52 protein-coding genes (2 of these 52 running past the window's edge) are annotated in these 56,537 nt (G+C 74.4%); 26 read left to right on the plus strand and 26 right to left on the minus strand.

The window, feature by feature from the left end:
* A protein-coding gene (locus ACLQ22_RS24820; protein ID WP_425694424.1) for a hypothetical protein crosses the window boundary here: on the plus strand, positions 1–84 show its 3' end. The gene continues 435 nt to the left of window position 1, outside the view; the window shows 84 of its 519 coding nt (coding positions 436–519); its start codon lies off the left edge, out of view; it ends in the stop codon at positions 82–84.
* Positions 85–291: 207 nt separating this feature from the next.
* Here ACLQ22_RS24820 and ACLQ22_RS24825 read toward each other — a convergent pair whose 3' ends face one another.
* The 8 genes from ACLQ22_RS24825 to ACLQ22_RS24860 form a co-directional block, all read right to left on the minus strand.
* Positions 292–1,443 (minus strand): acetate/propionate family kinase, encoded by a 1,152-nt coding sequence (locus ACLQ22_RS24825; RefSeq protein WP_425694425.1) that lies wholly within the window; start codon positions 1,441–1,443, stop codon positions 292–294.
* On the minus strand, positions 1,440–3,512 hold the full coding sequence (pta, locus tag ACLQ22_RS24830; RefSeq protein ID WP_425694426.1) for a phosphate acetyltransferase: 2,073 nt from the start codon (positions 3,510–3,512) through the stop codon (positions 1,440–1,442). Before pta ends, ACLQ22_RS24825 begins: the two co-directional genes overlap by 4 nt.
* A 131-nt stretch (positions 3,513–3,643) precedes the next feature.
* Entirely contained in the window at positions 3,644–4,024 is a 381-nt protein-coding gene (locus tag ACLQ22_RS24835; RefSeq protein WP_425694427.1) for a hypothetical protein, read from the minus strand.
* Positions 4,025–4,593: 569 nt separating this feature from the next.
* The gene (locus tag ACLQ22_RS24840) at positions 4,594–4,773 is read right to left on the minus strand and encodes a DUF6104 family protein (RefSeq protein WP_121399674.1); all 180 of its coding nucleotides are present in this window, start codon (positions 4,771–4,773) and stop codon (positions 4,594–4,596) included.
* Between the two features lie 270 nt (positions 4,774–5,043).
* The gene (locus tag ACLQ22_RS24845; RefSeq protein ID WP_425694428.1) at positions 5,044–8,781 is read right to left on the minus strand and encodes a multifunctional oxoglutarate decarboxylase/oxoglutarate dehydrogenase thiamine pyrophosphate-binding subunit/dihydrolipoyllysine-residue succinyltransferase subunit; all 3,738 of its coding nucleotides are present in this window, start codon (positions 8,779–8,781) and stop codon (positions 5,044–5,046) included.
* 281 nt (positions 8,782–9,062) lie between these two features.
* Positions 9,063–9,875 (minus strand): ABC transporter permease, encoded by an 813-nt coding sequence (locus ACLQ22_RS24850; protein WP_425694429.1) that lies wholly within the window; start codon positions 9,873–9,875, stop codon positions 9,063–9,065.
* Complete coding sequence (locus ACLQ22_RS24855; protein WP_425694430.1) at positions 9,872–10,807, minus strand: ABC transporter ATP-binding protein; 936 nt, start codon at positions 10,805–10,807, stop codon at positions 9,872–9,874. Before ACLQ22_RS24855 ends, ACLQ22_RS24850 begins: the two co-directional genes overlap by 4 nt.
* Positions 10,808–10,938: 131 nt before the next feature.
* Complete coding sequence (locus tag ACLQ22_RS24860; RefSeq protein ID WP_425694431.1) at positions 10,939–11,601, minus strand: hypothetical protein; 663 nt, start codon at positions 11,599–11,601, stop codon at positions 10,939–10,941.
* Positions 11,602–11,709: 108 nt separating this feature from the next.
* Between ACLQ22_RS24860 and ACLQ22_RS24865 the strand changes: the two genes are divergently transcribed.
* The 3 genes from ACLQ22_RS24865 to ACLQ22_RS24875 all read left to right on the plus strand — a co-directional run bounded on the left by ACLQ22_RS24865 (position 11,710) and on the right by ACLQ22_RS24875 (position 13,961).
* Complete coding sequence (locus tag ACLQ22_RS24865; protein ID WP_425694432.1) at positions 11,710–12,216, plus strand: hypothetical protein; 507 nt, start codon at positions 11,710–11,712, stop codon at positions 12,214–12,216.
* A gap of 102 nt (positions 12,217–12,318) precedes the next feature.
* The gene (locus tag ACLQ22_RS24870) at positions 12,319–13,098 is read left to right on the plus strand and encodes a GNAT family N-acetyltransferase (RefSeq protein ID WP_425694433.1); all 780 of its coding nucleotides are present in this window, start codon (positions 12,319–12,321) and stop codon (positions 13,096–13,098) included.
* Positions 13,099–13,175: 77 nt separating this feature from the next.
* Positions 13,176–13,961, plus strand: a complete 786-nt coding sequence (locus ACLQ22_RS24875) for a lysophospholipid acyltransferase family protein (protein ID WP_425694434.1) — start codon at positions 13,176–13,178, stop codon at positions 13,959–13,961.
* Between the two features lie 19 nt (positions 13,962–13,980).
* Here ACLQ22_RS24875 and ACLQ22_RS24880 read toward each other — a convergent pair whose 3' ends face one another.
* The gene (locus ACLQ22_RS24880; RefSeq protein WP_425694435.1) at positions 13,981–14,181 is read right to left on the minus strand and encodes a DUF397 domain-containing protein; all 201 of its coding nucleotides are present in this window, start codon (positions 14,179–14,181) and stop codon (positions 13,981–13,983) included.
* Complete coding sequence (locus ACLQ22_RS24885) at positions 14,172–14,969, minus strand: helix-turn-helix domain-containing protein (RefSeq protein ID WP_425694436.1); 798 nt, start codon at positions 14,967–14,969, stop codon at positions 14,172–14,174. The genes ACLQ22_RS24880 and ACLQ22_RS24885 overlap by 10 nt, the downstream gene beginning before the upstream one ends.
* 523 nt (positions 14,970–15,492) lie before the next feature.
* On the opposite strand from ACLQ22_RS24885, the gene ACLQ22_RS24890 reads away from it, so the two are divergent.
* The 8 genes from ACLQ22_RS24890 (at position 15,493) to ACLQ22_RS24925 (ending at position 23,714) form a co-directional block, all read left to right on the plus strand.
* A complete protein-coding gene (locus tag ACLQ22_RS24890; RefSeq protein ID WP_425694520.1) occupies positions 15,493–15,831 on the plus strand; it encodes a hypothetical protein in 339 nt (112 codons plus the stop codon).
* 97 nt (positions 15,832–15,928) lie between these two features.
* The gene (locus tag ACLQ22_RS24895) at positions 15,929–16,759 is read left to right on the plus strand and encodes a DUF4097 family beta strand repeat-containing protein (RefSeq protein ID WP_425694437.1); all 831 of its coding nucleotides are present in this window, start codon (positions 15,929–15,931) and stop codon (positions 16,757–16,759) included.
* A complete protein-coding gene (locus ACLQ22_RS24900; RefSeq protein ID WP_425694438.1) occupies positions 16,756–17,409 on the plus strand; it encodes a PadR family transcriptional regulator in 654 nt (217 codons plus the stop codon). Before ACLQ22_RS24895 ends, ACLQ22_RS24900 begins: the two co-directional genes overlap by 4 nt.
* A 74-nt stretch (positions 17,410–17,483) precedes the next feature.
* Positions 17,484–18,185, plus strand: a complete 702-nt coding sequence (locus ACLQ22_RS24905; protein ID WP_089003225.1) for a response regulator transcription factor — start codon at positions 17,484–17,486, stop codon at positions 18,183–18,185.
* Positions 18,182–19,741 carry an ATP-binding protein gene (locus tag ACLQ22_RS24910; RefSeq protein ID WP_425694439.1) on the plus strand — a complete coding sequence of 520 codons (1,560 nt, stop codon included), beginning with the start codon at positions 18,182–18,184 and terminating at the stop codon, positions 19,739–19,741. The genes ACLQ22_RS24905 and ACLQ22_RS24910 overlap by 4 nt, the downstream gene beginning before the upstream one ends.
* Positions 19,742–19,803: 62 nt before the next feature.
* On the plus strand, positions 19,804–21,618 hold the full coding sequence (locus tag ACLQ22_RS24915) for a trypsin-like peptidase domain-containing protein (RefSeq protein WP_425694440.1): 1,815 nt from the start codon (positions 19,804–19,806) through the stop codon (positions 21,616–21,618).
* Between the two features lie 176 nt (positions 21,619–21,794).
* The gene (locus ACLQ22_RS24920) at positions 21,795–22,466 is read left to right on the plus strand and encodes a BON domain-containing protein (protein ID WP_425694441.1); all 672 of its coding nucleotides are present in this window, start codon (positions 21,795–21,797) and stop codon (positions 22,464–22,466) included.
* 186 nt (positions 22,467–22,652) lie between these two features.
* Positions 22,653–23,714 carry a glycosyltransferase family 4 protein gene (locus tag ACLQ22_RS24925; protein ID WP_425694521.1) on the plus strand — a complete coding sequence of 354 codons (1,062 nt, stop codon included), beginning with the start codon at positions 22,653–22,655 and terminating at the stop codon, positions 23,712–23,714.
* Between the two features lie 10 nt (positions 23,715–23,724).
* Here ACLQ22_RS24925 and ACLQ22_RS24930 read toward each other — a convergent pair whose 3' ends face one another.
* The gene (locus ACLQ22_RS24930; RefSeq protein WP_425694442.1) at positions 23,725–25,203 is read right to left on the minus strand and encodes a serine/threonine-protein kinase; all 1,479 of its coding nucleotides are present in this window, start codon (positions 25,201–25,203) and stop codon (positions 23,725–23,727) included.
* 178 nt (positions 25,204–25,381) lie between these two features.
* Between ACLQ22_RS24930 and ACLQ22_RS24935 the strand changes: the two genes are divergently transcribed.
* The 5 genes from ACLQ22_RS24935 (at position 25,382) to ACLQ22_RS24955 (ending at position 32,703) form a co-directional block, all read left to right on the plus strand.
* Positions 25,382–26,215 (plus strand): patatin-like phospholipase family protein, encoded by an 834-nt coding sequence (locus ACLQ22_RS24935; RefSeq protein ID WP_425694443.1) that lies wholly within the window; start codon positions 25,382–25,384, stop codon positions 26,213–26,215.
* Positions 26,215–27,231: a 1-acyl-sn-glycerol-3-phosphate acyltransferase gene (locus tag ACLQ22_RS24940; protein WP_425694444.1), complete on the plus strand. Its 1,017-nt coding sequence runs from the start codon at positions 26,215–26,217 to the stop codon at positions 27,229–27,231. Before ACLQ22_RS24935 ends, ACLQ22_RS24940 begins: the two co-directional genes overlap by 1 nt.
* Positions 27,232–27,240: 9 nt before the next feature.
* Positions 27,241–27,561 carry a divalent-cation tolerance protein CutA gene (gene cutA / locus ACLQ22_RS24945; RefSeq protein WP_121399656.1) on the plus strand — a complete coding sequence of 107 codons (321 nt, stop codon included), beginning with the start codon at positions 27,241–27,243 and terminating at the stop codon, positions 27,559–27,561.
* Positions 27,562–27,608: 47 nt separating this feature from the next.
* Positions 27,609–31,490, plus strand: a complete 3,882-nt coding sequence (locus ACLQ22_RS24950; protein WP_425694445.1) for an SCO7613 C-terminal domain-containing membrane protein — start codon at positions 27,609–27,611, stop codon at positions 31,488–31,490.
* A gap of 163 nt (positions 31,491–31,653) precedes the next feature.
* Positions 31,654–32,703, plus strand: coding sequence for a fatty acid desaturase family protein (locus ACLQ22_RS24955; RefSeq protein ID WP_425694446.1), 1,050 nt, complete (start codon positions 31,654–31,656; stop codon positions 32,701–32,703).
* 59 nt (positions 32,704–32,762) lie between these two features.
* Here the strand turns inward: ACLQ22_RS24955 and ACLQ22_RS24960 are convergent, their stop codons facing one another.
* The gene (locus tag ACLQ22_RS24960) at positions 32,763–33,533 is read right to left on the minus strand and encodes a hypothetical protein (RefSeq protein ID WP_425694447.1); all 771 of its coding nucleotides are present in this window, start codon (positions 33,531–33,533) and stop codon (positions 32,763–32,765) included.
* 199 nt (positions 33,534–33,732) lie between these two features.
* Between ACLQ22_RS24960 and ACLQ22_RS24965 the strand changes: the two genes are divergently transcribed.
* On the plus strand, positions 33,733–34,026 hold the full coding sequence (locus tag ACLQ22_RS24965; RefSeq protein WP_425694448.1) for a 4a-hydroxytetrahydrobiopterin dehydratase: 294 nt from the start codon (positions 33,733–33,735) through the stop codon (positions 34,024–34,026).
* Positions 34,023–35,177, plus strand: a complete 1,155-nt coding sequence (locus tag ACLQ22_RS24970; protein ID WP_425694449.1) for an FHA domain-containing protein — start codon at positions 34,023–34,025, stop codon at positions 35,175–35,177. Before ACLQ22_RS24965 ends, ACLQ22_RS24970 begins: the two co-directional genes overlap by 4 nt.
* A 65-nt stretch (positions 35,178–35,242) precedes the next feature.
* Here the strand turns inward: ACLQ22_RS24970 and rocD are convergent, their stop codons facing one another.
* From rocD to ACLQ22_RS24985, 3 genes are all read right to left on the minus strand, one after another.
* Positions 35,243–36,457: an ornithine--oxo-acid transaminase gene (gene rocD / locus ACLQ22_RS24975; protein ID WP_425694450.1), complete on the minus strand. Its 1,215-nt coding sequence runs from the start codon at positions 36,455–36,457 to the stop codon at positions 35,243–35,245.
* A complete protein-coding gene (ddaH, locus tag ACLQ22_RS24980) occupies positions 36,454–37,269 on the minus strand; it encodes a dimethylargininase (protein WP_425694522.1) in 816 nt (271 codons plus the stop codon). Before ddaH ends, rocD begins: the two co-directional genes overlap by 4 nt.
* Before the next feature lie 199 nt (positions 37,270–37,468).
* Positions 37,469–38,107, minus strand: a complete 639-nt coding sequence (locus ACLQ22_RS24985) for an NAD(P)-dependent oxidoreductase (protein ID WP_425694451.1) — start codon at positions 38,105–38,107, stop codon at positions 37,469–37,471.
* Positions 38,108–38,209: 102 nt separating this feature from the next.
* On the opposite strand from ACLQ22_RS24985, the gene ACLQ22_RS24990 reads away from it, so the two are divergent.
* Positions 38,210–38,587 (plus strand): winged helix-turn-helix transcriptional regulator, encoded by a 378-nt coding sequence (locus tag ACLQ22_RS24990; protein WP_425694452.1) that lies wholly within the window; start codon positions 38,210–38,212, stop codon positions 38,585–38,587.
* Positions 38,588–38,832: 245 nt separating this feature from the next.
* On the opposite strand, the gene ACLQ22_RS24995 is transcribed toward ACLQ22_RS24990, so the two are convergent.
* The 3 genes from ACLQ22_RS24995 to ACLQ22_RS25005 all read right to left on the minus strand — a co-directional run bounded on the left by ACLQ22_RS24995 (position 38,833) and on the right by ACLQ22_RS25005 (position 42,701).
* Positions 38,833–39,708, minus strand: coding sequence for a thrombospondin (locus tag ACLQ22_RS24995; protein WP_425694453.1), 876 nt, complete (start codon positions 39,706–39,708; stop codon positions 38,833–38,835).
* A 188-nt stretch (positions 39,709–39,896) separates the two neighbouring features.
* Positions 39,897–40,460, minus strand: a complete 564-nt coding sequence (locus ACLQ22_RS25000) for a hypothetical protein (RefSeq protein WP_425694454.1) — start codon at positions 40,458–40,460, stop codon at positions 39,897–39,899.
* A gap of 321 nt (positions 40,461–40,781) precedes the next feature.
* On the minus strand, positions 40,782–42,701 hold the full coding sequence (locus ACLQ22_RS25005) for a ricin-type beta-trefoil lectin domain protein (protein WP_425694455.1): 1,920 nt from the start codon (positions 42,699–42,701) through the stop codon (positions 40,782–40,784).
* A 253-nt stretch (positions 42,702–42,954) separates the two neighbouring features.
* Here ACLQ22_RS25005 and ACLQ22_RS25010 point away from each other — a divergent pair, with 253 nt between their 5' ends.
* Positions 42,955–43,764, plus strand: coding sequence for an Fpg/Nei family DNA glycosylase (locus ACLQ22_RS25010; RefSeq protein ID WP_425694456.1), 810 nt, complete (start codon positions 42,955–42,957; stop codon positions 43,762–43,764).
* Positions 43,765–43,941: 177 nt separating this feature from the next.
* On the opposite strand, the gene ACLQ22_RS25015 is transcribed toward ACLQ22_RS25010, so the two are convergent.
* From ACLQ22_RS25015 to ACLQ22_RS25040, 6 genes are all read right to left on the minus strand, one after another.
* Positions 43,942–44,820, minus strand: coding sequence for an aminoglycoside phosphotransferase family protein (locus ACLQ22_RS25015; RefSeq protein ID WP_425694457.1), 879 nt, complete (start codon positions 44,818–44,820; stop codon positions 43,942–43,944).
* A 197-nt stretch (positions 44,821–45,017) separates the two neighbouring features.
* The gene (locus ACLQ22_RS25020; RefSeq protein WP_425694458.1) at positions 45,018–46,436 is read right to left on the minus strand and encodes a WGR domain-containing protein; all 1,419 of its coding nucleotides are present in this window, start codon (positions 46,434–46,436) and stop codon (positions 45,018–45,020) included.
* Between the two features lie 139 nt (positions 46,437–46,575).
* The gene (locus ACLQ22_RS25025; protein ID WP_425694459.1) at positions 46,576–47,955 is read right to left on the minus strand and encodes an FAD-dependent oxidoreductase; all 1,380 of its coding nucleotides are present in this window, start codon (positions 47,953–47,955) and stop codon (positions 46,576–46,578) included.
* Positions 47,956–47,968: 13 nt separating this feature from the next.
* Positions 47,969–49,117: a carboxylate-amine ligase gene (locus ACLQ22_RS25030; protein WP_425694460.1), complete on the minus strand. Its 1,149-nt coding sequence runs from the start codon at positions 49,115–49,117 to the stop codon at positions 47,969–47,971.
* 149 nt (positions 49,118–49,266) lie between these two features.
* Complete coding sequence (locus tag ACLQ22_RS25035) at positions 49,267–49,614, minus strand: hypothetical protein (protein ID WP_425694523.1); 348 nt, start codon at positions 49,612–49,614, stop codon at positions 49,267–49,269.
* A gap of 38 nt (positions 49,615–49,652) precedes the next feature.
* On the minus strand, positions 49,653–50,123 hold the full coding sequence (locus ACLQ22_RS25040) for a hypothetical protein (protein ID WP_425694461.1): 471 nt from the start codon (positions 50,121–50,123) through the stop codon (positions 49,653–49,655).
* Between the two features lie 316 nt (positions 50,124–50,439).
* On the opposite strand from ACLQ22_RS25040, the gene ACLQ22_RS25045 reads away from it, so the two are divergent.
* The 4 genes from ACLQ22_RS25045 to ACLQ22_RS25060 all read left to right on the plus strand — a co-directional run bounded on the left by ACLQ22_RS25045 (position 50,440) and on the right by ACLQ22_RS25060 (position 54,627).
* Positions 50,440–50,733 carry a DUF6412 domain-containing protein gene (locus tag ACLQ22_RS25045; protein WP_425694462.1) on the plus strand — a complete coding sequence of 98 codons (294 nt, stop codon included), beginning with the start codon at positions 50,440–50,442 and terminating at the stop codon, positions 50,731–50,733.
* Between the two features lie 92 nt (positions 50,734–50,825).
* Complete coding sequence (locus tag ACLQ22_RS25050; protein ID WP_425694463.1) at positions 50,826–51,575, plus strand: YidC/Oxa1 family membrane protein insertase; 750 nt, start codon at positions 50,826–50,828, stop codon at positions 51,573–51,575.
* A 71-nt stretch (positions 51,576–51,646) separates the two neighbouring features.
* Positions 51,647–53,071 (plus strand): carbohydrate-binding protein, encoded by a 1,425-nt coding sequence (locus tag ACLQ22_RS25055; protein ID WP_425694464.1) that lies wholly within the window; start codon positions 51,647–51,649, stop codon positions 53,069–53,071.
* Between the two features lie 152 nt (positions 53,072–53,223).
* Entirely contained in the window at positions 53,224–54,627 is a 1,404-nt protein-coding gene (locus tag ACLQ22_RS25060; protein WP_425694465.1) for a chitinase, read from the plus strand.
* Positions 54,628–54,741: 114 nt separating this feature from the next.
* On the opposite strand, the gene ACLQ22_RS25065 is transcribed toward ACLQ22_RS25060, so the two are convergent.
* Entirely contained in the window at positions 54,742–55,398 is a 657-nt protein-coding gene (locus tag ACLQ22_RS25065) for a DedA family protein (protein ID WP_121399637.1), read from the minus strand.
* 85 nt (positions 55,399–55,483) lie between these two features.
* The gene (locus tag ACLQ22_RS25070; protein WP_425694466.1) at positions 55,484–56,086 is read right to left on the minus strand and encodes a DUF1349 domain-containing protein; all 603 of its coding nucleotides are present in this window, start codon (positions 56,084–56,086) and stop codon (positions 55,484–55,486) included.
* Positions 56,087–56,202: 116 nt separating this feature from the next.
* Between ACLQ22_RS25070 and ACLQ22_RS25075 the strand changes: the two genes are divergently transcribed.
* Positions 56,203–56,537, plus strand: the 5' portion of a protein-coding gene (locus ACLQ22_RS25075) for a M23 family metallopeptidase (protein ID WP_425694467.1). It continues 1,003 nt past the right edge of the window; the window shows 335 of its 1,338 coding nt (coding positions 1–335); its start codon is at positions 56,203–56,205; the stop codon falls past the right edge of the window.

Genomic DNA, 56,537 nt, shown 5'->3' on the forward strand with positions numbered 1-56,537 from the left:
CCCGCACCGCCCCGCCGAGGGCCGGGACCCGACCGGGTCCGGCGTACCCGAGCCGCGCGGCGTCGCGGCAAGGGCCGGCGCTGAGGCCGACGGCGACCCGGCGCCGGCCTCGACCGGTGGGGGTATGAACGCCCGCCGGCAGAGGGCTGCCGGCCACGGTCGCCGCGTCGCGCAGCACAGCGCGAGACAGCGGGCCACCCGGGCCGCCGGCACCGTCTCCCCGAAGAGTGGCCAGGCGGCAGCCGGGCCGGGCGCAACGACCTGCTCGTGCCGTGCCGACCGGTCGGCCCGTCAGCCGGCGGCCTCGATGACGGCCCGGGTCTGGAGGGCGATCTCGCGCTCCTCGTCGGTGCCCACGACGCAGACGGTCACCTCGGTGCCCTGCGGCGAGATGACCCGGTCGCCGGAGGCGGCGTTGCGCTCGGGGTCCACCGCGATGCCGAGCCGCTCCAGACCGGCCAGGGCGGCGGCGCGGACCGGCGCGGCGTGCTCGCCGACGCCGGCGGTGAAGGTGACCGCGTCGACCCGGCCGAGCAGGGCGTAGTACGCCCCGACGTAGCCGGTGATCCGCCGGCAGTAGACGTCGAAGGCGAGCGCCGCCGCCGGGTCGCCGTCCGCCCGGCGGGCGAGCACCTCGCGCATGTCGTTGGCGCCGGTCAGCCCGAGCAGGCCGCTGCGGTGGTTGAGCAGGTCGTCGATCTCGTCGACGGAGAGCCCGCCCTCGCGGCGCAGGTGGAAGATCACGGTCGGGTCCAGGTCGCCGCTGCGGGTGCCCATCACCAGGCCCTCCAGCGGGGACATCCCCATCGAGGTGGCCACGCTCCGGCCGCCGGCCACCGCGCAGGCGCTCGCGCCGTTGCCGAGGTGCAGGGTGATCGTGTTCACCTCGGCGTACGGGCGGCCGAGCAGCTCGGCGGTGCGCCGCGACACGTACGCGTGCGAGGTGCCGTGGAACCCGTAGCGCCGGATGCCGTACCGCGCGGCGGTGTCCCGCTCGATCGCGTAGGTGGCGGCGGCCTCGGGCAGGGTGTGGTGGAACGCGGTGTCGAAGACGGCGACCTGCGGCACCTCCGGCAGCGCCGCCCGGGCGACTTCGATGCCGGTCAGGTTGCCGGGGTTGTGCAGCGGCGCGAGCGGGACCAGGTCGCGGATCGCGGCCAGCACCGCGTCGTCGATGAGCACCGGCTCGCCGAACCGCTTTCCGCCGTGCACCACGCGGTGCCCGACGGCGGCCAACCCGGTCAGGTCAAGCCCGTCGAGGATGCCCCGGACGGCCGTCTCGTGGTCGGCCGGTCCGCCGCCGGCCTCGCCGACCCGCTCCACGGTGCCCTTGTCGACCACCCGGTCGCCGTCGAAGAGCCGGAACTTCACCGACGACGACCCGCAGTTGAGGACGAGGACGCGATCCGCCGGGCGCTGCTGCGGGGTGGCGGGACCGTTCATGACGACTCCTCGGTGGCGGCGGCCTGGATGGCGGTGATCGCCACGGTGTTCACGATGTCCGGCACGGTGGCGCCCCGGGACAGGTCGTTGACCGGCCGGCGCAGGCCCTGCATCACCGGCCCGACGGCCACCGCCCCGGCGGAACGCTGCACCGCCTTGTACGTGTTGTTGCCCGTGTTCAGGTCCGGGAAGACGAAGACCGTGGCCCGGCCGGCGACCTCGCTGCCGGGCAGCTTCGTCGCCGCCACCGCCGGGTCGATGGCCGCGTCGTACTGGATGGGCCCCTCGACGAGCAGGTCGGGCCGGCGCTCGCGGACCAGCTTGGTGGCCGCCGCGACCTTCTCCACGTCGGCGCCCGCCCCGGAGCTGCCGGTGGAGTAGGAGAGCATCGCGACCCGTGGTTCGATGCCGAACCGGGCGGCGGTGTCGGCCGAGGAGATGGCGATGTCGGCGAGCTGGGCGGCGTCCGGATCGGGGTTGACCGCGCAGTCGCCGTAGACCAGCACCCGGTCGGCGAGCAGCATGAAGAAGACGCTGGAGGCGACCGAGACGCCCGGCACGTTCCGGATGATCTCGAACGCGGGCCGGATGGTGGCGGCGGTGGTGTGGGTCGCGCCGGAGACCATCCCGTCGGCGTGCCCCGTCTGCACCATCAGGGTGCCGAAGTAGTTCGGCTGGGCGACGACGTCGTGGGCCAGGTCGAGGGTCACGCCGCGGTGGGCGCGCAGCTTGGCGTACGTGGCGGCGAACTCGTCGCGCCACTCGCTGGTGACGGGGTCGACCACCTGCGCGCCCGTGATGTCGATGCCCAGTTCGCGGGTGCGCCGCGCGATGTCGTCCGGGCGGCCGAGCAGGGTGATGTCGGCGACGCCCCGGCGCAGCAGGATCTCCGTCGCCCGCAGGATCCGTTCCTCCGCCCCCTCGGGCAGCACGAGGTGCCGGCGGCGGGCCCGGGCGCGGTCGATCAGGTCGTACTCGAACATCAGCGGGGTGACCCGCGCGGAGCGGCTGACCCGCAGCCGGCGGGCCAGGTCGTCGGTGTCCACGCAGCGCTCGAACGCGCCGAGCGCGGCCTCCACCTTGCGCGGGTTGGCCGCGCTGGGTCGCCCCTCGATCCGGCTGGACGCGGCGACGGTGTCGTAGCTGTCGCTGGGCACGGAGAGCACCGCGAGCCCGGTGTTGAGCCCTTCGACCAGCCGCATCGCCCGCGGGTCGGGCTGCTCGCCGAGGGTCAGCACGAGCCCCGAGACGGAGACCTGCCCGGCCACGTGCGCGGCGCTCGCCGCGACCAGCAGGTCGGCCCGGTCGCCGGGGGTGATCACCAGAGCGCCCTCGGTTAGGTGGTCCAGCAGCGTCGGCACGTGCGCCGCGCCGACCACGTAGTCGAGCACGTCGCGGCTGAGCGCGTCGTCGTCCCCGGCGAGCAGGGTGGCGCCGAGCGCCGCCGCCACCTCGGCCACCGTCGGCGCCGACACGGTCGGCACCTCCGGGATGGCGTACGTGGGCACGGGCAGCTCCGGCAGCGTCATCGGGCCGGGGACCCGGTTGGCGATCACCGCCAGCACCGTCGCCCCGAGGTCCGCCAGATCGTGGTACGCCCCGCGTGCGGCGGCCGCGATCGCCGCCGGCTCCTGCCCGAAGCCGTCGACGACGGGCACCACCACGCTGCCGAACTCGGTGGCCAGCCGGGCGTTGAAGGCCAGCTCGCGGGGGCCGGCCCCGTCGCCGCCGTCGGCGAAGTCGCTGCCGACCACGACCACGGCGGGGCAGCGCCGTTCGACCTCCCGGTACCGCTCGACGATGCCGGCGACGAGCTGTTCCCGCCGCCCGTCGGCGACCAGCGCGGTCGCCTCGGCGTAGCTGGTGCCGCTCAGGTCGGCCAGCGGAAGCTCGATCCGGTAGCGGTCACTGAGCAGGGCGAGGATCGGGTCGGGGCCGTCCCCGCGCACCAGCGGCCGGAACGCGCCGATCCGCTCGACCTGCCGGGACAACAGCTCGGCCAGGCCGAGGGCGATGGTCGACTTTCCGCCGCCGGACCCCACGCTGGTCAGGTACACACTCCGCGCCACTCACCCACCCTAGAAGATCTTCGGGTTCCCGGCTCGGGTCCTTCGCCCCCCTTTCGTTGATCATGACGTTGCCGTCACGCCACGCCGGGACCGGCTGCCGGCAACGCCATGATCAACGGTGCGGGGTGGGGTCAGTGGGCGGGGTCGGTGGGTGGGTATTGGCGGCGCATCCAGGAGGGCATGTCGGCGAGGCGCTTCTGGCCGAAGCCGCCGCAGATCTGGCAGACCTTCGCGCCGAAACAGACGACGCACCGTCGCTCCCCGCCGCTGTCGTCGAGGAGGTATCCCCGGGTGAGGCACTCCGGGCACCAGCCGATCCCGTCGCAGTCGAGGCAGAGCACGTGACCGGGCTTGCGGGTGGCTTCGGTGACGACCGGCTCGGGCGGTACGAACCGCTTCGGCGGCGCGGGAGGGGGAGGGGGGCCGATGGCAGTGCCGGCTGGATCCGCGTAGAGCAGGACGGGCGGGGTGCTGCCGCCGAGGTCGGCCCGGGACAAGCCGGGGAACGCCATGAGCCAGAGGAAGAAGCCGTCGCGGGTGGCCGACGCGGTGGCGACCGCCGTCGAGGAGGCGTCGAGATCGGTGTGCCAGCCTGCGCCGCGAGCCGGTGCGCGATGTGCTGGACGACCTCGGCCGAGCCGAAGTCGGTGGTGAGCCGGAGCGTCGCCCGGCGGGCGTACCACAGTGGTTCGTGCCAGAGGTCCTCCTCCGGCTCCCGGGACATCGGGACGGGGAGCCTCTGCCCGGGGGCGAGGTGGGCGGCTACCCCGAGGATTTCCTCGCGCAGGACGCGACTGTGTCGTTCCAGCGTCTTTCGCGCGCCGGGAACCTCGGCGACGTCCGCCCAGGCGTCGGTCACGGCGCCTCTGCCGGTCGCTCCGGCGCTTCCGCCCGTTCCGGGGCCCTCCGCCGGTCGCCCCGGCGCCCCGCCCGCTCCGGGGCCCGCGCGCGGGCGGGACGGCGGTGGGCGCCGTCGGCCGACGCGACCGTGGCGCCGCTGGGCGTCTCCATGCCGTGCCCCGACCCGTCGAGCGGACAGACCGACGTCACTGTAACGCCGCGCCCGTCGACTCGGGTAGAGCTACTCGTCGTCGGGGTCGTCGAGGCGGGCCAGCCAGGTGGCGAAGCGCTCGATCGGGGTCTCGAACTCGGGGTTGAGGTCGACGAAGTCGCGCAGGCGCTCGCCGAGCCACTCCATGCTGACCTGCTCGTCGCCCCGGCGCTGGACCAGTTCCTCGATGCCTCGATCGGTGAAGTACATGCTTTCCGTTGCCTCCTCGTGGTCGGTGTGCGTCCCGGCGCTCCGCGCGGGCCGGCCCCGCCGGACCCTCGCGCCGGTGGGGCCGGGCCCGCCGGATTTTCGCGCCGGTGTGGCCGGGCCCCGCCGGGCTCGTGCTGTCGTGGCCGGGCGCCGCCGGATTCTCGCGCCGGTGCGGACAGGTGCCGTCGCGTGCGGGCCGGGCGGGACGGCGAGCGGGGCAGAGCCGTCGTGTCGACGGCTCTGCCCCGGTGCGCTGGGTGGTGCGTCAGGTCACGGGCGGGGCAGGGCCGCCTCGATCAGCGCGGTCTGCTCGACCTCGTGCATCTTCGCCGAGCCGACGGCCGGGGCGGCGGCGGCCGGGCGGGAGATCCGGCGCAGCCGGACCTCCGTCAGGTGCTCCAGCAGGTTGAGCGCGACGAACGACCAGGCACCCTGGTTGGCCGGCTCCTCCTGCACCCAGGCGAAGTCCTCGGCATTCGGGTACGCCGCGAGGGCGGCCCGGATCTCCTCGACCGGCATCGGGTAGAGCTGCTCGATCCGGATGATCGCGGTGTCGGTGACGCCGCGCTCGGCGCGGGCCTGGAACAGGTCGTAGTAGACCTTGCCCGAGCAGAGCAGCACCCGCTTCACCTGCTCCGGCGCCGGAGCGCCCGAGTCGGGCAGCACCGGCTGGAAGGTGCCGGAGGTGAAGTCCTCGACCGAGGAGACGCAGAGCTTGTGCCGCAGCAGCGACTTCGGCGTGAACACCACCAGCGGCTTGCGCTTCGGCGAGAGCGCCTGGCGGCGCAGCAGGTGGAAGTAGTTCGCCGGGGTGGTCGGGATGGACACCCGCATGTTGTCCTCGGCGCACATCTGCAGGAACCGCTCCGGGCGGCCGGAGGTGTGGTCCGGGCCCTGGCCCTCGTGGCCGTGCGGCAGCAGCAGCGTGACGGCGGAGCGCTGGCCCCACTTCACCTCGCCGGAGGAGATGAACTCGTCGATGACCGACTGGGCGCCGTTGACGAAGTCACCGAACTGCGCCTCCCAGCACACCAGCGCGTCGATGTTCTCCACCGAGTAGCCGTACTCGAAGCCCATCGCCGCGTACTCGCTGAGCAGGGAGTCGTGCACGAAGAACCGGGACCGCTCGCCGTCGCCGGTAAGCGACTGCAACGGCAGGTAGTCGTTGCCGGTCCGGGAGTCGACCACGGAGGCGTGCCGCTGCACGAAGGTGCCCCGGCGGGAGTCCTGCCCGGCGAGCCGGACGGTGACCCCGTCGTGCAGCAGCGCGCCGAACGCGATGATCTCGCCGAAGCCCCAGTCGATGTTGCCCTCGACGGACATCTTGGCCCGCCGGTCGAGCAGCTGCTGGATCCGCTTGTGCGGGGTGAAACCCTCCGGCAGGTTGACGTGCGCCTCGCCGACGGCCTTGACGACGGCGGCGTCGGTGGCGGTCTCCACCTGCGGCTCCGGCTCGTCCTCCCGCTTGGGGCGGCTGAGCTGCCGCGGCGTGGTGGCCGCGTCGCGGGTGGCCTTGAAGACCCGCTCCAGCTGCGACTGGTAGTCGCGCAGCAGCTCCTCCGCGTCCTCCACGGTGATGTCGCCGCGCCCGATCAGCTCCTCGGTGTAGAGCTTCCGGACGGACCGCTTCGAGTCGATGATCTTGTACATCTGCGGGTTGGACATCGACGGGTCGTCGCCCTCGTTGTGCCCGCGCCGGCGGTAGCAGACCATGTCGATGACGACGTCCTTGTTGAACGCCTGCCGGTACTCGAAGGCCAGCCGGGCGACCCGGACCACGGCCTCGGGGTCGTCGCCGTTGACGTGGAAGATCGGCGCCTGGATCATCCGGGCGACGTCCGTGCTGTAGAGGCTGGAGCGGCTGTACTCCGGGGCGGTGGTGAAGCCGACCTGGTTGTTGACCACCACGTGGACGGTGCCGCCGGTGCGGTAGCCGCGCAGCTGGGAGAGGTTGAGCGTCTCGGCGACCACGCCCTGACCGGCGAAGGCGGCGTCACCGTGCACCGCCAGCGGCAGCACGGTGTAGCCCTCCAGCTTGAGGTCTATCCGGTCCTGCTTGGCCCGGACGATGCCCTCCAGCACCGGGTCGACGGCCTCCAGGTGCGACGGGTTCGCCACCACCGAGACCTTGACCGCGTGGTCGCCGTCGGGGGTGGTGAACTTGCCGTTCTGGCCCAGGTGGTACTTCACGTCGCCGGAGCCCTGGGTGGAGCGCGGGTCCAGGTGCCCCTCGAACTCCGAGAAGATCTTCTCGTACGGCTTGCCGACGATGTTGGCCAGCACGTTGAGCCGGCCACGGTGGGCCATGCCGATGACGACCTCGTCCAGCCCGCCCTCGGCGGAGGCCTCCAGCACCTCGCCGAGCAGCGGGATCAGCGACTCGCCGCCCTCCAGCGAGAAGCGCTTCTGCCCGACGTACTTGGTCTGGAGGAAGGTCTCGAACGCCTCGGCGGCGTTGAGCCGGTTGAGCACGTGCTTCTGCTCGTCGGCCGACGGCTTCTCGTACTTGCGCTCGATCCGCTCCTGGATCCAGCGCCGCTCCTCCGGATCCTGGATGTGCATGTACTCGATGCCGACGCGCCGGCAGTACGAGTCGCGCAGCACGCCGAGGATGTCGCGCAGCTTCATCCGCTGCTTGCCCGCGAAGCCGTTGACCGGGAACTCGCGGTCGAGGTCCCAGAGGGTCAGCCCGTGCTGGAGCACGTCCAGGTCGGGGTGCTTGCGGATCTTGAACTCGAGCGGGTCGGTGTCGGCCATCAGGTGCCCGCGCACGCGGTACGCGTGGATCAGCTCGTGCACCCGGGCGGTCTTGTTGATCTGGCCCTCGTTGTTGACCGCGACGTCGCGCATCCAGCGCACCGGCTCGTACGGGATGCGCAGCGAGGTGAAGATCTGGTCGTAGAAGCCGTGCTCGCCGAGCAGCAGCTCGTGCATGACCTTCAGGAACTCGCCGGACTGGGCGCCCTGGATGATCCGGTGGTCGTACGTGCTGGTGAGGGTGATGACCTTGCTGACGGCCAGCTCGGCCAGGGTGGCCTCGGACATGCCCTGGTAGGGGGCCGGGTACTCCATCGCGCCGACGCCGATGATCGCGCTCTGCCCCTGCATGAGCCGCGGCATCGAGTGCACGGTGCCGATGCCGCCCGGGTTGGTCAGCGAGATCGTGGTGCCGGAGTAGTCGTCCATGGTCAGCTCGTTGCGGCGGGCGCGCCGGACCACGTCCTCGTACGCCTGCCAGAACTGCCGGAAGTCCATCTGCTCGCAGGCCTTGATGGAGGGGACCACCAGGTTGCGGCTGCCGTCCGGCTTGGTCAGGTCGATCGCGATGCCCAGGTTGACGTGCTCCGGCCGGACCATGACCGGCTTGCCGTCGACCTCGGCGAAGGAGTTGTTCATCTCCGGGTGGGCGACCAGGGCGCGGACCATCGCGTACCCGATGAGGTGGGTGAAGCTGACCTTGCCACCACGCCCACGGGTGAGATGGTTGTTGATCACGATGCGGTTGTCGACCAGCAGCTTGGCCGGGACGGCGCGCACGCTGGTGGCGGTCGGCACGGCCAGCGAGGCGTCCATGTTCTGGACGATCTTCGCGGCCACGCCGCGCAGCGGGGTGGTCTGCGGGCCGGTGGCGGTGGGCTTGGTCGCCGCGGGCTTGGCGGGAGCCGCCTTCTCGGGCGCCGGCTTGGCCGGGGCGGCCTTGGCGGCGGGCTTCTCCGGCTTGGGCTCCGGCTTCTTCTCGGCCGGCTTCTTCTCCGCCGGCTGTGCGACCGCGGCGGCCGCCTCCTGCTGGCCGGCGGGCTCCGGCTTGGCGGCCGGCTTCGGGGCCTGCTCAGCTCCGCGCGGCTTCCCGGCGCCGGGCGCCGGGCGGTAGTCCGCGAAGAAGTCGTGCCAGGCCGAATCGACGCTGGTGGGGTCGGCGAGGTAGCGCTGGTACATCTCCTCGACGATCCACTCGTTCGGACCGAAACCCGCCAGTGGGTTCTCCTGCGAAGTCTGCTGGGTCGACACGGCCGGTAATCGCCTCTTTCACGCGGGTTTGTGTGTCACGCGGTGTCCGGTGTCCGCCCTGCCTTCGGGCGCGCACGAGACGGCTCCCAGGCTACGCCGTACGGATGCCACAGGCATTTCCGCCTCCGACCCGTGGCCGGTTTCACAGAAGATGCCAGAAGTTCACCAAACGCTGCGTGTGCGGTCGGCTGCTGGTAAGGCCGGGTGTGGTGGTGAGCCCCACGTCGCGCGGCGGCGGGTGTGGTGCCCGGCACCACCCCCGCCGCCGTCGCCCGAACGCGTCAGGAGATGTCGCGCCGCCGGGTGATGAGGACGCCGACGACCCCGCTCACCACCGCGTAGCCGATCAGCACGAGCGCGCCGACCCACCACGCGGGGGTGAAGTCCGTCTGACCCTCGCTGACCATGACGGTCGAGGCGATGGCCGGCCAGATCACCTGCCACTTGACCACGGCCTCGCTGTCGAGCAGGTTCGAGAGCAACATGAACAGCAGCCCCACCACCTGCGTGCCGACCAGGTAGAGCACCGCGGCGGTGATCACCGCGCCGAGCTGGTTGGTGATCAGCGTGCCGATGCCGATGCCGAGGACCGTCCAGATCGCGTACGCCAGCAGGTTGAGCAGCAGCGCCCGCTGCACGGCCCACTCGCCGAGCAGGGCGCCGTGGCCGTTGGCCGACAGGAACACCGCCCCGGCGACCAGGTCGATCAGCGTGGTCACCAGCCAGAAGCCGATGCCCAGCAGGCTGGCGGCGACCAGCTTGCTGAGGATCACCGACGTGCGCCGCGGCGTGGCGAGGAACGTCGTGGTCGCCGTCTGGTGGAAGAACTCGTTGGTGACCATCAGGATGCCGATGAGCATCACGAACATCAGGCCCAGGTACTGCCCCGAGGTGTAGAGGTTCGCCGCCTGCGCCGCCGGTGACGCCTGGTCGCCGGTGACGCCCAGCTCCTCGGCGTTGCCGCTCAACGCCTCGTTGGCGACCCAGGCGTTGAACGCGAAGGCCAGTGCGATCGACAGGAACGCGGCGATGGCCAGCCACCACCACGTGCTGGTGGTGCGGATCTTGAGAAGCTCGGACCGGACGAGGTTCATCGGATGCCCGCCTTTCCGGCCGTCAGCTCCAGGAAGACCCGTTCCAGGTCGGGCCGTTCCGTGGTCAGTTCGTGCAGTTCGACGCCCGCCGTCAGGGCGACCCGCCCCACGGTCGGGGCGTCCACCCCACCCACCAGCAGGACGCCGTGCTCGTCGACGTCGATGGTGGCCGGCCCCTCCTTGAGGGCGGCGGTCAGCGCGTCGGCCTGCGGGGTGCGCACCCGGACCCGGACGCCCTGCGCCATCGAGCCCATCACCTGCTCGACCGTGCCCTGCCGGACCAGCTGCCCGGCGGCGATGATCACCACGTCGTCGGCGAGCAACTGCATCTCCGACAGCAGGTGGCTGCTGACCAGCACCGTGCGGCCCTCGTGCGCGAGGTTCTTGAGGAACCCGCGCATCCACCGGATGCCCTCCGGGTCGAGCCCGTTGGCGGGCTCGTCGAGGATCAGCACCCGGGGGTCGCCGAGCATCCCGGCGGCGATGCCGAGCCGCTGCTTCATGCCGAGCGAGTAGCCCTTGAACTTGCGCTTCGCCGCCGGGGTGAGCCCGACCTGCGCCAGCGCCTCGTCGGCCCGCTGCTTCGGCAGCCCGGCCGCCGCGGCGATGACCCGCAGGTGGTTGATGCCGGTGCGGCCCTTGTGCGCGCTGGAGGCCTCCAGCACGGCGCCGACGTGCCGCAGCGGGTCGGTCAGGTCGGCGTACCGACGCCCGCCGATGGTGGCCGTCCCGCTGGTCGGCGTGACCAGGTTCAGCAGCATCCGCAGCGTGGTGGTCTTGCCGGCGCCGTTGGGGCCGAGGAAGCCGGTCACCCGCCCCGGTCGAACGGTGAACGACAGGTCGTTGACGGCCCGGACGTTCTTGTACTGCTTCGTCAGACCGGACACCACGATCTGACCGTCACCGGTGGGGCTTCTCTGCCCGTCAGTCATTGCTCTCCTTCGTGCGGTGGCGTCGGGGTACGCCGTGACACAGCGTGGCGGGCGGGCGCAACCAGGTCAATCAGGCGCACTTCCGAGATCCACCTCCGCCTCAGGCAGGAGGCCCTCATCCCCAGGAACGATTATCGGGCGTCGTCGGCCACGGCGATCCAGGTTGCCCGGGCCTGGGCCAGGAGGGCGCCGTCGGGGGCGTACAGGCTGGTGTGCACGAGCGCCTTGCGGCCCTCGCCGCCGACCATGACGCCGGTCACCACGCACTCGTCGCCCGGCTCCGGCAGCGCCGCGACCACCGCCGCGATCCGGCCGAGGACGTACGGCCGGCCGGGGGCGATCACCGCCCAGCCGCCGGGGCAGTCCAGCGCCGCCCAGACGGTGGCGGTCGTGACCGACCCGGGCACCCGGAACGGCGCGGCGGTACGGCCGTCCGGCAGCCGTCCCGGAAAGATCCGCAGCCCGTCGGTGCGGTCCGGGCCGCAGACGTAGCAGCCCGGGAAGGGGTGGTCGACCAGCCCGGGGTACGCCGCCGAGGCGGCCCGCGCGGCCGGCAGGTCCACCGGCGGCACCACCGCCCGGGGGTCCTCCGTGGGGCGGACCTGGGCGACGGTCAGGCCCTGCGGGTCGCGGACCTCCCCGTCGGCGAGAGTGAGCGGGGTCTCCAGCGGGGGTGGGCGACGCAACGTCACCTCGACCGCCCCCGGGGCGCCGGACGCGGCGGCGAAGACCCCGGCGCTCCAGCCGCCGTTGCCCGAGCCGGGTGGCCCGTTGAAGCGCGACCCGATGATCATCATTCACCTCCGGCGAGGGCGCCCGGCCCCGTCGCCGGCACGCGCCCCCGGCAGCCTCGCACGCCGTCGGCCCCGGTGTTCGTCCGGTGCTGTGCCACTGTTGCGGCCGTGCCCAGGACCCACCTGCCGGCCGGCCCGACCCGCGAGGCGGCCCGGCGTCGGCTCCGCTCCCTCGCCGGCTGGGAGCTGCTGAACGTTCCCCTACAGGCGTGGGTGTGGTTCCAGCTGGTGGGACTGCCGCCGACGGCGGCGAATCTCGCCGGCTTCGGGGCGTTCGCGGCCCTGCTCGTGGTGGGCACGGCGTACTGGGCGCTCAAGCTGCGACAGCTGCGCCGCGGGGAGCCGCGCCTGCCGGGCCGGCGCCACTTCGTCACCGCGCGCGCCGCCCTGCCGTTCCTCCTGGCCACCGTGATCGCCGCCTGCGCCGTGGCCGCCGTGCGGACGCCCGGCGTGCGGGCGTACCCGGGGCTGGCCTTCGGCCTCTTCGCCGTACTGGAGTACGTCAACTACTTCCACGTCCAGCTCATGCACGACAACCGGGCCGACCTGCGGCGTCTGGTCACGGTGGGGTTCCGGCGCTCGCACCTCGCCCGGGACCTGCGCGCCACCCGCTGAGACGAGCGCCGGCCCCGTCGCCGCGACACCGGCACGGGCCGTTCACCTCATCGACATCCCTCACCCCGCCGGCCGGCAACCCGGGCCGCCTACACAGGTCCCATGGCCGTTCTGCACGCCGCTGGCGCACCCCTGACGACCAGCGGTTACACCCTGCTGATCGCCGACGACCCGAGCGAGGTCGCGGCCGCGCAACGCCTCCGTCACGAGGTGTTCGCCACCGAACTCGGCGCCACCCTGCGCCCGGGGGCCGCCGGGCTCGACGTCGACGACTTCGACGCGTACTGCGACCACCTGATCGTCCGGCAGGAGGGCACCGGCGAGGTGGTTGGCACGTACCGGCTGCTCCCGCCGGGCCGCACCGACCGGCGGTACGCCGCGGCCGAGTTCGACCTCACCGGGCTCGACCCGCTCCGCGACGACCTGGTCGAGGCCGGGCGGTCCTGCGTGCACCCCGATCACCGCTCCGGCGCGGTGATCAACCTGATGTGGGCCGGCATCGTCCGCTACCTGCACCTGCGCGGGTCGCGTTGGCTCGGCGGCTGCGCGTCGGTGCCGGTGGCCGACGGGGGCGGGACCGTCGCGCGGGTGTGGGACGAGGTCGCGGCCCGGCACCTGGCCCCGCCGCGGCTGCGCGTACGGCCGAGGCGCCCCTGGTTCGCCGAGCCGGACACGCTCGTCGGGCCGGCGGCGGCCGACGGCCCGACGGCGCGGGCCACGGTCCCGCCGCTGCTGCGCGGCTACCTGCGCCTCGGGGCCTGGGTCTGCGGCGAGCCGGCGTACGACCCGGACTTCGGGGTGGCCGACTTCTACGTGCTCTTCTCCCTGGACCGGATGAACCCCCGTTACCTGCGGCACTTCCTCGGCGGGGCCGAGCGGTGAGCACCGCCGGACGCCTCTGGCTGCCCGCCTCGGGATGCGGGCCGACCTGCCTCCCGGCGGCCGGCGAGGTGCCGGCCGTGTCGCCCGCGCGGCGGGCGGGCCGGACCCTCGCCGTCCTCGGCATGCTGTCGGCGGGGACGGCGCTGGCGGTGCTGCTGCCGGCGCTGCCGGCCGGGGACCGGGCGGCGGCCCTGCGCGGTTGGGCCCGGTGGACGCTGCGTGCGTTCGGCGTGCGCCTCGTGGTGCGCGGCCGGCCGCCCCGGCGGGCGGCGCTGCTGGTCGCCAACCACGCCTCCTGGCTGGACGTGCTCGCGCTGCTGGCCGTCGCGCCGGCCCGGATGGTGGCCAAGCGGGAGGTCCGGTCCTGGCCGCTGGTCGGGTTGCTCGCGGCGGCGGCCGGCACGGTCCTGGTCGACCGGGCCCGCCCCCGGGCCCTGCCCGCGACGGTCTCCCGGGTCACCGCCGCGCTGCGCGCCGGCAGCCCGGTGGCGGTCTTTCCAGAGGGTACGACCTGGTGCGGCACCGCCGACTCGGTCGCCTGCCGCCCCGGCCGGGGGTTCCGTCCGGCGCTGTTCCAGGCGGCGATCGATGCCGGGGCGCCCGTGGTGCCGCTGCGGATCGGCTACCGGTGGGCCGCGACCGGCGTGCCGACCACGGCCGCCGCATTCGTCGGGGACGACGACCTGCTGCGCTCGGTGGGCCGGGTGCTCGCCGCCCGGGGCCTGGAGGTGCGGGTGAGCGTCTCCGCCGCCCTGCATCCCGCCCGGGACGCCGACCGGCGGCTGCTCGCCCGGGCGGCCGAGTCGGTCGTGCACGTCCCCGCTGCCGCCGTCGGGCGGGCACCGGCCGGATACGCGGCGTGAGGACGGGGGGAGAAGCGGGTCAGCCGACCGGGCCGATGTGCTTGGCCAGGCCGACGAACGACTGCCACGCCCGGGAGTCGAAGTGGAGGGTGCCGCCCTCGCGGTCCTTGGTGTCGCGCACCAGCACGACGCCCGGCACGTTGTCGGCGACCTCGACGCAGGAACCGCCGTTGCCGCCGGATTTCGTCGACTTCCGCCACTGCGGGGTCGTCACGTCCATGACTTCGCCACCTCCTTGATCAGCACGGTCGACTGCCGGCGGGGGAGGGCCTCGTTGCGCACGATCTCCCACGTCTTGGCCAGCCTAGCAATGTCGATGGATGCGTCGACGATCTGCGCGCTGAGCTGGTTGTCCGCGTGGGCCACCCGGGTGCCGTCCGGCAGTTCGGCGATGATGAACTGGCCGGCCAGCCCGAGGTACATGCCGGCGTCGGCCGGGACGACGTGGAGCTGGACGTGCTCCTGCGTCGCGGCGGCCACCAGGTGGTCGAGCTGCTCGGCCATGAGCCCCGGCTGGTCGAGCACCGGCCGGCGCAGCACGGCCTCGTCGACGACGGCGATGAGCTGGGGCGGCCGATCCCTGCCGAGGATCGCCTGGCGCTCCAGTCTGGAGGCCACGATCCGCTCGACCTCGTCGGCGGTGAACCGGCCCCCGGCCAGCGTGGCGCGGGCGTAGCGTTCGGTCTGGAGCAGACCCGGCACGTACGCCAGCTCGAACCAGCGCAGCGTCGTGGCGTCCCGCTCGAACTCGATCCACTCGCGCAGCCAGGCCGGCGTGGCGTCCAGCCGGGCCAGCTCACGGAGCATCCGGCCGAACCGCTCGCCCGTGTCGTGCTGGTCGTCGATCGCCTTCATGTACTCCCGCGTCGGCGGGCGACCGCCCGTCTCGACCGAGCTGACGTGCGACCCGGAGTAGCCGATCGTCCTGCCGAAGTCGTCCTGGCTCAGGCCGAGCTGAGCGCGGAAGGTGCGTAGCTCACCCAGCACGTAGTTGGTAGCGGTGCCCATCGGTTCCCCAAACTCTGCTCGGTTCCGTCGACGTGTTTCCCGTGCCCGCTCGGCCACCTCGCTGACCTGCGCGGATGCGGCGAGCATGTGTCGACGGTAGTGGTGTCCTCACCAGACTGTCACCACGCGGGCCCGTTCGCCGTCAGCGAGGACGTGGGCGGGTCCTGCCGGGGCCGCCCTGCTCTCCCCCGTGGCGGGGCGGCCCACCTCGACAACGGGGTGGGGGCGAAGTGGGTCACCGTGGCGGCTGGCACCGGAGTCGGTGCGGACGGCACTGCGCGTGCCCGAACTGCGCGGAGCGGCGGGAGATCCGGAGCCGGCGGCCGAAGCCCGCTCCGGCACCACCCCCACCGCCCCGCCCGAGCAGGCCGGCTCCGTACATCCCCGGCCCGATCGGACCCTTCGTGCCGCCTCCGGTCGGGCCGAGGGCGAACGACGCGACCGAGGTCCTGTGGTGCGGCGCGGCCGATCTGGCCGCCGCCGGGCGGGCGCGCCGGTTGAACGGGGGGCGCTGGTGAGGCCCCTGCTCTCCACCCGGCTCCCGCAGCCCGGCCCCGGACCGCGCCTCGGGCGCCCTCGCCACCGCATCGAGGGCCGGCCGCCGCACACGCCGCTGCGACCGCACTGGGGTTGTCGCTCGTGCGGTCAGCCGTGGCCCTGCGCGACCGCGCGACTCTTGCTCAAGGCCGAGTACGAGGGCGAGCAGCACAGCTTGTCGATCTACCTGGCGGGCCTGATGTACGAGGCGATGCGCGACCTCTACCACCTCGACCCGCGCGGCGGTCCCAGCCCTCGGGCCATGTTCGACCGCTTCGTGGCCTGGGGTCCCTACCGCCGGCCGCTCGTGGAACCGGTGCCGTGAGGTTGTCACGTCCGTGCTTGTCATATCGCGATGTATCGCGTTAGTGTCCTGTCATCCGGCGCGCCGAAGACGCGGCGCGTCGCGGAGGGAGGACCCGATGACCGACTGGACCGTGCACGCCCCGCAGCGGATCACCCTGGACGGGACGGTCGCCCGACTCGACGTCCACCTGATCAGCGGCCGGCTCAACGTGGTGGCCACCGACGGCCCGCCCCGGATCGACATCACCAGGGTCGGGCGCCGGCCGGTCGTGGTGGAGCACCGCGACGGCCGGCTCTCCGTACGCCAGCAGCGGCGCCGGCGGCTCTCGGACTTCGTCTTCTGGATGGGGCCGCTGTCCCGACTGCCCAGGGTCGACGTCTCCGTCGCGGTCCCCGCCGACGTGCTCGCCGACCTGGAGCTGGTGCAGGGCGCGCTGGTCGCGTCGGGCCTGCGCGGCGAGACCCGGGTGGAGGTGGCCGCCGGCCAGATCACCCTGATGGGGCTGCACGGCCGGACGTCGGCGAAGATCACCGCGGGTCCGGTCGAGGCGCTGGGCGTGGCCGGCGACCTCGACCTGGAGACGGTCTCGGGCGAGGTGACCCTCGCCGACAGCGCGGCGGGCCGGGTCCGGGCCCACACGGCCTCCGGGGCCATCACCTGCGACCTGGACAATCCCCGGCGCAGCGACATCCGGCTCAGCACGATCTCCGGCGGCGTCACCGTCCGGGTCCGCGAGGACAGCGACCTGGCCGTCCGCCTGCACACCACGTCGGGCCGGATCACCAGCGCCTTCCCCCAGGTGCGGGGCAGCGCCGGGCCGGGAGCCGGCGGCGACAGCGAGGGCGTGCTCGGCACGGGTGAGGGTAAGCTCTCCGCGTCCGCCACCTCGGGCAGCATCGCGCTGCTCGCCCGGCCGGTGGGCCACGACGAGAAGGAGCTGCCGTGACCGCCGTGTTCAGTCACGGGCGGCTCCGGCTCTACCTGCTCAAACTCCTCGACGACGGCCCGAAGCACGGCTACGAGCTGATCCGCCTGCTGGAGGAGCGCTTCCTCGGCCTCTACGCGCCCAGCGCCGGCACCATCTATCCGCGGTTGCAGCGGCTGGAGGCCGACGGGCTGGTCACCCACACCGCCGTCGGCGGCCGCAAGGTCTACGAGATCACCGAGGCGGGCCGGGCCGAGCTGCGGCAGCGGGCCGGCGAGCTGACCGCCCTGGAGGCGGACATCGCCGCCTCGGTGCAGGACCTGTCCGCCCTGGCCGGGGAGATCCGCAACGAGGTACGCGGCTCCGTCCGCGACCTGAAGCGGGAACTGCGCGAGGCGGCCCGGCAGACCCGTGGTGCCCGCTGGGCGCCCCCCGGCTCCGGCCCGACGCCCGCCCCCTCGCCCGGCCCCTCACCCGCGCCCCCCGCCGGCCCGACGCCGGCGCCCGGCCCCGGGTCGACGCCGCTGGACGAGTTCGACCAGCGGCTTGCCGCCTTCGCCGTCGAGGTGGGCGCCCTGGTCCGCGCCCGCCGGCCGAGCGACTCGCAGCTGCGTACGGCCGTCCGGTTGCTCGACGGCGCGCTGGACGGGCTGCGTCGGCTGCTGCGCTGAGCGCCGGTCGCCTCACAGGTTCTTTCCAGCGAGTGCCCAGCGCGGACGCAGCGAGAGCACGGATGATGGGCGGCATGGCCGCTACCCAGACCGAGGCGCGACTGCTCGTCGTCGAGGACGATCCCAACATCCTCGAACTGCTCTCCGCGAGCCTGCGCTTCGCGGGCTTCGACGTGGCCACCGCGACGAGCGGCAGCGCCGCCCTCAACGCCGCGAAGGACCACCGGCCCGACCTGGTGGTGCTCGACGTGATGCTGCCCGACCTGGACGGCTTCGAGGTCATCCGGATGCTGCGCGAGGGCGGCACCCGTACGCCGGTGGTCTTCCTCACCGCCCGCGACGCGACCGACGACAAGATCCGCGGGCTGACCCTGGGCGGGGACGACTACGTCACCAAGCCGTTCAGCCTGGAGGAGCTGACCGCCCGGATCCGGGCGGTGCTGCGCCGGACCAGCAGCGGCGAGCAGGCGCCCTCCCGGCTCACCTTCGCCGACCTGGAGCTGGACGAGGAGACCCACGAGGTGCACCGGGCCGGCCAGCGGGTGCAGCTCTCGCCGACCGAGTTCAAGCTGCTGCGCTACCTGATGCTGAACGCCAACCGGGTGCTGTCCAAGGCGCAGATCCTCGACCACGTGTGGAACTACGACTTCCGGGGCGACGACAACATCGTCGAGTCCTACATCTCCTACCTGCGCCGGAAGGTGGACAACACCCAGCCCCGGCTGATCCACACGCTGCGGGGCGTCGGTTACGTCCTGCGCAAGCCGGCGGCGTGAACCCGCTCCACCAGGGCAAGGCGTGGCTGCGCGGCGTACCGCTGCGGGTGAAGCTGGTCGCCTCGGTGCTCGCCCTGGTCGCCGCCGCGCTGCTGGTGATCAGCTCGCTGACCACCGTCTTCCTCCGTGGCTACCTCATCGAACAGGTGGACGGGGAACTGCACGGCACCACCCGCTCCATCGACGCGGTGCTGAATCTCTACAAGGAGGGCGGGAAGGGCCGCACCGTGCTGCCCAGCGATTTCATGGTCGCCCTGGCCCAGCCGGGCGAGGTGTTGCCGCCCGTGTACGACGACCGCAACATCCGGCCCGAGCAACTGCCGCAGCTCCCGGACAGCGTCGCGGGATTCGCCGCGGAGACCGGCGAGCCGCGTACGGTCACCTCCCAGGACCGCAGGTCCCGCTGGCGGATGCAATACACCCAACTGCCCGACGGTGAGATCCTGGCCGTCGGGCAGCACCTCACCGACGTCGACCTGGCCGTCAAGCGACTGGTCTGGATAGACCTGCTGGTCGGCGGAGCGGTGCTGATCCTGCTCGCCTCCATCGGCGCGGCGATCGTCCGGACCAGCCTGAAGCCGCTGGTGGAGATGGAGCGCACGGCCGCCGCCATCGCCGGGGGTGATCTGACCCGGCGGGTGCCCGACCCGGAGCAGGGACAACCCGTGCCGACCTCGGAGCTGGGTCGGCTCTCCCGGGCGTTGAACGCCATGCTGAACCAGATCGAGGTCGCCTTCACCGCCCGGGCGGCCTCGGAGCTGGCCGCCCGGTCCGCCGAGGCCACCGCCCGGGATGCGGCCGGCGCGGCGCGGGCCTCCGAGGCGCGCGCCCGGCGCTCCGAGGAGCGGATGCGGCAGTTCGTCGCGGACGCCTCGCACGAGCTGCGGACGCCGCTGACCACCATCCGGGGCTTCGCCGAGCTGTACCGGCAGGGCGCGGCGAGCGCGCCGGAGCAGACCGCCGACCTGCTGCGCCGCATCGAGCAGGAGGCGGCCCGGATGGGGCTGCTGGTGGAGGACCTGTTGCTGCTGGCCCGGCTGGACCGGGAGCGACCGCTGTCGCTCGCCCCGGTGGAGCTGCCCGTGCTGGCCAGCGAGGCGGTCGAGGCGGCCCGGGCGGTGGCGCCGGAGCGCCGGGTCGAGCTGGAGGTCACGCCCGGCTCCGGCCCGCTGGTGGTCTACGGCGACGACGCCCGGCTGCGTCAGATCATGGGCAACCTGATGACCAACGCGCTCACGCACACCCCGCCGGAGGCCTCGGTGACCCTGCGGCTGCGGGCCGAGCCCGGGAACCTGGCCGTGGTGGAGGTGGCGGACACCGGCCCCGGGCTCACCCCCGAGCAGGCGGAGCGGGTCTTCGAACGCTTCTACCGGGTGGACGCGGCCCGTACCCGGCGGGCCGGCGGCAACACCGGCACCGGGCTCGGCCTGGCCATCGTCGCGGCGCTGGTGCGCGCCCACCACGGCACCGTCGAGGTGGCCGAGACCCCCGGCGGGGGAGCGACCTTCCGGGTCCGACTCCCGCTCGTGCCGGACGCCGGGGGCGATGGCGAGTGACTTTCAGCCAACATTCAGGTGGGTTCCAGGCGGATCGCAGTGCCGCGCGTAAAGGTGGACGCATGACCGAGCACGAGTCCGACCCGCAGCGCCGGCCGGCCCACACCGACGCCGAGCCGTCGCTCCCCACCGCCGAGCTGCCGCGCGCCGAGCGCGCGCAGTCCGACTCCGCCCCCGCCGGTGACTCCGCCCCGACCGTCGGCGTCAGCACGGCCCCCGGCGGCGACTCCGCCCCGACTTCCGGCGACTCCGCCCCGACCGTCGGCTTCGCCCCTGTGCCCGGCGGCGACTCCGCCCCGGCCGCCGGTGGCGCCGCCCCGGTGGGCGGCGAGGCGTCGCGTACCGCCGAGTCGGGCCCGGCCGTCGACGGCCCGCCCGCCGGCGACGGCGGCCCGCGTGCCGCCGAGCCGGCCCGCGCCCCCGAGGGCGCCGGTCCGGTCGACCGACCCACCCCGCCCGGCCCCTTCGCGCCCGCCGCGGCCGTTCCGCAGTACCCGGTCGCCGGCCAGCCCCAGCCGTCCCATCCGCACGCCGCCGGCCAGCCCGGTCACCCGCACGCCGCGGGTCAGCCCGGTTACCCGCAGGCCGCGGGCCAGTCCGGCTATCCGCAGGCCGCGGGCCAGTCCGGCTACCCGCAGGCGGGCGGGCAGCCAGGTCACCCGCAGCCCGGCCACGCGCAGGCCGCCGGCCACCCCGGCGCGCCCTGGTACGGCCAGCAGTCCGGCTGGAGCGGCGGGGGCCAGCCGGGACAGCCGTACGGTCACCAGCCGCACCCCTCCGGCCAGCCGGTGCCGCCCTGGGCGGCCCCGCAGACGGCGGCCCCCCGGCCCGGCCGGATCGCCAAGTTCGCCGGCGCCGGGGTGGCGGTCTTCGCGCTGATGCTCGGCTCGGGCGTCGCCGGCGGGGCGCTCGCGCTCGCCGTCGACGGCGACTCTGGCATCACCCGTACCTACTCCGCCGCGCCGGTCATCAACGGCGCCGACCTGCCCCGGATCGCCGCCGCCGTGCAGCCCAGCGTCGTCTCGATCGCGACCGACAACGGCGAGGGTTCCGGCGTGATCCTCACCGCCGACGGCTTCGTGCTCACCAACAACCACGTGGTCTCCTCCGGCAGCGGCGACAGCGTCGTGGTGACCTTCGCCGACGGCAAGAACGCCCAGGCCCGGATCGTCGGCACCGACCCGAAGACCGACCTGGCGGTGGTGAAGGCCAACGGCGTCAGCGGCCTGAAGGCGGCCACCTTCGGCGACAGCGACGCGATGCAGGTCGGCGACCAGGTGCTCGCCCTCGGCAGCCCGCTGGGCCTCCAGGGCTCGGTCACCGCCGGCATCCTCAGTGCCCGGGACCGCACCATCCAGGCGGGCAGCGGCGAGCAGCGGCAGGAGCCCAGCCAGGGGGCAACCTCGATCTCCGGCCTGCTCCAGACCGACGCGCCGATCAACCCGGGCAACTCCGGCGGCGCCCTGGTCAACACCCGGGGCGAGGTGATCGGCATCAACACCGCCATCGCCACCGCCGGGCAGGGCAGCAGCGGCAACATCGGCGTCGGCTTCGCGATCCCCAGCAACAAGGCCAAGGACGTGGCCGGCAAGCTCCAGCGGGGCGAGAAGGTCAGCCACCCGTCGCTCGGGGTCAGCGTGACGGCCGCCGAGGGCGGCGGCGCCCTGGTCGCCTCCGTCGCCCCGGGCAGCGCCGCCGAGAAGGCCGGCTTGCAGCGCGGCGACGTGATCACCCGGTTCGGCGACAAGGCGGTCAACGACTCCGACGACCTGGTCGGCGCCGTGCAGGCCGGCAAGGTCGGCGACCGGGTCGAGGTGACCTACAAGCGCAACGGCACCGAATCCAGGGCAACCGTGACGCTCGCCGAGACGTCGTAGTCGGCAACCGAAGACATTCCTCCTCCCTCCGGGCGGCGGGTGGCGGGGCCAAGGGGGTTGGCTCCGTCACCCGTCGCTCCCTCCGACGGCGGTTCACCCGGTGCGGGTGAGCCGCCGTCACCCGTCGCGCCGGGATCGTCGGCAGTCAGGACCGGCGAGGCGTACGGAGGGGTGCGATGACCACGGCAGCGGCCGTTCGGACGGACGAGCGGATCCAGCGGGACGTGCTCGACGAACTGGCGTGGGACGCCCAGGTGCAGCCGAACGAGATCGGGGTGACCGTCCACGAGGGCGTGGTCACCCTGACCGGCTGGGTCGACGGGTACGCGCGGAAGTGGGCGGCGCAGCGCTGCGCGCAGCGCGTACGGGGGGTGCGGGCGGTCGCCGACGACGTCGAGGTGCGCCTGCCCGGCGAGCCGGGGCGTACGGACGCCGAGATAGCCGTCGCGGCAGGCCGGGCGCTGGAGTGGGACAGCTTCGTCCCCGCGGAGCGGCTGGACGTCACCGTGGCCAACGGCTGGGTGATGCTGCGTGGCGAGGTGGAGTTCGGCTGGCAGCGGCGCACCGCCGAGCGGGAGCTGCGCCGGCTGCGGGGCGTACGCGGGGTGACCAACCTCGTCGAGGTGCGGCCCGCCACCCGTTTCGACAGCGAGCGGACCCGGCGCGATCTCCAGCGGGCGCTGAGGCGCGGCATCGGCACGGAGCGGGTGACCGTCGAGGTCGACGGGGACACGGTCGTGCTCACCGGGGTCGTGCGCTCCTGGTGGGAGCGGGACGAGGCGGAGCGGGTGGCCTGGTCCGCCGAGGGGGTGCGGGCGGTGCGGGAACGGCTCCTCGTGGGCGGGTGACCGCCCGGATCGTCCCGTTTAGTGGCGCCGCCCCCGGGAAACCGTCGTCGATCCCGCCCGCCCAGCGGGGACCGGTCGCGGTGAGGCCGGTCCGGTGATGCCACAGCAGTGACCGAGGGGGAGGATTCCGTGGCCGTGAACCATCCGTCGCCCGACCGACCGGCAACGCGGCCGTTGCGGATCGCGATGGTGGTGCCGCCGTGGTTGTCGGTGCCGCCGCCCGGCTACGGCGGGCTGGAACAGGTGGTGACCGGCCTGGTGGAGACGCTGGTCGACCGGGGCCACGCGGTCACCGTGTTCGGGGCCGGCCGGGAGCACGGCACGGCGGCGGCGTTCGTCTCCACGGTGCCCGAACTCCAGTTCGACCGGCTCGGCGAGGCGCTGCCCGAGCTGGCCCACCTGGCCCGGGTCAACCACCGGGTCCACGCGGGCGACTTCGACGTCGTCCACGACCACACCACCATCGGCCCGCTGATCGCCGGCCACCGGGCCGTGCCCACCGTGGCCACCGTGCACGGCAACCCCGTGGGCGAGTACGGCGACGTGCTCAGCGAGACCGACCGGGGGGTCGGGCTGGTGGCCATCTCGCACGCCCAGCGCCGACTCAATCCGCCGCTGCGCTGGGTCGGCACGGTGCACAACGCGATGGATGTCGGGGGCGTCCCGCACAAGACCGCCCCCGGGCGGGGCCCGGTGCTCTGGCTGGCCCGGTTCAGCCCCGACAAGGGCCCGGACGTCGCCATCCGGGCCTGCCGGGCCGCCGGCCTGCCGCTGGTGCTGGCCGGCAAGTGCAACGAGCCGGCCGAGCGCCGCTACTACGACCAGGTGATCCGGCCCATGCTCGGCGAGGACGTCCGGGTGGTGCTCGACGCCGACCGGGCCGAGGCGCTGCGGCTGCTGGTCGAGGCCCGGTGCCTGATCATGCCGATCCAGTGGGACGAACCGTTCGGCATGGTGATGGTGGAGGCGATGGCTACCGGGACGCCGGTGGTGGCGCTGGACCGGGGTGCGGTGCCGGAACTGGTCCGGCCGGGACGGACCGGCCTGATCTGCGAGCACGTGGACGAGCTGCCCGGCGCGTTGCGTGCGGCGACGGGTCTCGACCCGGCGGCCTGCGTGGCGCACGTGGCGAAGAACTTCTCCACCGAGCGGATGGCCGCCGGCTACGAGGAGGTGTACCGCCGCTTCATCGCGGAGGCGGCCCTTCCCAAGGCGGCCCGGGAGCCGGTCCGGGCCCGGGCCCGCTGACCGCCGGCGGTCAGACCCGCGCCGCCCCGAGCGCGGTGATCGCGCTGTCCAGCCGGCGGGCGTACGCGTCGGTGAGGGCGCCCTCGCCGCGGCGGATCGCGACCTTCTCGCGGAGCCGGGCGATCCGCTCGCCCAGGTCGCCCGACCGGGCGCGGGCCGCGTCGGTCAGGTTACGCAGCTCGTTGCGGAAGTCGAGGCCGACGTCGGGGCGGATCCCCCCGTCGTCGAGACCGGCGCCGATCAGCCCGTCGACCCGGTTGGCCGCCTCGATGAGGTCGTCGCGCTGCGGGGGCGTCGGGGTCGGCCGGGGCGCGACCGGCGGGGCGGACGTCGGGGTCGGGGAGGCCGCCGGGGGCGGTGCGGCGTCGACCGTCGGCGTGGGGGAGGGCGGCGGGTCGGACGGGCCCGTGGTGGGCAGCGACCGGGGCGGGCTCGACTCCTCCTGACGGATCGCGGGCACGGCCAGGGCCACCCCCACGAGCAGTACGACCGGCACGATCAGCACCGGGCGCGGCAGGCGGCGCCGACGGCGCTCCCGGGCGTGGCGGGCGCCGCGCGGCTCGGTCCCGCCGCCCGGCTCCGCCCCGCCCGCCTGGGTGGGCAGGGTCGGGAGGGTGACCGTCGGCGCGAGCATGGTGGCGGCCTGCGGGTCGGCGGGGAGCAGCTGGTCGCGCAGGAGGGTGGCGACCTGGCGGGCGGTGGGCCGCGCCAGCGGGTCCCGCTCCAGGCAGCGCAGGCAGGTGCGGGCCACCTCGGGCGGCAGGCCCGGCATGTCGGCCAGCGGGGGCGGGCCCTCCCCGGCGAGCGCCTCGCTGAGCTGCTCCCAGGTGTCCGCCGGGTACGGCACCCGACCGGTCAGCGCCTCGTAGAGCAGCACGCCGAGGGAGTACACGTCGGTGGCCGGCTGCGCGGGCGCCCCGTCGAGCCGTTCCGGCGCCACGTACGCGGGCGTGCCGAAGGTGCCCCCGTCCTCGTCGTCGTCCGGCGCGCCGATCCGGGTGGCGATGCCGAAGTCGAGCACCTTGACCCCGGCCCGGGTCATCATCACGTTGGCCGGGGTGATGTCCCGGTGCACGATGCCGAGCCGGTGCGCGGCGGCGAGCGCGTCCGCCACCTGGGCGCCGACCTCGACCGCCTCGGCCCACGGCAGCGGCCCCTCGGTGAGCCGGACCTCCAGCTCCTCGCCGGCCAGCAGCTCCATCACCACGAACGACGTGATCGACCCGTCGGGCGCGACGGTCTCGCCGTAGTCGTGCACCGAGGTGACGTGCGGGTGGACGAGCTGGGCGGCGGCGCGGGCCTCCTCGCGCACCATGTCGCGGAAGCGGGCGTCGGCGGCGAGCGACGGGGCGAGCACCTTCAGCGCCACGACCCGGTCGAGCACCTCGTCGCGCGCCCGCCAGATCACCGACATGCCGCCGGCGCCGATCTGGTCGACGAGCCGGTACCGGCGGGCCAGCAACCGGCCGGGGTGCAGTGCTGGCTTCACGGAACGCACCTGCCTCGCTGTGGGAGCGCTATCAGGTTGCGCGAATGTGTCGGGCCTGTCAACGGTCGGCTACCTTCCGGGACCGGACCGCGTCGGCCGGGCCGTCGTCGGACAGCCGTCGCGCCGCCCCCGGGCCGGCCCCGGACGGCCACTTTTCCGCCCGTGCCAGGATGAACCTATGTCGCGGGGACCGGTGGCGTTCGTGCTCGGGGGCGGGGGAGTCCTCGGCGCGGTCGAGGTGGGCATGCTGCGGGCGCTGTTCCGGGCCGGCATCCGGCCCGACGTGGTGCTCGGCACCTCGATCGGGGCGGTCAACGGCGCGCTGGTCGCCGCCGAACCGTCCGAGGCGGTCACCGACCGGCTGGTCCGGCTCTGGGCCTCGCCCGAGGCGAGTGAGGTGTACGGCGACTCGGTGGCCCGCCAACTGCGCCGCTTCGCCGCCCGTACCCACCTGCACTCGCCCCGCCCGCTGCGCAAGCTGCTGGAGGCCGAGCTGGGTGCGGAGACCACCTTCGCCGACCTCCGGGTGCCCTTCCGCTGCTGCGCGGCCAACATCGAGCGGGCCGCCGAGCACTGGTTCGACAGCGGGCCGCTGGTGCCGGCCGTGCTCGCCTCCGCCTCGGTGCCGGGACTCCTGCCGCCGGCCCGCATCGACGACCAGCACTACATCGACGGCGGGATCGTGAACTCCATCCCGATCGGCGAGGCGGTCGCCGTGGGCGCCACGCGGATCTTCGTACTCCAGGTGGGTCGGATCGAGCGGGCCCTGACCCCGCCCCGGCGGCCCTGGGAGATCGCCCAGGTCGCGTTCGAGATCGCCCGGCGGCACCGGTTCGCCCGGGAGATGGCGGCCCTGCCCGACGGGGTGGAGGTGCACGTGCTGCCCACCGGCGGGCTGGAGCCGCGCGACGACACGCCGTGGGCGTACCGGGACATGGCGGCGGTGGGACGGCGGATCAGCCGCGCCTACACGGCCTCCCGGCGCTACCTGGCGACGCAGTTGGAACACTGATGCCCCTGCCGCCGCGGTGGGTACGCCGGCTGCTCCTGGCCCCCGGCGTGGTGCTGCTCGCCTTCCTGGTGGTGACGACCCTGCCGGTCTGGGCGCTGCTCGCGGCGGCCGCCTCGCCGCTGGTCCCGGGCCGGCTGCGGCCGCTGCGCCTGCTCTGGCTCGGCTGCGTCTACCTGGTCTGGGACGCGACGGCGCTGCTCGCGCTCTTCGTGCTCTGGGTCGCCTCCGGCTTCGGCTGGCGGGTCCGCTCGCCCGGCTTCCAGCGGGCGCACTACGTGCTCGCCGGCTGGTTCCTGCGGGCACTCTTCTGGCACGCCCGCTGGGCGCTGCACCTGAGCATCGACGTGGTGGGCACCGATCCGGACACGGCCCTGCCCGGCCGACCCGAGCTGGTGCTCTGCCGGCACGCCGGGCCGGGCGACTCGTTCATCCTGATCCACGCCCTGGTCAACTGGTTCAACCGGGAGCCGCGGATCGTGCTGAAGGACAGCCTCCAGTGGGACCCGGCGGTCGACGTGCTGCTCAACCGGCTGCCGAACCGCTTCCTCGCGCCTGGCCCGGAGGGCCGGGGGTCGGTGACCGAGCAGATCGGGCACCTGGCCCAGGGCCTGGACGACGACGACGCGTTCGTGATCTTCCCGGAGGGCGGCAACTTCACCCCCGGCCGCCGGCTGCGGGCCATCGAGAAGCTGCGCGGCCTCGGCCTCGAACGGATGGCGCGGCGCGCGGAGCGGATGCGGCACGTGCTCGCCCCGCAGCCGGGCGGCCTGCTCGCGGCGCTGGACGCCGCGACCGACGCCGGGGTGATCTTCGTGGCGCACACCGGCCTGGACCGGATGCTCAGCGTCGGCGACGTGTGGCGGGAACTGCCGATGGACAAGCGGATCATCATGCGCTTCTGGTCCGTGCCGCCGGAGGAGGTGCCGACCGGTCGGCAGGAGCGGATCGACTGGCTTTTCGACTGGTGGGCGCGGATCGACGAGTGGATCGCGGCCAATCGGGACGGTGCCGCGTAGGGTGCGCTGGTGGACCAGATCTGCGTGGTGACGACGGTGGTGGACGCCCGCTCGGTCGCTGACGTGCTGGCGGCCGCGGCCGTCGCCGGTCGGCTCGCGGCCTGCGCGCAGGTGGGCGGCCAGGTGGACAGCACCTACTGGTGGCGTTCCGGGGTGGAGACCAGCACCGAGTGGTCGGTGCAGTTCAAGACGGCGCCGGACCGGGCCGCCGCGCTGGTGGAGCAGATCCGGGCCAGTCACCCGTACGAGGTGCCGGAGATCCTGGTGACCCTGGTGGACAGCGGTGACCCCGCCTACGCCGCCTGGGTGCACGAGCACTCCCGGCCCTGAGTACCCGCACTCTGGTCAGGTGATCTCCCGGCCACCATGATGGCCGGGTGCAGAACACCGGCTATCCCTGTCCCGCCTGCGGCGCGCCGGCCGACCTCGGCTCCGGCTGCTCCGGTTGCGGCCGGCCACCGTACCCGGCCGCCGCCGAGGTGGTCCGGCTCGACCGGGAGATCGTCGCGCTCGGCGGCGAGGTCGAGCGGGCCCGCGCGGCGTACCAGGGGCTCGCCGACCGGCTGGGCGCGGCCCGGCGGCGTCGGGCCGCGCTGGCCGCCGCGGTACGGGCGGAGTTCCCCGTGCAACGACCGGCGGCTCCCGCGACTGCGGCGCCGGTGCGTCCCGCGGCCGCCGCGACCCCGGTGCCGGCCCGCCCGGGCGTGACCCCGCCGCCGGCCGTGACGCCGGTGCCGGCGTGGCCGGGCCGGGGGCCGGTCGCTCCGGTCCCCGCGCCGGCGGGTGCGGGCGTCGGCGGGGCGGAGACCTCCACCCGTACGGTGCAGGGCCTGCTCTTCGTCCTCGGTGGGCTGCTGCTGGGCACCGCCGCGGTGGTCTTCACGGCGGTCGCCTGGGCGGCGGTGGGGGTCGCCGGTCGGGCCCTGATCCTGTGCGCGTTCACCGCTCTCGCCCTGACGGCGCCGCTGGTGGCGGTGCGGCGCGGGCTGCGCGGCACCGCGGAGACCTTCGCCGCCGTCGGGCTGCTGCTGGTGCTCCTCGACGGGTACGCCGCCTGGTCGGTGGACCTGGTCGGGGTGGCGGACTGGCCCGCCACCCGGTACGCCGCGCTGGTCGGGGGGGCCGGCGCGGCGGTCGCCGCCGGGTATGGCCGGCTCAGCGGCCTGACCGTGCCGTGGTTCGCGGCCCTGGTGACCGCGCAGCCGGTGCTGCCCCTGCTCGTCGCCGACGCCCGGCCGGACGCCGCCGGCTGGGCGATGGCCTTCCTGGGGGTGGCGCTGCTCGACCTGGCGGTGCTGGTCGCGCTGCGCCGCCGGGGCGCCCCGGCGATCGAGGCCGAGGCCGTCGGGGTTCCGGCGACCGGCGACCCGACCGTCGCCGGCCCGACCGTCGCCGGCCCGACCGTCGCCGGCCCGACCGTCGGCGGTCCGGTCGCCGGTGCCGTGGCCCCGGCCGGTGCGGCGCCCGGGACGTCCGGCGTGCGTCCGGCGGTCCTCGCCGGGCGCGTCCTCGCCTGGGTGGGGCACGCGGGCGCGCTCTTCGTGGCCGCGTTCTGCGCGCTCGTACCGCTGGCCCTCGGCCAGGCCGCCGGCGTTCCGCTGCTGGCCGGGGCGCCACTGCTGCTGGTGGCGGTGACGCTGCTCGGCACCGCGCTGCTCACCGGCGGGACGGTGTTCCGCGCCGTGGCCGCCGCGCTGCTGGTGCCGGTGCTGGCCGGCGCGATCATCCGCCCGATCGTGGAGCTGGACCTGTCGCTGCTGCTCACGGCGCTGGTCGTGGTGGCGCTGGCCGGCGCGGTACGGCTGCTGCCCGCCGGGTGGCGGACCGGTCCCCGGGCCGGCGCGCTGCTCGTGGCGGGCGGGACGGCGCAGTTCGCCGTGCTGCTGGCCGTCGCGCTCGCCGGCGCCACCGCCGGCCGGTCGCTGCCGCCGTGGCGGGGGGCCGCCGCCGGACCCGGCGGCGACCAGGGGTGGCAGTTGCCGGTGGTGATCGCGCTGACCGTGGCCGCCCTCGGGCTGTTGCTGCCGAGGGCCGCCCGGCCGGCGCTGGCCGCGATCGGTGCGGCGGCCGTCGTGCTGGCGGTGCCGGCCGCCTGGCCGTCGCCCTGGCCCGCGGTGGTGGCGCTGGACCTGGTGGCGGCGGTGGGCCTGCTGCTGGCCGCCGCGGTGGGGCGTCCGGGCGTCCGGTCCTGGACGGTCCTGGCCGCGGCGGGGGCCGGGACCGTCCTGCTCGGGCACGGCCTGGTCGTCGGGTTCGCCGCGCCGGCGGGCGCGGGTGCGGCGCTCGCGGTGGTGCTGGTCGCCGGGACCGCCGTGGCGCTGGTCGGCCGGCGCGGCACGGCCGCGCAGCGCGGGGTGGCCGGGGCGGCGCTGGCCGTCGTGCCGCTCGCGGTGCCGGCCGGCGCGGTCGTCGCCCTCCTCGCCGCCGGTGCGCCGGCCTGGTGGCAGGCGCGGGGGGCGCTCGCCGCCGTCGCGCTGCTGCCCGTCGGGCTGCTCGCGGTCCGCCGGCACTGGCTCGACCTGCGGGCGTACGCCTTCGTCGGGGTCGCCGTGGCGGTCACGGCGGTCGGGTTGGCGCCGGTGGTCGTACCGGCCGACGAACCGGTGACGCTCTACGCCGCCGTGGCGGTCCTGCTGGCGACGCTGGGCGGTGCGGCGCGCTCCGACGTCGTCCTGCGGGTGGCTGGCATCGGGCTGCTCGTGGTCTCGGTCGCCACCGCCGTGCCGGTGGCGCTGACGGCGCTCGTCGCCCCGTACGGCGGGGTGTCGCCCTGGTCCGGGGCGCCCATGGTCCGGGCCGATCCGGGGGCGCTTCCGGTGGGCCTGGCGTTGGCCGTGCTGGCGGTGGCCGGGGTGCTGGCCGGTCGGCAGGACCGGGGTGCCGTGCGGACCGGCCCCACCGGCGCGGAGGCCGTCCCGTCGGCGGGCGCCGGCTGGTGGCGGGCCGCGCTGGTCGCGGTGCCGTTCGCCGCGACCGCGCTGCCCGTGCTGCTGGTGGCCGCGGGCGTGCCGTGGCCGGTGCTGCCGGTCGGCACGCTGCTCGGCGGGGTGGCGCTGGTGCTGCTCGCCGCGCTGGCCGCACCGCGTCCGCTGCTCGCCCCGGTCGGGTTGCCGGTGGGCCTGGTGCTGGTGGCGTCCGGGCTGCTCGGGCTGCTGGCCACCCGGACGGGCACGGTCGTCGGCCTCGGCGTGCTCGTGGTCGCGGCGACGGTGGTCGGGGTGGCGGCCCGCCGGGACGACGCCCGCCTCGGCGGCGCCCTGGTCGCGGTGGCCGCCGCGACCGGCCTCGCCGTCGTCGCGCCGCTGGCCGGCGGGCTGCCGGTGCGGACGGCCGCGTTCAGCGTGCTCGCCGTCGCGGTGCTCACCCTGGCCGCCGCCGCGGCGGTGCGCGGCGGCCCCCGGACGCCCGCCGGGTCGCCTCCGGTCGGTCCGCCGACCGCCGGGTCGCCTCCGGTCGGCCCGTCGGCCCCCGGGTCGCCTCCGGTTGGTCCGTCGGCCCCCGGGTCGCCTCCGGTCGGTCCACTGGCCCTCGGGTCCGCTGGCGCGCCGGTGCGCGGTCCGGTCGCGGCGGCGGCCGGTCCGGTCCGCCGGGGACGGGTCACGGCGGCGGCGTTGGACGCGGCGGCCCAGGCGGTGGCGCTGGTCGCGCTGCTGCTCGCGGTGGGCTCGCTCCGCCACGCCGCGGCGGTCTGCGTGCTGTGGGGCGCCGCCGTCGCGCTGCGGGTGCTGCGTCGGGGCGAGTCGGCGGGCCGGCGGTGGGCCTTCGCGGGCATCGCCGGCGGCAGCGAGCTGCTCGGCGGCTGGCTGCTGCTGGCCGCCGGGGACGTGGCGGTGCTGGAGGCGTACACGGTGCCGGCGGCGGCGCTGGCTCTCGTGGCGGGCGTGGTGGCGCTGCGTACCCGGCCCGGGCTGAACAGCTGGCTGGCGCTGGGCCCGGGGCTCGCGGCCGGGTTGCTGCCGAGCCTGGTGTCGGTGCTGGTGGCGCCGGACCCCCAGCCGTGGCGGCGACTGCTGTTGGGCGTCGCCGCGCTCGGCGCGGTGCTCGCCGGTGCGACCCGCCGCTGGCAGGCGCCGGTGCTGCTGGGCGGGGTGACCCTGGCGCTGCTCGCGCTGCACGAGCTGGTCCGTGGCTGGGACGTGCTGCCCCGGTGGATCTTCCTGGCCGTCGGCGGGTTCGCGCTGATCGGGCTCGCCACGACCTACGAGCGACGCCGCCGGGACCTGGCCCGCCTGCGGGCCGCCGTCGGCCGGATGGGCTGACCGCCCCGGTCCCGGCCCCGGTCACGGGCGTCGGGGGTAGGGCTCGCCCTACCCCCGACCCGGGGGTGGGCAGGGTTACTCAGCGCAACCGTTCGCCGGAGACTGGGAGGGGGACGCGCCGACCGGCGTGCCCCGGGATCGAGGAACGGGAACGGGAGCCGCAATGGTGCTCGGAGCGGTGACGGACCCGCCGGTACGGCGGGGCAGTGACTACGCGCAGTTGTCCCGGCGGATCAGCGGGGCGGGCCTGCTGGAGCGACGCCCGGGACGGTACGTGACCCGGATCGTGCTCACGCTGGGCGTCTTCGCGGCGGGCTGGGCGGCCGTCGGCCTGGTCGGCGACTCGTGGGCGCAGCTCCTGGTCGCCGTCTTCCTCGCCGTCGCCACCACCCAGGTCGCGTTCCTCGGTCACGACGCCGGCCACCGGCAGATGTTCCGGCGGCGCGGGCCGAGCGAGGCCATCGGCCTGCTCACCGGCAACCTGGCGGTCGGGCTCAGCTACGGCTGGTGGGTCGACAAGCACAACCGGCACCACGCCAACCCCAACCACGAAGACGAGGACCCCGACGTCGGGGCCGGCGCGCTGGTCTGGACGTACGAGCAGGCCGCCGCGACGCGCGGGTTCGGTCGCCGGCTGGCCCGCCGGCAGGCGTGGCTGTTCTTCCCGATGCTGCTGCTGGAGGGGATCGCCCTGCACGTGGCGAGCGTGCAGGCGATCGTGGGGCGGGACTCCGACGGCCGGTTCCGCACCCCGATGCGGCACCGCCGGGTCGAGGCGCTGCTGCTGGTCCTGCACGCCGTGGGCTACCTCGGTGCGCTGCTGCTGGTGATGTCGCCGGTGAAGGCGCTGCTCTTCGTCGCCGTCCACCAGGGACTGTGGGGCTTCTACATGGGCTGCTCGTTCGCCCCGAACCACAAGGGCATGCCGATGCCCACCGCCGACGACGACCTGGACTTCCTGCGTAAGCAGGTGCTCACCGCCCGCAACGTGCGGGGCGGCCGGCTCGTCGACGTCGCCCTGGGCGGGCTCAACTACCAGATCGAGCACCACCTGTTCCCGAACATGCCCCGGGCCAACCTGCGCCGGGCCCGGCCGATCGTCCGCGCCTACTGCGCCGAGCAGGGCATCCCGTACGCGGAGACCGGGCTGGTCGAGTCGTACCGCCAGGCGCTTGCGCACCTGCACGAGGTGGGCCGGCCGCTGCGCGGCTGAGACACGCGAACGGGGGCGGCGCCGACCGGCGCCGCCCCCGTCTTCGCGTGCGGTCGGGCTCAGGAGCCCATGGACTCGATCAGCTCCTGCGGGGCCTCCTGCGTGTCGCTCGCGGCGGGCTTCTTCACCGAGACCGGCGCGCCGAAGTTCGAGTAGTTGGTGATCATGGTGCCCAGCGACTCGTGCAGCACCTGGGTGTCGATGGCGAACTCGACGAGCCGGCCCTGGTCGTCGACCCTGGCGGTGAACGGGACGGCCTTGGCCTTGTCACCGAGGGCCTGGATGGCCTTGTCGTCGGGCTTCGTGCGGGTGTAGTCGAGGGTGCCGGAGTAGCTGCCCGGGGCGGTCCTCTCGACGTCCACCACGCTGTCGACCATCTGCTTCGCGCCGCCCGGGTCGCCGTCGGGCATCAGGTTGAGCTGGCCGCTCTTGCCGAGCTTGGTGGCGTCCATGTGCATCCACTTCTTCGGCATCCCCTGCATGCCGGTGACCTTCAGGTAGACGTCGTTGCCGAGCATCAGGATCCGGAAGGTGCCCTCCGCGCCCATCTTCAGCGTCATGTCGCCGGTCTTGGTGGCCGGGTCCATCACGCCGCTGCCGTTGATGACCGGCGACGTGAGCTGCATCTTGACGCTCTGCTGGTTCAGCTTCTGCGCGGCGGCGGTCAGCTCGGCGCGGGCGTCGGCGGGGGCGCTGCTGGCCGGTGCCGCGCCGGTGGTGGCGCCACCGTTGCCGGCCGGAGCGTCCGCGTCCGTGCCGCACCCGGTGAGACCGAGGGCGAGCGCGGCGACGAGCGCGACCCCCGTGGTCGCCAGCCGTCGAGTGTTCATGGTGGAAATCTCCTCACGCAGGGTGGGCCGGGGCGACGCCGTTCGCGGGCCCCGGCCGGGCCGCCGGTCAGCCTAACCCCGCCGGTCCACAGCCGCCCATCTATGCCCTGGCGGTCCCCCGGGCCGCCGTGCTGCCGGGTCGGCCACACCTCCCGCCGCTGGTCGGCGTCGTCGCGCCCGGTCCCGGTAGGGTCTCCCCATGGCAGACGTGCTCACCGCCGAGGCGGTGCGAGACGAGCTGGGTGCGCTGGCGGGCTGGTCGGGAGACCCCGCAGGGATCACCCGCACCGTGGAGCTGGCCAGCTTCCCGGAGGCCATCGCGGTGGTCGACCGGGTCGCCGTGACGGCGGAGGAGCTGGACCACCACCCCGACATCGACATCCGCTGGCGGGCCCTGACCTTCCGGTGCGTCACGCACTCGGCGGGCGGGGTCACCCGGCGTGACCTGGAACTGGCTCGGCGGATCGACGAGATCGTGGGGAGCGTCGGATGAGATTCGAGATCAGCAAGGTGCTGGACGCCATCGAGGGCCGGGTCAGCACCGACCCGTCGCTGGCCCGGGCCGTCGTCGACCTGGCCGAGGTGATCCGCTACCAGGACCTCGACGGCGGCCGGCCGGCGAGCCTGCTCCGCCTCGGCATGGTGATCGACGCCCTCGCCCGCGAGTTGGAGGAGGACAGCGTCCCGGTCTACGCGGTGGTCCACCGGGCCCTGCTCTCCGACGCCGACCTCACCTCCAACGAGCGCATGGTGGTCCGCCGGTGGGCCGACGACGGGCTGGTCGAGGTGCTCGACAACCCGGGCGACCGGATGCTGGAGGTGGCGGACCTGCTCGGGCTGCCCGTGCTCACCCGGGTGCGGGCCGACGGCCTGCGCGGGCGCTACCCGTGGCTGGTCGAGCAGGCCGGCCGGGTGCTCGCCCCGGTGCCCGGCGCCGGCGGGCCGGTCTTCATCGCCCACGTCGGCGGCGGGCACACGCCCGTCGCCGGTGACCGGTCACCGGCCGGCGTGAAGCTGCTCACCCGGCGGTGGCGCTGCGCGGAGCCCGGCTGCGCGCTCTTCGGCGGCGGTGGCGGGGGCGGCGGGGCCTTCGCCGACCTGTCCCGGGTGGTGGAGCGCAGCCCGGCCGGCCAGCCGCCGCCCACGCTGCGCGGCGGCGCGCCGACCTGCCCCCGGCACGGCACCCGGCTCGGCGACGCCGGTCCGCGACCGCGTAGCGCCGTCCTGGCCGTGCGGGTGGGCGGGCTGATCCGCCGCCGCTTCGTGCTCACCGAGGAGGAGCCGGCGGTGGTGGGCCGCGCGCCCGACCAGGCCGGCGGGATCACGCTCGGGCAGTGGCTCAACGACGAGGCGCGCCGCTGGATCAGCCGCAGCCACGTCCGGTTCGAGCTGCGGGTCGGCGAGGTGATCGTGACCGACGTGAGCACCAACGGCTCGGGCATCCGCCCGGGCGGGTCGATGGCGGAGGCCGACCGGGTCCCGCTGGCGCCGCAGCAGTCCCGGGTGCTGGCCGAGGGCGACATGGTGGAGCTCTACCCCGGGGTGCAGATCGGCCGGCCCGACGAGCTTCCCACCGGCGCTTCCTACACGCCGACGTCGGTCATGGCCGAGGCCCCCACGATGGCGATGCGCCTGCCCCGCTGATCCGCCGGGAGACGACGGCGGGCGCCGGGACCGTGGTCCCGACGCCCGCCCGTGTCGTACGGGGCTCAGCCGGCCAGCACGGCGGCGAGCTGGGCGACCGCGTGGTCGATCTCCTCCTCGGTGATCACCAGCGGCGGGGCGAGCCGGATGGTGGCGCCGTGGGTGTCCTTGGCGAGCACCCCGCGCTCGGCGAGCCGCTCGCACGCCTCCCGGCCGCTCATCAGGCTCGGGTCGATGTCGAGGCCGGCCCACAGGCCCCGGCCCCGCACCGCGACCAGGCCCCTGCCGACCAGCGAGCGGAGACCGGCGTGCAGCCGGGCGCCCAACTCGGTCGAGCGGCGCTGGAACTCGCCGGTGGCCAGCAGCCGGACGACCTCGGTCGCGACGGCGCAGGCCAGCGGGTTGCCGCCGAACGTGGAGCCGTGCTGGCCCGGCCTGAGCACACCGAGCACGTCGGCGTTCGCGGCCACCGCCGAGACCGGCACGATGCCGCCGCCGAGCGCCTTGCCCAGCAGGTACATGTCGGGCGTGACGCCCTCGTGGTCGCAGGCGAAGGTGTCCCCGGTCCGGCCGAGGCCGGACTGGATCTCGTCGGCGATGAAGAGCACGTTCCGCTCGGTGCAGACCCGGCGTACGCCCGGCAGGTAGCCCTCCGGCGGCACGACGACGCCCTGCTCGCCCTGGATCGGTTCGAGCAGCACCGCGACGGTGTTCTCGTCGATGGCGGCGGTCAGCGCCGCCAGGTCGCCGTAGGGGACGACCGTGAATCCCGGGGTGAACGGCCCGAAGTCGGCCCGCGCGTCGGGGTCGGTGGAGAAGCTGACGATGGTGGTCGTCCGGCCGTGGAAGTTCCCCTCGGCCACCACGATGTTGGCCTGCCCCGGCGCGACGCCCTTGACCTGGTAACCCCACTTGCGGGCGACCTTGATGCCGGTCTCCACGGCCTCGGCGCCGGTGTTCATCGGCAGCACGAGGTCCTTGCGGCACAGCTCGGCCAGCTCGCGGCAGAAGTCGGCGAACTGGTCGTGGATGAACGCCCGGCTGGTGAGGGTCAGCCGGTCGAGCTGCGCGTGCGCGGCGGCGATCAGCGTCGGATGGCGGTGGCCGAAGTTCAGCGCCGAGTAGCCGGCCAGGCAGTCGAGGTAGCGGCGGCCGTCCACGTCGGTCAGCCAGGAGCCCTCGGCGGAGGAGACGACCACCGGCAGCGGGTGGTAGTTGTGCGCGGTCCACCGCTCCGCGTCGCGGATCGCCTCCGGCGTCCGCAGCATGTCGTCGATCACTGGCTCGCCTTTCCCTGACGGAGTCGCAACGTGCAGCACTTCGGTCCGCCGCCGGCCTTGCGCAGCTCGGAGAGGTCGACACCGATCGTCTCGTAGCCCCGGTCGCGCAGCTTCGCGGCCAGGCCGGTGGCCTGCGCCGGCAGCACCACGTGCCGGCCGTCGCTGACCGCGTTCAGCCCGAAGACCTCGGCGTCGGCGAGGGTGGCGTGCACCGCGTCGGGGAAGAGCCGGCGCAGCACCGCCCGGCTGCCCGGCGAGAACGCCTCCGGCAGGTACGCCACCGTCCGCTCGTCGAGCACGGTGAGCGCGGTGTCCAGGTGGTAGAAGCGCGGGTCGACCAGCTGCATGGTCACCACCGGGTAGCCGAAGACCTCCTGGAGCTGCGCGTGCGAGGCGTGCGCGGTGCGGAAGCCGGTGCCGGCCAGCAGGAAGTCGCCGGCCAGCAGGATGTCGCCCTCGCCCTCGTTGACGTGCTTCGGGTCGTACATCTCGAAGCCGGCGGCCTCGAACCAGGCGCGGTAGGCGGGGGCCTCGTCGGCGCGCTGCGGGTCGCGGAACTGCACGGCCATCGCCCTGCCGTCGATCACCGTGCCGCCGTTGGCGGCGAACACCATGTCGGGCAGGCCGGGCACCGGAGCGATCTCCTCGACGGTGTGGCCCAGGTCCCGGTAGGTCTGGCGCAGCTGCTCCCACTGCCGGACGGCGAGGTCGACGTCGACCGGCGCGGTCGGGTCCATCCACGGGTTGATGGCGTAGTCGACGGCGAAGTACGTCGGCCGGCACATCAGGAAGCGCTGGCTGGTGGCGTCCATCGTCATTGTCCTGCTCCCAGGGGTCGGGCGCGCCCGGCCACCTTCGGCCCACGGGCTGGCGCCGTTGCTCAACGTTATGCGGCCGGGGGCGACACAATCCACCGGCGATGCTTGCGTCGAACGGCTGATCGTTGCGTATCCGAACCCAGGAAAGGCGATACGTTGCGGCACGGCGCCCGGACGGCGGCGATGCGCTGCATCAGCCCTGCTCCACCCCGAGGTGAACCTGCCGGTGCCGGGGCGTCTCGATCTCGTCCAGCAGCGCGACGGCGAAGTCGGCGTACGGGATCCGGCTCGCCGCGTCGGCCGTCGCCCAGCGGTAGCGGCCGACGCCGGTGCCGTCGTGGTCGAAGTCGCCGGCCGGGCTGAGCACCAGCCAGTCGAGTTCCGGCCCGGCGTGGCGCAGCGTCTCCGTCCCGGCCGCGTGTCCCAGGTAGAAGGAGCGGTACTCCTGCGGGTAGCCCGTCGTGTCCATGAGCAGGTCACCGCCCGCCGTCGGCAGCACCGAGGCCAGCCCGACGACCAGCAGCCGGCGGTTCCCGGCCGACGCCAGCCCGGCGGTCAGCGCCCGGGCGGCGGCGGGAAAGAAGACGTCCGGCGGCGCGGCCAGGTCGGCGGCGGCGTGGATGGCGGCGTCGTGCCCGACGGCCAGTGCGCCGACGCGGCCGGCGTCGGTGACGTCGCCGACCGCCACCCGCACGGCGTCGGTCGAGGCCAGGTCGGGATGCCGGCCCGGGTCCCGGACGACCGCGGTGACCTGGTGCCCCCGGGCCCGCGCCTCCCGCACCGCTGCCCGGCCGGCCCGCCCACCGGCTCCGAAGACAATGATCCTGCCCATCGTCGTACCCCTCACGCCCGTCGTCCCGGCCGGTCGCCGGGACCGCGACGGACGCTAGTCGGCACGGTGGTTACCGATGGGATACCAACTACTGTGGCGGGCATGGCCACGCCGCTCGACCCGGAGATGTTCGACCCGGTCTGCCCGTCGGACCTGTCCCCGATCCGGTTCCGCGACAAGTGGGCGGGCATGATCATTCGTTGCCTGGAGGCCGGTCCCCGGCGCTTCTCGGAGCTGCGCGTCCCGCTGCGCGGCATCACCGCGAAGGTGCTCACCCGGTCGCTGCGGACCCTGGAGGAGGACGGTCTGGTCGGGCGCACCGTCCACACCGGGTCGGTCCGGCGGATCGAGTACGCGCTGACCCCGCTCGGGCGCAGTCTGCTCGGGCCGATGGACGTGGCGTGCGAGTGGACCCACCGGCACTGGGACGAGTTGCTCGACGCGCGGGAGGGCGTGACCCCCGGCGCCCCGGAACTCTGAGCCGGCCCCGGGCCGCCGGATCGCGACCGGTGACCGGGCGAGCGTCGGGTGAGCGCCGGATGCCGTCGTGCCGACCGCAGCAGCGCCACCGTGAGCAGGCCGGCCACCTGGGAAGACACTTCGGGGGCGGCGAATCGCCGCCCCCGAAAAAGGGTTGCCCGGCTGGTGAACCACCAGGCTGGTCGGGCGTCGCCGGTGAACCACCGGCGCTGCCGGCGCACCGCCGGCGAGCCGAACAGTGCCCGCTAGAAGCGGTCCACAAACTGTGAGTCAAGCCACTCGCGGAACCGCTGCACCCAGTCCCCGTCGGTGGTCGGCCAGTCGAACTGACCGGTCATTGCCAGCACGCCGAGCACCACCGCGCCGAGGCCCAGGGCGACGCCGAGCAGCGCGTCGGTCTTGCCGGCGATGTGCCGGCGGCGGGTGGCCATCAGGCCCAGCACCGCGAGGACCGCGCCGAGGGCGCCGAGGCCGATGCCGTACCCGGCGAGGGTGCCGGTGAGCACGAAGAGCGCCCCGGCGACGCCGACGATCAGACCCAGCGTGGCGAGGATGCTGGCCCGGGGCTTCGGGCCGGCGACGACCGGCCGCTCCGGCTCGCGGTCGGGGACGCCGTCGCCGTCGCGGTCGACGGGCCGCTCCACGGTGCGGTCCCGGTCGACGGGCCGCTCCACGGTGTCCCCGTCGAGCGGGCGCTCCCCGGCGCGGTCCGTCCGGCCGCCCAGCGCCGCGTTCCGGTCCAGATCGGTCGTCCGGCCGTCGAGGGTCCGTTCGAGCGCCGGGTCGGGCTCGGTGGTCCGGGGAGCGCGTCGGTGATCGTCGTCGATGGGTCGGGCCGTGGCCGCCCGGGCGACGGCCGCCCGCTCGGCCGCCCGCCGCTCGGCGGCGGCGTCCCGCCCGGCGCCGTCGGGCGCGGCGCTGCTGCGGTAGGTCGTCTGCTCGCCGTCCCGGTCGGCGACCACCGGACGGCTGGGCCCGTTGCCGCCGTCGGCGTCGGCCCGCGTCGCGTCGTCCCGGCCGGTGCCGGCGGCAGCGTCGCGGCCGTCGACGCGGCCGTCGAGGTTCTCGTCCCGTGCCGGCGCCTCTTCCGACCGGCGGGACAGCGAGGGAATCTTCACCACCACACACCTCCTCATGAATGCGTGGTGGCCGATGCAACGACGCCGCCCACGCGGTACGCCTCTGCAATACCCAGGCGGTCGTTCCGCGACACCGGGTGCGCGGCGGTGGACCGGGTCGGTGCGGAGGACGTTCCGGTCCACGCGGGCAGCCAGCGTTCCGGTCTACGGGTGCAGCCGGGCGCGGCGTCCTACCGCTGCCACGTGTCGAGGGCGCGGACGGCGGCGCGGGCGAAGTCGTCCATGAGGTCCGGGCTGCCGCTGGTGCCTTCCCAGCCCTGGTCGTGGAGCACCGTCGTGACGTCGTCGACGCGGATCACGGTGATCTGGCTGACCGCGTCGCCGCCGGTGCGGCTGCCCTGCAGGTCCGTCTGCGGCCAGGTCTGGGTCACGAGCAGGGCCTCGTCGCCGACGCCGGGCAGCGGGCGGGTCCGGACCTCGACGGTGGTCCCCGACCGGCGGAAGGACGGGCACGAGTCGAGCGAGCCGCGCAGCCGCCGCAGGTAGTCCGAGGCGCCCTCGCCCTCGAAGGTGAAGATGGTCTGCGTGACCGTGCCGTACGGGACGTTCTCGGGCGGGTCCTCGATCTGCTTGTAGACGTTCATCATCGAGGCGCTCGCGGTCACCGCCCGACCGCCGGTGCCGAACTCCTCGCCGCACAGCTTGGGTAGGGCGTTCGCGACGGGCGTCGTCGTCCGGGGCGACTTCCGATGCTCCGGCGGCAGTTCGAGGAAGGCCGAGGTGGGAATGGTCACCGGCGCCTTCCCGCTGGGCGAGGTTGGCGGAGCCGTCGCGGTGGGCGTCGACCCGGTCGCCGAGGGGGTGGGTGCCGTGCCCTGACCCTGGTCGTCGGCCGGGGCCGTGCAACCGACGAGGCCGATGGTACCGAGCAGCGACACACCGAGGGCGGTGGATCGCCGCAGCCTGGTGGCGGGGCGCCGGGGGGTGCGGTGATCCATCGTGGTGCCTCCCTGTGTCGGCCTCTCCCGACCTCTTCCCGGCAGCGGGTCGACCGAAACGAGGGGGTGCTGCCCGGCAGACCGCCGGGCAGCACCCCCTCGCCGGGTCGAGGCGCGTCAGGCGGGCACCGTCCACTTCTGGTTCGCGCCACCGGTGCACGTCCAGACCTGGGTCGGTGTCGCGTTGGCCGAGCTGTTGTCCACCACGTCCAGGCACTTGTTCGCGCTGGCGCTGACCAGGTCGCGGGCCGCCGTCGCGGTCCACCGCTGGTTCGCCGCGCCGGTGCAGGTCCACAGCTGGGTCCGGGTGCCGTCGGCGGTGGCGTTGTCCCGCACGTCCAGGCACTTGCCCAGGGCCCGTACGGTGCCGTCGCCGCCGAGCGTCCACTGTTGCGCGGCGCTGCCGTTGCAGTCGTACAGCTGGACGGCGGTGCCGTCGGCGCTGTTGGCCCCGGCGACGTCGAGGCACCTGCCGGCCAGGCCGACGATCGGGCCGGTCCGCCCGCCGCCGCCGGACTGGCTGCCCGACCAGGTGAAGGTGGCGGTGGTCCGGGCCGGCAGCGAGTACGTGAAGGACTGCCCGCCCCACACCACCTTGACCGACTGGCTGCCGGTGCCGCCGTTGTGCGCGATGAGCGCCTTGGACCCGTCCGGGTTCACGTACGCCACGTTCTGCACCGTGCCGTTGGCGGTCGAGTCGATCCGGTACGCGCCGGGTCGGACGAACTTCGTCAGGTGCCCGGTGGTGTAGTACTCGACGGTGTAGTCGACCTGGCCGGCCCGCGGGCCGCCCTCCTGGACGGTGACCAGGCCGGTGCAGACGTCGCAGCCGCCGTTGTGCGGGCCCATGTTCTGGTTGAGGGCGAGGCTCCACTTGACCAGGCTGCTGCTGTGGTTGCGGGCGTAGTTGACGATGTCGGCCAGGTCCTCGTTGTGCTGGTTGCCGATCCAGGTGCCGCCCGAGTGCTCGGTGCTGAACTGGCGCACCGACGGGTACTGGTTGCGCACCTGGGTGCCCACGGTCGGCTCACCGAAGTAGCCGTGCCAGGCGATGCCGCCGAAGAGCGGGTCGTTGCGGATGCCCGGGTCGGCCAGCAGCACCGCCCCGAAGCCGGAGTAGTCGCCGTAGTTCCAGTCGTGCACGAGGACCTTGGTGTTGAGGCCGGCGGCGCGCAGCGCGGGGTAGAGGTGGTTCTTGGTGAACTCGACCAGCCCCGACCCGTTCCAGCTCATGCCCGGGTAGTTCATCTCGGTCGGCGCGGCGGCCTTGCAGCAGTTCGGCTCGTTCTGCACCGACAGGTAGTTCACCGGGATGCCGGCGGCCTGGTAGGTCTGCACGTACCTGACCAGGTATTGGGCGTACATCGGGTAGTACTCCCACTTGAGCCAGCCCATCTGGTCCATCCGGCCGTTGTCCTTCATCCAGCCGGGGGCGCTCCACGGCACCCCCTTCACCCGCAGCTCCGGGTTGAGCGACCGGGCCTGGGCGGTGAGCAGCCGCACGTTCGTGTCGTAGCCGTTGCTGTAGAAGTCGTTGAGGTCGCAGCAGGTGTCGTCGAGGGAGACGTTGCCCGGGCGGGAGAGGTCCGAGGCGCCGATGGGGTTGCGGACGAAGGAGAGCCCGATGCCGTCGGTCGGGGAGAAGAGCTTGCGCATCACGGCGTCGCGGGTGGCCGCGCTGATCGGCCCGCCCCGGAACAGGTACGCGGTGGTGTCCGTGATCGACGCGCCGCCGCCCTCGAACTGCTGGTAGCGGGTGTTCTCGTTGACGGTGATGGTGTGCGTCGCGCCGCCGCTGGAGGGGGCGAAGGCGAGCGGGGCCTGCTGCTGGAGGCCCCGGCTGACCTGGCGGCCACCGGGGTCCGTGGTGGTGGTCAGCCAGACGTTCACCGGCTCGTTGGCGGCGGACGCCGGCGCCGGGAGCGTGACCGTGGCGGCGGCCACGGCGGTGCAGAGCGCGAGCAGACCTGCGGACGCGACTCGGCGCCGGGCTCGCCGGCGGTGACCCGCCGTGGCGGGTACGGGGGTGGTGGACATCGGGTGTCTTCCTCTCGCGCGGCGGTGGTGGCGATGTGCGAACGTGCACGAACCGGCCGATAATGGGCGCGTTGATGTCACGGATTGCCCGGACCTGTCCGAACCTCCGTGAGATCCAGTTAATATTCCTTCGTAATAGAAGTCAATGAATCCGTCCGACTGTCCTGCCCGGCGTGCTGCCCGTGCGCGGCGGCAGGGCCCCCCGGTCCCGCACCGACCTCCGCCCCCGGCGCGCTGGCTATCCTTGGCACCCGTGCCAGAGGGACACACCATCCACCGCCTGGCGGCGCGGCACGCCGAGCTGTTCGGCGGGGACAAGCTGCACGCCGCCAGCCCGCAGGGCCGCTTCGCCGAGGGCGCGGCCCGCCTCTCCGGCACCGTCCTGGAGGCCACCGAGGCGTACGGCAAGCACCTGCTGCACCACCACGCCGACGAGCTGACCCTGCACGTGCACCTCGGGCTCTACGGCAGGTTCGCCGACGGCGCCGGGGAGCCGCCGGAGCCGGTCGGCCAGGTGCGGCTGCGGCTGACCAGCGACCGGCACTGGCTCGACCTGCGCGGTCCCACCGCCTGCGAGCTGCTCACCCCGCCCGAGGTGGCGGCGCTGCGCGACCGGCTCGGCCCCGATCCGCTGCGCGCCGACGCCGACCCCGACCGGGCGTACGCCCGGATCTCCCGCAGCCCCACGCCGCTGGCCGCGCTGCTGCTGGACCAGTCGGTGGTGGCCGGCACCGGGCTGATCTTCGTCACCGAGGCGCTGTTCCGGGCCGGGCTGCCGCCGACGCTGCCCGGCCGGCGGCTGACCCGCGCCGGCTGGGACGCGCTCTGGGCGGACCTGGTGGCGCTGATGCGGCTCGCCGTCGTACGCGGCCGCATCGACACCGTCCGCGACGCGCACCTGCCCGAGGCGATGGGTCGCCCCGCCCGCGTCGACCGGCACGGCGGCGAGGTGTACGTCTACCGCCGCCCCGGCGAGCCCTGCCACGTCTGCGCCACGCCGGTGAGCCGGGGCGGGCTGGCCGGCCGCAACCTCTACTGGTGCCCTGCCTGCCAACCGGCCTGACCCATCCCGACCGCTGCGCCAATCCTCATAGCAGCCTGTCGAGCTGCCCCGTCTGCGCGGGCAGCCCGACAGCGCGTATGGCGGGCGCCGTGCCATGGCCGGGGTGCGATTGAGGAAGGCAAGGACCGGCATCGCCCCTGCGCCGCAGCGGCTCGCGGCCGTCCGTCAGGCGGTAACTCACCCCGCGTCGAGCAGCCAGCGGACCACCTCGACCTGGTTCGGGAAGACCTTCCCCTCGCCGATGCTCCAGGCCAGCGTCTGCCCGATCGTCCAGCCGCGTACCCGCTCCCGGTCGAGCCCCAGCTCCGCGCTGAGCCGGTCCAGCCGGTGCCGGACGGCCTCCGGCGAGTGCCCCAGCTCCGGGCCGCGCACCAGCGGCACCACGCCGAACTCGCGCTCGCCGGTCAGCGGCTTCGGGTCGATGAGCAGCCACGGCTCCCGGGTCGCCCGCAGCACGTTGCCGGCGTGCAGGTCCTGGTTGACCAGCACCTGCTCGCCCTGGCTGCCGGCCAGGTCCGTCAGCAGCCCCAGCGCCGCGTCGAGCAGCCGCCGCTCGTACGGCCGGCCGGCCCGCTCCCAGTTCACCGGTAGCCGCTCCAGCCAGCCGGCGGCCTCGTCCGCGAGCGGGGTGAAGGGCGGGCCGGCCGGCCGCCACAGCCGGGGCAGCAGTCCGACCGCCACGTCCAGCGCCGCGTCGGCGGGCAGGGCGTGCAGCGGCGTGCCGGGCGCGCACCGCTCGACCAGCAGCGCCCGCCGCTGCGGGTCGTGCCCGAGCAGCCGGGCCGCCCCCGCCCCGGCCCAGTGCTTCAGTGCCGTCGCCTCGTGGACGCTGTCGGGGTCCGGGTACTGGAGCTTGAGCACCGCCGGGGTGCCGTCGGGCAGCTCCGCCGGCAGGGCCAGCGACGCGAAGGCGTACGGGAAGGGCGGCCCGAGCCGCAGCGACCAGCGGGCGGTGCAGGCGGCCAGGCGCTCCGGCAGGGCGGCCAGCCACTCCCGCCCGGCCGGCACGTCCCGCACCCAGCCCAGCCCCTCGGGGATCAGCAGTTCGGCATCCACCCGGCCATCCTGGACCAGCGCCCGCCCACCCCGCACCACCGATTCCCCCGCTCCCGCCCACCCGCCGGTCGCGGTGATCAAGAGGTTCGGGTCCGCCACGGAGATCGAACCGGACGCAAACCTCTTGATCACCGCGCCGGGGGAGGGGTGGGCGGCGGGGGTAGGTGGGGGTGGGGTGGGGGTGGGTGGGAGCGCGGTCAGCGGAGGCGGCGGATGTCGCCGTGGGCGCGGTAGAAGCCGCCCCGGCCGGACTCGCGGACCTGGGTGACCAGGTAGCGCGCGCCCGGCTCGCGGATGCCCTTGGGGAACTGCACGGACCAGTCCCGGTGGTAGCCGGGGGAGACCACGTGCACCCGCAGCCGGCCCCGGTCCTCGACGCACTGCACGACCACGCCACCGTCGACGTCGCTGGTCACCTCGACCGTCGTCCAGGCCGCCGGCTCCGGCATCCGGGGCGGGGCCTTGACGTCGACCACCTCCGGCACGTCGCCGGCCTCCGCCGCCCGGATCGCCGGCTCGCTGGCGTCGATGCAGGCCAGATGGCCGCCGGTGGTGACCACGTAGAGCCGATCCTCGTGGTACTGCATCGAGTAGGCCGAGCCGCAGCCGGTGCCGAGCTTCCACAGCCGGTTGCCGGCCGCGTCGAAGCAGTAGATCGAGGACTGGCTGTCGCCGGCGAAGACGTACCGGCCGCCCTCGGCCGTGGCGCAGGAGAAGACCGGGGCGTCGCAGCGGTAGGTGCGCTCGGCGCGGCCGTCCTTCGCCAGCCGCACCACCTCCCGGGTGGCGGTGCCCGCGAACACCGCGCCGGGCTCCTGCCAGCCGAAGAGCACCGATCCGGTACGGGTGTGCCACAGCTCCTGGCCCGTCCGCCAGTCGTAGCCGGTCACACCCTGCGAGTGGCCGTGGTAGAGCGCGTCGGCGTCGCAGCGCACCATCCACGCCGACCGGCCGCGGCCCTGCCGGCGCCAGAGGAACTCGTCCTCGTGGTCGACGGCGACGATGCCGCCACCCGCGTCGGAGACGCCCAGCACCCCGTCGTGGATGTCCAGCCAGTAGATGTCGATCTCCGGCGCGATCTCGTACGCCACCCGGGGCACCTTGCCGGACAGGTCGTAGACGTTGCCGTCGTCGCAGCCCGCGTAGATCCAGGCGTCGTCGGCGACGATGCACTTCACCCCCTCGGGGAGGCGGACCTGGTTGAGCACGCGGGCGTCGTGGCCGAGCGTGGTGATGACGCCGCGCTCGTTGCCGACCATGCAGCTCTGCCCGTCGACGAAGATGCCGAAGGCCGGGGCGCCTGAGTCGTAGCGCCAGAGCACCGGGGCGGTGCGGGCGGTGGAGCGGGTGCTGACGATCTGCCGCCGGGAGACGGCGCGCTTCTGCCGCACGCCGCGCACGGCCGGGGCGTACCCCTTGCGGACCTTCTCGCCGATCTTCTTCGCCGCCGCTGCGCGGGCCTTGGCGTTGTCGGCGAAGGCCGTGGTCTTGACCTGGCCCTGGTCGCCGATCCGGCCGTAGCGGACGGTCAGCGCGGAGTCGTCGACGACGACCTCGTAGAACTTGTGCGCACCGTCCGCTTCGGACAGTTCGAGGTAGGTCGTCTCCTGCGACATGGGGGGCCCTCCGAGGGGGTCGGCGACCGGCCTGACGTGGCCGGCGCGGCGGCAGCGGGCACACGCTAACCCCCGCCCCCGACAAAGCCCACGGGGGTGTGCGGCCGTCACTCCGACCAGGTGCGCGCCGCGGTGGGGGCTACCGGCCGACGGCGGCCAGGGCGTCGACGGCCTTGCGGGCGGCGATCAGCACCGGGTCCCAGACCGGGGCGTACGGCGGGGCGTAGCCCAGGTCGAGCGCGGTCATGTCGTCCACCGTCATGCCGTTCCACAGCGCCACCGCGAGGGTGTCGATCCGCTTGGCGGCCTCGGACCAGCCCACGATCTGCGCACCGAGCAGCCGACCGCTGGGCTTCTCCGCGATCAGCTTCACCGTCATCGGCCGGGCGCCCGGGTAGTAGCCGGCGCGGTTGGTCGACTCGGCGATCACGGAGACGAACTCGAACCCCGCCGCCGCGGCGTCCTTCTCGCGCAGCCCGGTGCGCCCGACCTCCAGCTCGCAGACCTTGGTGACGGCGGTGCCGATCACCCCGGCGAAGGTCGCGTACCCGCCGCCGATGTTGATGCCGGCGACCCGGCCCTGCTTGTTGGCGTGGGTGCCCAGCGGCACGTGCACCGGCAGCCCGGTGACCCGATGCACCGTCTCCACGCAGTCGCCGGCGGCCCAGACGCCCGGCACCCCCTGCACCCGCATCCGGCGGTCCACCCGGATCCCGCCGGTGGTGCCCAGCGGCAGGCCGGCGGCCTCCGCGAGCGCGGTGTTGGGGCGTACGCCCAGACCGAGGACGACCACGTCGGCCGGGATGGGCCCCTCGGCGGTGACCACCGCGGACACCCGGCCATCGGTCTCCTCCAGCCCGGTCACCCCGAGGCCGGTGCGGATGGTGACGCCGATGCCCCGCATCGCGTCCGTGACCAGCTCGGCCATGTCCGGGTCCACGGTGGCCATCGGCTGCTCGGCCTGCTCGACCAGGGTGACGGCGAGCCCGCGCTGGATCAGCGCCTCGGCCATCTCCACGCCGATGTAGCCGCCGCCGATCACCACCGCCCGGCGCGGCCGGGGCTCGGCGTCCAGCCAGTCGCGCAGCGCGGCGCCGTCGTCGAGGGTCTGCATCCCGAAGACCCCGCCGGCGGCGGTGTCCGCCCAGCCGGGCTTCTTGGGCACCGCCCCGGTGGCGTACATCAGGGTGTCGAAGCGCTCCCGGACCTCGCCGCCGCCGTCGAGGTCCCGCGCGGTGACCTCGCGCCGGTCGAGGTCGATGGCGGTCACCTCGTGCCGCAGCCGGACGTCGATGTCGAACTTCTCCCGGAACGTCTCCGGGTCGCGGGCGATCAACTGGTCCCGCTCGGGCACCAGGCCGCTGATCCAGTACGGGATGCCGCACGCCGAGTACGACGTGAAGTGCCCCCGCTCGAAGGCGACGATCTCCAGGTCGCCACGGTCCCGCCGGCGTCGCGCCTGGGACGCCGCCGCCATTCCCGCGGCGTCCCCACCGATGACGATCAGCCGTTGCGCCACGGTCACCATCCTGTCACGACCGGCTCGCGCCACGGGTCTGCCGCGCGACGTCCTCCACCACGTCCACGAGCTTGCCGGTACGCGCGAAGACGGCGCGCTGCCGGGCCGCCCCGCTGCCGTGCCGGCGCAGCCCGGCGACGAGGTGGGTGACCTCGTCGAGGTCGCCGTGCCGTTCCAGCGCCGGGCGCAGCCGCTCGATCAGCTGGCCGAACAGCTCCCAGGCCGGCCGCAGCTCGCCGTCGGTCAGGTCGACGCCGTCGCCCTCCAACCCGTCGTGGGCCGCCCGCCAGTGCGCGGCGACCAGCAGGTGGTGGTCGGTACGCAGGGCGGGCCGACCGGCGGCCATGTCGTCCATCGCCGTCGCCACCATGGCCCGGACCAGCGCGGCGACGAGCACCGCGTCGTCCACCGACGGGCAGACGTCGCCGATGCGGATCTCCACCGTCGGGTACTTGGCCGACAGACGGGCGTACCAGTAGAGCATCCCCTCGTCGAGCATCACGCCGCTGGCGATCAGCTGCCGGATCAGCCGTTCGTAGTGCTCGTGGGACTCCAGGTACGGGGTGGGCGCCACCGACGGCCAGCGCTCCCACTCCACCGACCGCCAGCTCGCGTACCCGGTGTCCTCGCCCCTGGCGAAGGGGGAGTTGGTGGTGACCGCGTGCAGCACCGGCAGCCAGGGCCGGACGTGGTTGAGCACCTGCACGCCGGTCTCCGGGTCGGGCACCCCGACGTGCACGTGCATGCCGTTGTTGCCGGGGCCGGGGACCAGCAGGCGGAACCGTTCGATCATCCGGTCGAAGCGGGGCTTGTCGACCACCGGGGGCACCGGACCGTCGACCGGCCCGGTGCCGATGGCGAGCAGCCGTACGCCGGCCCGCTCGGCCGCGTCGGCGAGCGCGGCCCGCAGCACGCCGAGGGAGTGCCGGATCGAGGAGAGTTCCAGGCCGGGCGGGCTGCCGATCTCGATCTGGCTGGTCTGGAACTCCCGCTCCACCTGACCGCGCAGCTCGGGCGGCACCTGCTCCATGACGAGGTCGACAGCGGGCACCGCGGCCCCGGTGTGCGGGTCGACGAGCAGGAACTCCTCCTCGACACCCACCGTGAGCAGGTCGGTCCCCTCGGCCGTCCCGCTCGGAGCCTCCGCCACCTGGCCGGTCATCGCCACCACCGTCCGTTCACGCCCGGTAGCGGTCCGTCCGCGCCGGGTCGGTCAGTGGTTACCCACCGTGCGGAGGCGGAGAAACGCGGCCCCGGCGTGTCGCCCGTCGCGCGCCGGCAGGGGGGATCACGCCGCGCGAGACCCGCAGGTCACCGCGGCCCGCGGTCCTCGCCGTCCCGCACCAGGGCGCGGATGCGGCGCAGCGTGGCGTCCGGGGCCAGGATGGCCTCCCGCCACCGCTCCAGGGTCCGGCGCAGGTCCCAGACCGTCGCCCGCAGCTGCCGTTCCTGCTCGCGCGCCGAGTCGAGCTGTGCCCGGGCGAGCAGCGCCGCCTCCTCCAGCTCGGCGACCCGGGTGCGCAGCGGCTGCACCAGCGTGAGGGCGGCGTCGGTGAGGGTGTCGGCGGCGTCCGCCTTGAACTTGCCCCGCTGCACGATGACGGTGGCGATGACGGCGAGACCGCCGGTGCCCCCGAGCACGCCGAGGACGGAGAGCAGGACCTGCACCCAGTGCGGGGCGGACGGTGTCGAGGTGTTCACGTCCCACCCCTGGCGGGGAGGGTGCCACCGACGGCCACCCCGGCGAGCTGGGCGGCCTGGCCGGCCCGGGTGAGCCGGCGCAGGTCGAGCGCGATCTGGACGGCACGCCACCCGGAGCCGGCGGCCACCGCGACGACGAACGACATCGCCGCGACCCCCTGCGGGCCGGTGACCACCGCCAGGGCGACGGCGTACATGCCGGTGATCGTGCCCAGCATGAGCACCGACGCGAGTTCGATCCCGAGACCGGTGGAGAGCCGGCCCGGCCAGAGCACGCCCAGCAGCCCGGCGACGCCGGCCACGATGAGGCCCGACTCCCACCCCGCCTGGATGGGCCCCGGCATCGCCATCTCCACCGACTGCGGCCGGACGTCGAGGACGATCAGGAGGACCCCGCACACCGGGGCGGTCGCCATGATGGCGATCTCGAAGGGCTGGTGCCTGGAGCGGATTCGATTGTGGGGCACGGCGGCTCCTAACGATGGCCCGCCACCTCGTCGAGCCGGCCCGTCGGCCGGGGCGGGCGCCCGGTGCCGACGGTGTACCGGGAGGGCCCGCTCCCATCGCCCGGGTCGGCGCGGCATGCCCGACGACGCGGAGGCACACCGGCGGCCGAAAAGGACGACATACCGACGTTGGCTGTCGACGCACCAAGTCGTACCACCTCCGCCGCGCCTCCGTCCACCCCGGACCTGTCGTATAAGCGCAGGTCAGGGCGGGTGTGGCGGGGCTTGTCGCGCGAACGGGCCGGGTGGCGTGACAACGGGTCCTAGGCTGGTCGGCGTGCCGGGGTCGCTGGGGATCGTGCTGGGGGCGTGGGCGTACGCCCTCGCCCACCTGACCCTGCTCGCCGACCGCCCGGCCGGGCTGCTCGCCGGGGCCGCGCTCGCCGCGGTGGCGCTGGTCGCCGTCGCGCTCGCGGCGCACGCGGCCGGCGTCGTCGACGCGCCCCGGGCCGGCCGCGCCGCCGCCCTGCGCGCGCGGGCCCGCCGCCGCCGGGTGCCCCGGCAGGTCGACCCGGACGCCGCCGGGCGTCCCCGTCCCCGCGCGCCCGGTCTGCGCCCCTCGGCCGCGTAGCACCGCCGCGCGGCCGATTCCGCCGCCATCCGCCCGTCCGGCGACTCACCCGCCGCCGGACCGGCACCCGGAATCGGACCGAGGGGTCACCCATGCTCGCCTTCGCACCTCTGCACGACGCCGTCGGCGCCGCCGGCCGCGCGCTCGCCTGGTTCACCACCCTGCTCGAACCGCTGGCCGGCGACGCGGCCACGGCCGCCGCCATCGTCGTCCTCACCGTCGTCGTCCGGTTGCTGATCTCGCCGCTGACCCTCGCGCAGGTCCGCGGAGAGCGGCGCCGCGCGGCGCTCGCCCCCGAGGTCCGCGAGCTTCAGCGGCGGTACGCGGACGACCCCGCCCGGTTGCAGGGCGAACTGTTCGCGCTCTACCGGGCCAACGGCGCCAGCCCGGTGTCCGGCTGCCTGCCGCTGCTGCTCCAGGCCCCGTTCCTGCTGGTGATGTACCGGCTCTTCACCACCGCCGAGGGCGGCACGGGGCTGCTGACCGAGCGCCTGGCCGGTGTGCCGCTGGGGCACCATCTCGGCGACGGGTCGGTCGGCGGCGCGTTGCCGCTGTTCGGCGCCCTGTTGGCGGCCCTGCTCGTGCTCGCCTGGTGGACGTCGCGGCGGATGCGGCGCGCGGCGGCGGCGAGCGGAACGGTGGCCGGTGCGCCGACCGAGGGGCCCGGCGCGGCGGTGCTCGGCCGGCTGCTGCCGCTGCTGCCGTACACGACGGTGCTGGTGGCGCTGGTGCTGCCGCTGGCCGCGGTGATCTACCTGGTCACCACCACCGCCTGGTCGGCGGCGGAGCAGGCGGTGCTGCGCCGGCCGCGGCCCGAGCCGGCTCGCATCGACGGGCGTTGACATCTGCGGAAGCGGCACGTACAACTCGTGAGAGAGCGCTCTCTCGACCGTCCCCGCAGAGAGGCACGTCAATGACACCTGCCCCGGCGGCGCCCGCCGCCCCGCCCCCGCGACGCCGGCTGACCCTGGCGTTGACCCTCCTCACCGCCGCCGCGACCGCACTGGTCGGCACGACCGTGACCGCGAACGCCGCCGTCCCGGCGCCCGCGCCCGGCTGGAGCCTGGTGTGGAGCGACGACTTCACCGGCGCGGCCGGCACGCTGCCGTCCGCCGGCAACTGGATCATCGACACCGGCACCAGCTATCCCGGCGGCCCGCCGAACTGGGGCACCGGGGAGATCCAGACGTACACCAACAGCACCGCCAACGTCAGTCACGACGGCGGCGGCAACCTGCGGATCACCCCGCTGCGCGACGCCTCGGGCCGCTGGACCTCGGCCCGGATCGAGACCGTGCGCAGCAACTTCAAGCCCCCGTCCGGCGGCGTGCTGGCCATCGAGGGCCGCATCCAGATGCCCAACGTCACCGGGGCCCAGGCGTCCGGCTACTGGCCGGCGTTCTGGGCGCTCGGCTCGCCGTACCGGGGCAACTACCAGAACTGGCCGGGCATCGGCGAGTTCGACGTGATGGAGAACGTCAACGGCCTCAACTCGGTCTGGGGCGTGCTGCACTGCGGCGTGGCCCCGGGCGGGCCGTGCGACGAGTTCAACGGCATCGGCGCGTCCCGGGCCTGCCCCGGCAGCACCTGCCAGTCGGCCTTCCACACCTACCGGTTCGAGTGGGACGCCTCGGCCAGCCCGCAGCAGCTGCGCTGGTACGTCGACGGCCAGCTCTACCACTCCGTGAGCCAGTCCCGGGTCGGCGAGCCGTACTGGTCGCAGATGACCAGCCACGCCGGCTACTTCCTGCTGCTCAACGTGGCGATGGGCGGGGCCTTCCCGAACGGGGTGGCCGGTGGCGCCACGCCGACCGCCGCCACCGTCCCCGGCCGGCCGATGCTGGTCGACTACGTGGCGGTGTACAGCCGGGGCGGCGGCAGCACGCCTCCGCCCACGACCCCGCCGCCGACGACGCCACCGCCCGGCGGGGTGCGGGACGCGTACGCGACGATCCAGGCGGAGTCGTTCAACGCGCAGAACGGGGTGCTCGTCGAGGCGTGCGCCGAGGGCGGGCAGAACATCGGCGCGCTGCGCAACGGCGACTGGGTGCGGTTCGACAGCGTCGAGTTCGGGGCCACCCCGCCACGCGACTTCGTCGCCCGCGTCGCCTCCGGCGCGGCGGGCGGGGCCAGCGGGCTGGTGGAGGTCCGGCTGGACAGCCCGACCGGCCCGCCGATCGGCAGCTTCGCGATCGGGAACACCGGCGGCTGGCAGAGCTGGCGCTCGGTTCCCGGCAACGTCGCCGGCCCGACCGGCCGCCGGACGGTCTACCTGACCTTCAGCAGCGGACAGCCCGCCGACTTCGTCAACGTCAACTGGTTCACCTTCCGCCGCTGACCCCTGAGCCCGCTTCGGGCCCTGAGCCCCGTGGAGCCCCCGGCCGTCGCCGGGGGCTCCCGCCGGCCCACCCTGGACAGAAACAGTTAACACTCCTAATAATAGGCGTCAATGTCGATGCCGATGGATGGCGTCCGGGTGTGGAGGGTGTCGTGAAACGATCCAGATCCCTGGTGTTCTCGCTGGTCACAGCCGTGGTGGCGGCGCTCGGTGCGGTGTGGGTGGCGATGCCCGCGTTCGCCGCCGGGGTGACCGCCAGCTTCGTCAAGACGTCCGACTGGGGCTCGGGCTGGGAGGGGAAGTACACGATCACGAACGGTGGCGGATCCACGGTCGACGGCTGGACCGTCGCCTTCGACCTGCCGGCCGGCACCACCCTCGGCAGCTACTGGGACGCGCTGCTGACCTCGTCGGGCCAGCGGCACACCTTCACCAACCGGTCCTGGAACGGTCGCCTCGCCCCGGGCGCCTCGGTCTCGTTCGGCTTCCTCGGCTCCGGGCCGGGCGCGCCCACCAACTGCCAGCTCAACGGCACGGCGTGCGGCGGCGGCGCCAACCCCACCACCGCGCCGCCCACCACCGCACCCCCGACGACGGCGCCGCCCACCACGCCGCCCCCGACCACGCCGCCGCCGACGAGCCCGCCGCCGAACACCGGCCTGCCGAAGCACATCCTCACCGGGTACTGGCACAACTTCGACAACCCGGCGGTCGAGCTGCGGCTGCGCGACGTCCCGGCCGAGTACGACGTCGTCGCGGTCGCCTTCGCCGAGGCCACCGCCACCCCCGGCCAGGTCACCTTCGCCATCGACCCCGGCCTGTCGACCGCGCTCGGCGGCTACACCGACGCCGACTTCTCCGCCGACGTGCGCACCCTCCAGTCCCGGGGCAAGAAGGTGATCATCTCGGTCGGCGGCGAGACGGGCCGGGTCGCGGTCAACGACGCCGCCTCCGCCGCCGCGTTCAGCGACAGCGTCCACGCGCTGATCCAGCGGTACGGCTTCGACGGCGTCGACATCGACCTGGAGAACGGGCTCAACCCGACCTACATGGCCCAGGCGCTGCGCTCGCTGCGGGCCAAGGTGGGCTCCGGGCTGATCATCGCGATGGCCCCGCAGACGATCGACATGCAGTCCCCGGAGACCAGCTACTTCAAGCTGGCGCTCGACATCAAGGACATCCTCACCGTCGTGAACACCCAGTTCTACAACTCCGGGGCGATGCTCGGCTGCGACCGCAACGCCGCGTACGCCCAGGGGACGGTGAACTTCATCGTCGCGCTGGCCTGCATCCAGCTGGAGGCCGGGCTCCGCCCGGACCAGGTCGGTCTCGGCCTGCCGGCCGGTCCCGGCGCGGCCGGCGGCGGCATCGTCGCGCCCAGCGTGGTGAACGCGGCGCTGGACTGCCTGGCCCGCGGCACCAACTGCGGCAGCTTCCGCCCGCCGCGCACCTACCCGGGCATCCGCGGCGCGATGACCTGGTCGGTCAACTGGGACGTGAGCAACGGCAACACCTTCGCCCGCACGGTGGCCCCCCACCTCGACACCCTCCCCTGACCCACGACACCAGGGTCGATCATGCAGTTGTGGTGGTCCGCAGAAGCCGCGTACGCGGTCGGAACCGGCACCACGACTGCATGATCGACGGGGTGGGTGGGTGGGGGAGGGGAGTCAGGGGGTGGCGTCGGCGTGGGCGCGGCGGCGACGGGTCTTCTTGATCACCCACCAGGCGATCATCACGACGAAGACGGCGATGATGCCGTAGTCGAACCACTTGCTGTACTGCTCGATCTGCTGCCAGCGGGAGCCGAGCGCATATCCCAGGCCGACGAAGAGCGCGTTCCAGATGCCGCTGCCCAGCGTGGTGAACGCGATGAACTCCGGCAGCGGCATCCGGTTGGCCCCGGCGGGGATGGAGATCAGGCTGCGTACCACCGGCATCATCCGGCCGAAGAGCACCGCCCACCGACCGTGTCGCTCGAACCAGCGGTCTGCCTTCTCCAGGTCGTCGAGGTCGACCAGGGGCAGCCGGTCGAGCCAGCGCTTGAGCCGGTCCTCGCCGGCCGCCGCGCCCAGCCAGTAGAGGACGAGCGCCCCGCCCAGGGAACCGGCGGTGGCGGCGAGCCCCACCAGGACGACGTTGAACCGTCCCTCGCTGGCCAGGTAGCCGGCCATCGCCAGCACGATCTCGCTCGGGATCGGCGGGATGATGCTCTCCAGGGCGACCAGCAGGGCCACCCCGACGGCACCGGCGGCGTCGATCACCCCCGCCACCCACCCGGTCAGGCCGCCGAGTTCGGTCGGGTCGACGTTCTCGGCGAGTGCCATCGCGATCCTTTCGGCCGGGTCCGGATCAGATTTCTCTACCCCGTGCCCCGGCCGCCACACCTGCCCGTGAGTGGGGCCACCCGGTTCAGCCCTCCGGGTGCAGCGCCGCGTCGGCCGGCCCGCGCCGCCAGCCGGTGAACCGGACCCGCAGGCCCGCCCGGGTGGGGGAGCAGCAGTACGGCCCGGCCGCGGCCACCGCCTCCGGGGCCAGCGGGGCGAGCCGGACCAGCCGCCACGGCTCGTCGTCGGACCGGGCCCGTACGGTGAGCGCGTCCCGGTCGCGGCTGACCCGGACGGTCACCTCCCGCCCGGCCCACATCGGCACGGGGGCGACCGACCAGTCGGAGACCTCCCGGGTCACCACGGCACCGACCTGCGGCTGGCCGTCGCTGACCTCCACCCCGGCCTTGACCCAGTTCCGCTCGTCCACCCGCACCAGCACACCGGCCTGGTCGAACTGCTCGCCGTAGTCGAGGACGAAGGCCACCTCCACGGCCTCGCCGACGGGCAGCGGCGCGAGCAGCGCCGGGGCGTCGTCGTGGACGAAGCCGTAGGACGTGTGCCGCCACAGGTCGCTGCCCTCGGCCGGCTGCACCAGCAGCTCGCCCGCCGGCCCGGTCTCGACCCGCACCGGCTCGTTGCACCACTCACCCTCGGCCCAGTCGACCGGCCGCTCCGCGTCACCCATGCCGGCGACGGTACCGCCGGTGGGCGCCCGGGGGCGACGGCCACGGATCGCCGGGGAGGCTCGTCTATATTCACGGCGTTGTTCCGATGCCGGGAAGATCGCGAGAAGGGCGTTACGTGACCAGGGAGAACACGGGAAGACGGCGCTGGGCGCTCGTGGTCGCCGCGGCCGTCGTGTGCGGGCTCGCGCTCGTACCGGCCCGGCCGGCGTCCGCGCAGGTCGGGGTCATGGTCCAGCCGGTGGGTGGGCGGGTCACGGGGGTGCTCGCGAACAGGTGTGGTGCCACCGACAGTGATCACTACGGGGTGGACATCGCGGGCAACAGCGGGATGGCGATCGGTGCGGCGTACGCGGGCACGGTGGCCTTCGCGGGGTGGACCTCGGGTGGGGGCAACATGGTGACGCTCTCGCACGCCGGTGGCTACCAGACCCGGTACCTGCACATGGTGGG

Origin of the sequence: Micromonospora sp. DT178, from assembly GCF_049841695.1 — a bacterium.
Classification (GTDB): domain Bacteria; phylum Actinomycetota; class Actinomycetes; order Mycobacteriales; family Micromonosporaceae; genus Micromonospora.

Bases quoted from the DNA above. Each gene is read 5' to 3' on its own strand.
- ACLQ22_RS25065 (WP_121399637.1), bottom strand. From the start codon at position 55,398: ATGGCACTCGCCGAGAACGTCGACCCGACCGAACTCGGCGGCCTGACC.
- ACLQ22_RS24885 (WP_425694436.1), bottom strand. From the start codon at position 14,969: ATGGGCACCGCTACCAACTACGTGCTGGGTGAGCTACGCACCTTCCGC.
- ACLQ22_RS24895 (WP_425694437.1), top strand. From the start codon at position 15,929: ATGACCGACTGGACCGTGCACGCCCCGCAGCGGATCACCCTGGACGGG.
- ACLQ22_RS24880 (WP_425694435.1), bottom strand. From the start codon at position 14,181: ATGGACGTGACGACCCCGCAGTGGCGGAAGTCGACGAAATCCGGCGGC.
- ACLQ22_RS25050 (WP_425694463.1), top strand. From the start codon at position 50,826: ATGCTCGCCTTCGCACCTCTGCACGACGCCGTCGGCGCCGCCGGCCGC.
- ACLQ22_RS24935 (WP_425694443.1), top strand. From the start codon at position 25,382: ATGTCGCGGGGACCGGTGGCGTTCGTGCTCGGGGGCGGGGGAGTCCTC.
- ACLQ22_RS25020 (WP_425694458.1), bottom strand. From the start codon at position 46,436: ATGTCGCAGGAGACGACCTACCTCGAACTGTCCGAAGCGGACGGTGCG.
- ACLQ22_RS24940 (WP_425694444.1), top strand. From the start codon at position 26,215: ATGCCCCTGCCGCCGCGGTGGGTACGCCGGCTGCTCCTGGCCCCCGGC.
- ACLQ22_RS24955 (WP_425694446.1), top strand. From the start codon at position 31,654: ATGGTGCTCGGAGCGGTGACGGACCCGCCGGTACGGCGGGGCAGTGAC.
- ACLQ22_RS24920 (WP_425694441.1), top strand. From the start codon at position 21,795: ATGACCACGGCAGCGGCCGTTCGGACGGACGAGCGGATCCAGCGGGAC.
- ACLQ22_RS24870 (WP_425694433.1), top strand. From the start codon at position 12,319: ATGGCCGTTCTGCACGCCGCTGGCGCACCCCTGACGACCAGCGGTTAC.
- ACLQ22_RS24970 (WP_425694449.1), top strand. From the start codon at position 34,023: ATGAGATTCGAGATCAGCAAGGTGCTGGACGCCATCGAGGGCCGGGTC.
- ACLQ22_RS24860 (WP_425694431.1), bottom strand. From the start codon at position 11,601: ATGATCATCGGGTCGCGCTTCAACGGGCCACCCGGCTCGGGCAACGGC.
- ACLQ22_RS24990 (WP_425694452.1), top strand. From the start codon at position 38,210: ATGGCCACGCCGCTCGACCCGGAGATGTTCGACCCGGTCTGCCCGTCG.
- ACLQ22_RS25030 (WP_425694460.1), bottom strand. From the start codon at position 49,117: ATGACCGGCCAGGTGGCGGAGGCTCCGAGCGGGACGGCCGAGGGGACC.
- ACLQ22_RS24825 (WP_425694425.1), bottom strand. From the start codon at position 1,443: ATGAACGGTCCCGCCACCCCGCAGCAGCGCCCGGCGGATCGCGTCCTC.
- ACLQ22_RS24835 (WP_425694427.1), bottom strand. From the start codon at position 4,024: ATGGCGTTCCCCGGCTTGTCCCGGGCCGACCTCGGCGGCAGCACCCCG.
- ACLQ22_RS24985 (WP_425694451.1), bottom strand. From the start codon at position 38,107: ATGGGCAGGATCATTGTCTTCGGAGCCGGTGGGCGGGCCGGCCGGGCA.
- ACLQ22_RS24965 (WP_425694448.1), top strand. From the start codon at position 33,733: ATGGCAGACGTGCTCACCGCCGAGGCGGTGCGAGACGAGCTGGGTGCG.
- ACLQ22_RS25070 (WP_425694466.1), bottom strand. From the start codon at position 56,086: ATGGGTGACGCGGAGCGGCCGGTCGACTGGGCCGAGGGTGAGTGGTGC.
- ACLQ22_RS24850 (WP_425694429.1), bottom strand. From the start codon at position 9,875: ATGAACCTCGTCCGGTCCGAGCTTCTCAAGATCCGCACCACCAGCACG.
- ACLQ22_RS24960 (WP_425694447.1), bottom strand. From the start codon at position 33,533: ATGAACACTCGACGGCTGGCGACCACGGGGGTCGCGCTCGTCGCCGCG.
- ACLQ22_RS25055 (WP_425694464.1), top strand. From the start codon at position 51,647: ATGACACCTGCCCCGGCGGCGCCCGCCGCCCCGCCCCCGCGACGCCGG.
- ACLQ22_RS24855 (WP_425694430.1), bottom strand. From the start codon at position 10,807: ATGACTGACGGGCAGAGAAGCCCCACCGGTGACGGTCAGATCGTGGTG.
- ACLQ22_RS24905 (WP_089003225.1), top strand. From the start codon at position 17,484: ATGGCCGCTACCCAGACCGAGGCGCGACTGCTCGTCGTCGAGGACGAT.
- ACLQ22_RS24915 (WP_425694440.1), top strand. From the start codon at position 19,804: ATGACCGAGCACGAGTCCGACCCGCAGCGCCGGCCGGCCCACACCGAC.
- ddaH (WP_425694522.1), bottom strand. From the start codon at position 37,269: ATGGACGCCACCAGCCAGCGCTTCCTGATGTGCCGGCCGACGTACTTC.
- ACLQ22_RS24840 (WP_121399674.1), bottom strand. From the start codon at position 4,773: ATGTACTTCACCGATCGAGGCATCGAGGAACTGGTCCAGCGCCGGGGC.
- ACLQ22_RS24925 (WP_425694521.1), top strand. From the start codon at position 22,653: ATGGTGGTGCCGCCGTGGTTGTCGGTGCCGCCGCCCGGCTACGGCGGG.
- ACLQ22_RS25005 (WP_425694455.1), bottom strand. From the start codon at position 42,701: ATGTCCACCACCCCCGTACCCGCCACGGCGGGTCACCGCCGGCGAGCC.